We start from the raw sequence: 50195 nt of genomic DNA, 5'->3' as shown, positions 1-50195 counted from the left end.
GGTGACCGTCCGTCCTTCGACCGCGACCGCGGCGGCAACACCCGCCCGTTCGCCCGCCGTGACGACCACCGCTCCGGTGGCCGTCCGCAGGGCGGCTTCAACCGCGACGACCGCGGCGGCCGCTCCTTCGGCGACCGCGACTCGCGTGGCGGCAGCTACAACGGCGGTGACCGCAAGCCGCGTTGGAAGAACTGACGCACCGCGCTGAGCTCCGGCCGGGCCCGCTCCACTTCGGTGGGGCGGGCCCGGCCGCGTTGTGCCCGAAACCCCGTGGTGGCGCGGCGCCGGCTCAACTACGGTCGCCGACATGAGCAGTAGGTTGCACCAGATCGCGGTCGTGAACGAGGAGATAGCGGAGCGCGGCAGCTACCGGGCGGACGGCACCGGAGCAGTCGTGGAGATCGGCGGGCTGCTGGCCGCCGCCCGGGCCGGGACGGTCTCGTACGGGCCTGCGGAGGTGGTCGGGGGCATCGGCCGGGGTCCGTTCACCGGGGCGCCCGAGGTCACCGCCGAGGGGAGCGTGCAGGCGGCCCGGCGGCTGGTCGAGGAGGGCGGCGAGCACGTCGGCGTGCTCAACTTCGCCTCCGCGCGGAACCCGGGCGGCGGGTACCTGCGGGGCGCCCGCGCGCAGGAGGAGGACCTCTGCCGCAGTGCGCTGCTGTACCACTGCCTGCTCGCCGCCCCCGACTACTACGAGGCGCACCGGGCCTCGGCGGACCTCCGCTACAGCCACCGGGTGATCTTCTCCCCACGGGTGCCGGTGATCCGGCAGGGCAACGGCGCGCTGCTGGCGCGGCCCTACACGGTCTCCTTCCTCACCTCGCCGGCACCCAACGCCGGTCAGCTGGCCCTGCGCTCGGGCGGTGCTCCGGTGGATGTGCGGGGCGTGCTGGCCGAACGGGCCGAACGGGTGCTCGCGGTGGCGGCGCGGCACGGGGTGCGGGAGCTGGTGCTCGGCGCTTGGGGCTGCGGGGTCTTCCGCAATGACCCGGCGGAGGTCGCGGCGGCGTTCGAGCATGCGCTGGGGGCGTACGGCGCGGCGTTCACGCGGGTGGTGTTCGCGGTGTGGGACCGGGCCGCGGTGTCCGTGAACCGTACGGCCTTCGAGCGGCGCTTCGGCAGGTCGACCGGCTGAGCACCCCTGCCGGGGCGTTCAGCCGGTCCGACAGACCCCGGGCGGCGGGGCGCTCAGCGGCGGGTGGCGATCACCGAGGCGGCCGCGACGACGCCGGTGACCGCGAAGACGGAGGGCCAGGCGCCGATCTTCTTCGCGAGCGGGTGCGACCCGCCGAAGGCGGCGACGTAGAGGCCGGTCAGGGCGGCGGCCGTACCGGTGCCGGCCTGCCGCTGCCACTGGTACGCCGAGGCGGCTCCCGCCGCCGCCAGGACCACCCCGCCCAGCTCGCGGCGGCCGCTCCAGCGTGCGGCCCCGTACCCGCCGATGAGACCGGCCGCCGCCACCGCCGCTGTCGGGATCTTCACCATCGTCCAACTCCTCAGGTGCTCTGTTCCTCGGATCTCCGATGAACCCAACGCGCACCCGGCGTGGGGAGTGCCGCGGCTCAGCCGGTCAGGGCCGCTCACCCGGCCGGCGCCGCTCGGCCGGTCCTATCCGGTCAGGGCCGTGCGGAGGACGGTGAGCTCGCCGGTGGTCACACCGTGGGCGTGGAGGAAGGACTCCACGGAGCCGCGCAGTTCGTGCAGCCGGTGCAGGGCGTCGAGCAGACACTCGGCGGTGACGGGACGGGAGAGGCGTTCCGCGCCGGTCTCGTCGGTGTACGGGACGGGCCCGTCGAGCAGGCCCAGGCCCGCGTTGGAGCGGAGGAAGCCGGCGGTGATGTCGGCCTCGGCGGCGCCGAGCAGGCGCTGCAGGACGGCGATGGTGAGGCCGGTGCGGTCCTTGCCGACCGCGCAGTGGACCAGGGCCGGGAGCGCGCCCGGGGAGGCCAGGTGCCGGACGAGGGCGGCGATCGAGGGACCGGCGGTCTCGGCCATGTAGAGGTAGAGCGCGGCCTGGTCGTCCGGCCAGGGCCGCTCGTCGCCGCGGCGCTCCGGGAGGGTCGGCAGGTTGAGGGTGGTCAGGTCGAGGCCGTGGAGCTCGTCCGGCCAGTGCGCCAGCTCTACGGCGCCGCGGAGGTCCACGACGGATCGGATGCCCAGGGCCTTGAGGCGCTGTGCGCCCTCCGGGGTCAGCTGGTTGAGCGAGCCGGAACGGTAGAGCAGGCCCGGGCGGATCGGTCCGATGGCCGCGTCGCGGAGGTTTCGGACGCCGGGGATGTCGAGGAAGGGTGACGCTGCGTCGGAGTCGCACAGGCTCATGCCCGCCACGGTAGCCCGTCGGGGTGTCCGGCACGGGGCGTTCGGGATGAACGGTGGGCGTCGGTGCCGGCGGGGACCTCTGCCGGCAGTGTCCGCCGGTGCCGCCGCCCGGTGTTCAGCGCCCGCCGGAGAGGTCGAGGAAGGTGCCGGTGGCGTACGAGGCGGCGGGGGAGAGCAGCCAGAGGACGGCCTCGGCGACCTCCTCGGGCCGGCCGCCGCGGCCCATCGGCAGGCTGGGGGCGATCCGGTCCACCCGGCCCGCTTCGCCGCCGAGCGCATGGATGCCGGTGTGGATCAGGCCCGGCCGGACGCAGTTGACCCGGATGCCCTCGCGGGCGACCTCCAGGGCCAGTCCGCGGGTCATGGTGTCGATGGCGCCCTTGGAGGCGGCGTAGTCCACGTACTCGTTCGGCGCGCCGAGGCGGGCGGCGGCGGAGGAGACGTTGACGATCGCACCGCCGTTGCCGCCGTACCGGGTGGACATCCGGCGGACGGCCGCACCCGCGCACAGGAACGGCCCGGTGATGTTGGCCGACCAGGTCCTGGCCAGCCGCTCCTCGTCCAACTCGTCCAGGCGGCACTGCGTCTCCAGCGTGCCCGCGTTGTTGACCAGGCCGGTCAGCGGCCCGAGTTCGTCGTCCACGGTGCGGAACAGCCGCTCCACCTCGGCACTCCGGCTGACGTCGGCCCGGACGGCGAGCGCGGTACCGCCGGCCGCGCGGATCTCGGCCACCACGGCGGCCGCCGCGGCCTCGTCCGCACGGTAGTTGACGCACACGTGGTACCCGCGGGCGGCCGCGAGCCTGGAGGTGGCGGCGCCGATGCCGCGGCTGCCGCCGGTGACCAGTACGACCTCGGACATGCTGGAGCCTTTCGATACCGGCTGGGTGCACTGCTCGGGCCACCGTAGTCCACGTGGCGGAAGTCTCCGACCGGGGACGGGACTTGGGGCGATTGTGCCGCCATGAACGCCGAGCCCCGCACCGGATCGAGCGCCGAGCCCCGCCGTGGCCCGGCACCGGGAATTCGTTCGCACTTGGTGCGCCGAGCGGGGAGACTGCCGACACCCCGACAGCCGTCACCACGCCGAGGAGGCGATCCACTCGTGCACATACTGCTCTCCGGCATCGTCGGCTCCACCGCCTACGGCCTCGCGCACACCGGTTCGGACATCGACCGGCTCGGTCTTTTCGCCGCGCCCACCGAGCAGTTCCACGGTCTGCACCGCCCGACGGAGTCACAGGTCAGCACCGCCCCCGACCGCACCCTGCACGAGGCGGCGAAGTGGTGCCGGCTCGCCCTGAGCTGCAATCCGACCGCCGCCGAACTGGCCTGGCTGCCATCCGAGCTGTACGAGGTGCGGACGCCGCTCGGGGAGGAACTGATCGGGATCCGGCGCTCCTTCCTGAGCGAGCGCGCGGTACGTGACGCCTATCTCGGCTACGCCGGCCAGCAGTTCAGGAAACTGAGCAGCCGCGATCCCTCCGACGAGACGTCCCGACGACGGGCCGCCAAGCACGCCCGGCACCTGGTCCGGCTGGTCCGACAGGGACTGGCGCTGCACGAGACCGGCGAACTGCGGATCCGGCTCACCGACCCCGAGCGGGTCCGCGAACTCGGCGAACGCTACGCGGACCGCCCGGAGCAGGCCGCCGGCCTGCTCGCCGACGCGGAGTCCCGGTTCGCCCGCCCCGGTGTCCTTCCCGCCGCGCCCGACGAGGGACCCGCCGAATCCTGGCTCCGCAGCGTCCGCCTGGCCCACCTGCCCTCCCCCGCCTGACCGCCCCGAACTCCCCCACCCGGCAGGAAACCCGGGCCGGCCCGGGCAAACCACTGGCCAACCGCCGGTGATCTCCGGGTAGGATCACCCTGGCAGGTGCTCTACCACCGTGGTGGAGCGCGAGCTGGCGGGCCGCTAGCTCAATTGGCAGAGCTGCGGACTTTTAATCCGTAGGTTCAGGGTTCGAGCCCCTGGCGGCCCACCGTTTCGAGAGCCGGGTCGGAGCACGTTCGACCCGGCTTCTCCATTTCCCGGGCGGGCGATCGCCGCGAGGCTGCCGGAGTCTCCGCAGCCGGCGGTGCGGAGCGGACCCAGTGCCGCGGCACCGGAGTTGACGTGGCGACAGGCCGGCGGTGCCCGTCGGGTAGGTTGCCGGGATGTCGTCCGTTGCGTACCGGGGTGATCGCCGTGCCGAGATCGAGACGCTCCGGGAGTTCCTGTGGGCCTCATCCGAGCGGTGGGCGGAGTTGGCGCCGCAGCTGGTGGAGCAGGTGGGTGCCGATCGGCTTGAGCGGATCGTGGCGGCCACCCGGGAGCGGCTGGGCGGCTTCCGCGAGGTGTCCGACAGCCCGGAGGGACTGGTGGTCGCCGGGCCGGGCGGCCGGGTCCTCGCGTGGGTGCGCCTCGGCCGGGACGGTCTGATCACCGGTCTGCTGATCTCCCCGGTGCAGCAGCGGCGCAGGAGGCTTCCGCTGGCGGTGGGCCGCAGTGGCGGCCGGGTCGCCCGCTTCCTGCTGGCCGGCTTCCTGGTCCTCTGGTGCTGGACCGTGCCGGACGTCCTCGGCTGGATCGGCGCGGTGTTCGCGCTCGCCTGCGGGGGCGTCCTGATCGAGGGCTTCGGCAACGTGGCGATGGAGCCGTGGTGGATCCGCCGACCGGTCGAGGCCGGCGCCCTGGCGGCGCTGGGCTCGGCCTGCCGGCTGCCCGGACTGCCCAGGGGCGGCCACTGGCTGCAGCTCGCGTCCGCCGCGGTGCCGCTCGCGGTGAGCGTGGTCGCGCTGGTCAGGTCCCGCCGGCACAGCTGGGGGACGGGGCCGGCGGTGCCGCTGGCCCGGTTCCCGCTGCGCGGCAGCTGGTACGTCGGCCAGGGCGGGGGCCGGGGGCTGAACCACCACGTCGACGTGGACGAGCAGCGCGGCGCCGTCGACCTGGTCCGGCTGGGCCGAAGCGGCACCTACCGGGGCGACCCCCGGCTGCTCACCTCCTACCACGCCTACGGGGCAGAGGTGTTCTCCCCGTGTGACGGGCTGGTCGTCGCGGCGGTCGACGGGCTACCGGACCAGATCCCCGGAGTCATCCGGTACGGGCCGCTGTACGGCAACCACGTCTTCATCGACACCGGTACGGAGACCGTCAAGCTCGCCCATCTGCGTCCCGGCACCGTACGGGTGGCCGTCGGCGAGCAGGTCGGGGCGGGGCAGCCGCTCGGGCAGGTCGGGAACTCCGGCAACAGCAGTGAGCCCCATCTGCACCTCCATGCCGAGCGCCACGGGGAGGGCTTGGACCTCGTGTTCGCGGACGTCGGTTCGCGGCTCCACCGGGGACGTACGGTCCGTGCCTGACCCCTCGTCCGCCGCGTCGCCGCGCGGAAGCGCCCCTCCGGTGGCAGGATCGGGCGGCTGCGGTCAGGGTGGGCGACGGGGGTCACCACGAGGAGACGAGATGCCCGAAGTTACCGAGAAGTACGCGCCCGGTACCCCGTGTTGGGTGGACCTGATGGCGTCCGAGCAGCAGGCCGCGCTCGATCTGTACCGGGACCTGTTCGGCTGGCAGGGCGAGGCCGGCCCGGCGGAGTTCGGCGGCTACGCGATGTGCACGCTGAACGGGAAGCCGGTCTGCGGCATCGGCCCCGCGATGGCTCCCCCCGGGCAGCCGGCCCCGCCCACCGTCTGGACCACGTACCTCTCGACCGATGACGCGGACGCCACCCAGGCGGCCGTCACCGCCAACGGCGGCAGTGTGATGGTGCCGGTGATGGACGTCGGCACGGTCGGCCGGATGCTGATCGCGAGCGACCCGACCGGCGCGGTGTTCGGTGTCTGGCAGCCGGTGGACTTCTTCGGCGCGCACGTGGTCAACGAGCCCGGCGCGCTCACCTGGAACGAGCTGCACACCGGGGACCTGGCCAAGGTGAAGACCTTCTACCGGGCGGTCTTCGGTGCCGAGATCGAGCCGATGGGCATGCCGGAGGCGGGCGACTACCACGTGATCAAGGTGGGTGACCGTCCGGTCGGCGGCGTCGCCGACCTGGCCAACGACCCGCCCGGCACGCCCGCGCACTGGCTGACCTACTTCTCGGTGGACGACGTGGACAGCACGGTGGACGCGCTGGTGAAGCGCGGCGGCAATGTGCTGGCCCCGCCGTTCGACATGGGGGCCGGGCGGATGACGGTGGTCTCCGACCCGCAGGGCGCCATCTTCGCGATGATCAAGCCGAAGCCGATGCAGTAGGGCCGGTCGGTCCGGGGACCCCCGGTTGGGCCGCCGGAGCCGCCCGTTCGCGACGCGCAGAGACGGCGCAAATGGGCGGCTTCGCCCGCTGCTTGGCGCCACACTGGCAAGCATGTTGGGACTTCCGGACCACATCCGAGCATTCCTCTTCGACCTCGACGGAGTGCTGACACAGACCGCGAAGGTGCACGCGGCGGCCTGGAAGGACATGTTCGACTCCTTCCTGCGGGCCGAGGCCGAGCGCACCGGCGAGGAGTTCGTCCCGTTCGACCCGGTCGAGGACTACGACGCCTACGTCGACGGCCGGCCCAGGCTGGACGGCACCCGGGAATTCCTCGCCTCCCGGGGCATCCGGCTGCCCGAGGGCACCCCGGCCGACCTGCCGGGCACCCGTACCGTCCAGGGGCTGAGTGCCGCCAAGAACCTCACCGTGGTGCGCATGATCCAGGAACAGGGCGTGCAGCCGTACCCGGGCTCGGTGGACTACCTGCACCGGCTGCGGGTGCTCGGCCTGCCGCGCGCGGTGGTCTCCTCCAGCGCCAACTGCCGGGACGTCCTGCGGGCCGCGGGCATCGACGGGCTGTTCGACGTGGTGATCGACGGGGTGATCGCCAAGCGCGAGAACCTGCCGGGCAAGCCCGCGCCCGACACCTACCTGGCCGCCGCCCGGGCCCTGAGGGTCCCGCCCGAGCACGCCGCCGTCTTCGAGGACGCCCTCGCAGGGGTGGCCTCCGGGCGGGCCGGCGGCTTCGGCGCGGTGGTCGGCGTGGACCGGGTCGGACAGGCCGACGCACTGCGCGAACACGGTGCGACCATCGTGGTCAAGGACCTCGCCGAACTGATCGGGCCCGACACGGGAACGGACGAGGGGAGTTAGCCATGGCCGCGACCAACGTCTTCACCATCGATCCCTGGGGGGTGGCCGAACACGGCCTGGACATCCCGGGACTCGCCCGCGCCGAGTCGGTGTTCGCGCTCTCCAACGGCCACGTCGGCCTGCGCGCCAACCTGGACGAGGGCGAACCGCACGGCCTGCCCGGCACCTACCTCAACGGCGTGTACGAGCTGCGGCCGCTGCCGTACGCCGAGGGCGGCTACGGCTTCCCGGAGTCCGGGCAGAGCGTCATCAACGTCACCAACGGGAAGATCATCCGGCTGCTGGTCGACGACGAGCCCTTCGACCTTCGCTACGGCAAACTCCTGAGCCACCAGCGGAAGTTGGACTTCCGCGAGGGCGTCCTGCGGCGTGAGGCCGAATGGACCTCACCCGCCGGGCGGACGGTCAAGGTCACCTCCAGCCGGCTGGTCTCGCTGACCCAGCGGGCGATCGCCGCGATCGACTACCAGGTCACCGCGGTGGACGACCCGGTGCGGATCGTGCTCCAGTCCGAGCTGGTGGCCAACGAGCAGCTGCCGGAGAGCACGGGCGACCCCCGCGCCGCCGCCGCCCTGGAGGCGCCGCTGCTCAGCGAGGCCGCGCACGCCGACGGAACGAAGGCCGTCCTGGTGCACCGGACCCGCTTCAGCGGCCTGCGGGTGGCGGCCGGGATGGACCACCTGGTCGAGGGGCCCGAGCACTTCGACGCCACCGCCGAGTACACCGAGAACCAGGGCCGGTTCAGCGTCACCACCGTGCTCAAGGCGGGCGAGCGGCTGCGGCTGGTCAAGTTCATCGCGTACGGCTGGTCGGCGACCCGCTCGCTGCCCGCCGTCCGCGACCAGGTGGAGGCCGCGCTGACCGCCGCCCGGTTCACCGGCTGGGACGGGCTGTTCGCCGAACAGCAGCAGTTCCTCAAGAAGTTCTGGGACACCAGCGACATCCAGCTGGACGGCGATGTGGAGCTGCAGCAGGCCGTCCGCTTCGCGCTCTTCCACGTGCTGCAGGCGGGCGCGCGGAGCGAGGAACGGGCCATCCCCGCCAAGGGGCTGACCGGCCCGGGTTACGACGGGCACAGCTTCTGGGACACCGAGACCTTCGTGCTGCCGGTGCTCACCTACTCCATGCCCTCGGCGGTAAAACAGGTGCTCACCTGGCGGCACGGCACCCTGCCGCTGGCCCGCGAACGCGCCGCCCAACTCGGCCTGGCCGGCGCGCTGTTCCCCTGGCGGACGATCCACGGCGAGGAGTGCTCGGGCTACTGGCCGGCCGGCACCGCGGCCTTCCACATCGGTGCGGACATCGCCGTCGCCGTCGCCCGCTACTGCCGCGCCACCGGAGACACCGAGTTCGAGAAGACCCTGGGCCTCGAACTGCTGGTGGAGACCGCCCGGATGTGGCGCTCGCTCGGCCACCACGACTCCGAGGGCCGGTTCCGGATCGAGGGTGTCACCGGACCCGACGAGTACAGCGCGATCGCGGACAACAACGTCTTCACCAACCTGATGGCGCAGACCAACCTGCGGGTCGCCGCCGAGACCGCCACCCGCCACATGCACGAGGCGTCCGCCCTGGGCGTGGACACCGAGGAGGCCGCGACCTGGCGGGACGCCGCCGCGGCGATGTACATCCCGTACGACGAGAAGATCGGCATCCACCCGCAGGCCGACGGCTTCACCGACCACCAGTTCTGGGACTTCGAGAACACCCCGCCGGAGAAGTACCCGCTGCTGCTGCACTACCCGTACTTCGACCTGTACCGCAAGCAGGTGGTCAAGCAGGCCGACCTGGTGCTGGCCATGCAGGTGCGCGGCGATGCCTTCACCGAGGAGCAGAAGGCCCGCAACTTCGCCTACTACGAGCGGCTCACCGTCCGCGACTCCTCGCTCTCCGCCTGCACCCAGGCGGTCATCGCGGCCGAGGTCGGCCACCTGGACCTGGCGTACGACTACACCGCCGAGGCGGCCCTGATGGACCTGCACGACCTCGGCGGCAACACCAAGGACGGCCTGCACATGGCCTCGCTGGCCGGGGCGTGCATCGCCCTGGTGGCGGGGCTCGGCGGCCTGCGCGACCGCGACGAGGAACTCTCCTTCCGGCCCCGGCTGCCCGCCGGGCTGCGGCGGCTGGCCTTCGCCATGGTGGTCCGGGACCGGCTGCTGCACGTGGAGATCACCCACCAGCGCACCACCTACACACTGCGCCGGGGCGGGCCGATGACCCTGCTGCACGAGGGGAAGCAGTTGAAGCTCGAGCACGGCAGGCCGGTCAGCCGGCCGACCACCGTGCCGGTGACCCCGCAGGAGCTGTGCATCCAGCCGCCGGGGCGCGAGCCGGCCAGGCGGCAGGCGCAGGCGGGTCTGCCGATCGGCGTGGTGGAGCACCTGCCGGCCGAGTGACGCCCCGTCGCCGCCCGGAGCCCGCCGATCGGCGGGCTCCGGTGACGGCCGCCGCCGCGGCGGGGAAGCCGGCGCCCCTTCGGTGACCCGTCCGCCTCTCCCCGGGGTGGGCCGTTCTCCCGGGCGACCCGTTCGCCGTAGCCCCGGGTGCCCGGCGGACGCCCTGCCCGCAGGCTGGTGGCGTCCCGTGACCAGCCGGTGAGACGAGGTGGCCCGATGGGCAGCGTGGCCGAGCAGATGGTGGAGGTACTCCGGCAGGCCGGGGTGGAGCGGGTCTACGGTGTGGTCGGGGACAGCCTCAACCCCGTGGTGGACGCCATCCGCCGGGCTCCGGACGTGCACTGGGTGCATGTCCGCAACGAGGAGGCTGGGGCCTTCGCCGCCGCGGCCGAGGCGGAGCTGACCGGCCGCCTCGCGGTCTGCGCGGGCTCCTGCGGCCCCGGCAACACCCATCTGATCCAGGGCCTGTACGACGCCCAGCGCAGTGGCGTGCCCGTGCTGGCGCTGGCCTCGCACATCCCGTCCGGCCAGATCGGCACCGGGTTCTTCCAGGAGACCCACCCGGACCGGGTGTTCACCGACTGCAGCGGCTTCTGCGAGCTGGCCGGCACCCCCGCCCAGCTCCCGCGCCTGATGAGGATCGCCATCCAGCACGCGATCGGCGCCCGCGGGGTCTCGGTCCTGGCGTTCCCCGGCGACGTGGCCGCGCTGCCCGCCGCCGGGCCGACCGGGAGCAGCCACTTCCTCGACGAGCAGGCGGTGGCCGCCCCGCCGTGGTCGCAGGTGCAGGCGCTCGCCGCGGCGCTGAACTCGGCGGACCGGGTGACCCTGTTCTGCGGGGCCGGAGTCCGGGACGCCCACGACGGGGTGATGGAGCTCGCCGGGAAGCTCAACTCGCCGATCGGGCACTCGCTGCGCGGCAAGGAGTGGATCCAGTACGACAGCCCGTACGACGTCGGGATGAGCGGCCTGCTCGGCTACGGCGCCTGCCACGAGGCGTTGCACGAGGCGGACCTGGTCCTGCTCCTGGGCACCGACTTCCCGTACGACACCTTCCTGCCGCAGGGCCGCACCATCCAGGTCGACCACGACGCGACCCGGCTCGGTCGCCGCACCCCGCTCGAACTCGCCGTCCACGGCGATGTGTCGGCCACCCTGCGGGCCGTGATGCCGCTGCTGGAGCAGAAGCAGGACCGGCGCTTCCTCGACGGCCTGCTGGCCAAGCACTGCAAGGCACTTGAGGACGTGGTCGGCGCCTACACCAGGAGCATCGAGAAACAGGTGCCGATCCATCCCGAGTACGTGGCCGCCGTGCTGGACGAACTCGCCGCCGACGACGCGGTGTTCACGGTCGACACCGGGATGTGCAACGTCTGGGCGGCCCGCTATCTGACGCCCAACGGCCGCCGCCGGGTGATCGGTTCGTTCCTGCACGGCTCGATGGCCAATGCGCTGCCGCACGCGATCGGTGCCCAACTCGCCTTCCCGGGGCGGCAGGTGGTCTCGATGTCCGGTGACGGCGGGCTCGGCATGCTGCTCGGCGAACTCCTCACCGTCGCCAAGCACCGGCTGCCGGTCAAGATCGTGGTGTTCAACAACGGCGCGCTCGGCATGATCAAGCTGGAGATGCTGGTCTCCGGTTACCCCGAGTGGGAGATCGACAACGGCGACGTGGACTACGCGGCCATCGCCCGCGCGATCGGCATCCAGGCGAAGCGGGTGACGGAACCCGCCAGGGTGCGGGAGGTACTGGCCGAGGCGCTGGTCAGGCCCGGCCCGGTACTGGTGGACGTGGTCACCGACCCCAACGCGCTCTCCATCCCGCCGCGCATCACCGTCGCCCAGGCCAAGGGGTTCGCCCTGGCCGCGGGCCGGACCGTGCTGTCGGGCGGCGTCGGCAAGATGATCGACCTGGCCCGCAGCAACCTGCGCAACATTCCACGCCCCTGAGGCGCAGGGCTCTGGGATGCGGTGTCCTTGAGGCGCGCTGCCGTTGAGGTGCAGCGTCGTTGAGGCGCGCTGCCGTTGAGGTGCAGCGTCGTTGAGGCGCGCTGCCGTTGAGGTGCGATCGGGTGCCGTACCCGTCCCCGCACTCCCTGGACTCCCCTGCGGTCCAGGGAGTGCAGGCTCAGGTGCCGTCCCGTCGGATGCGTGGTCGGGGCGGGCCGCCGGCGGAGGTCACTCCCGCCCCCGGACCAAGATCCTGGCAACCGCGCCGCCTCGGTGCCATGGGACGAACTTCCTACTGCTGGCCCCGCGAGGCTGCTGTCCGCGGCCTCCGGTGCGTGCCGGCCGCCCTCAGCACACCAGGCCCATCCGGCGGGCGGCCAGCCCGGCGGAGACCTTGTTGTCGGTGCCGAGCTTGCGGTAGATCCGCTCCAGGTGGCGTTTGACCGTGTGCGGGGAGATGGCCAGGCGCCGGCCGATGGCCGTGCTGGTGAGACCTTCGGCGAGCAGGCTCAGTACGGTCAGTTCGCGCGGCGTCAGACCGTACTGAGCGGCCCGGCGGGTGACGTCGCCGGCCGCGGTGGCCGCGGCGGCCTCGCGGAGCCGGCGCAGCCGGCGCTGCTGGCGGTCCGCGCCGATCAGCAGCGGCTGGATCCGCTCGGCCATGGCGATCCGGTTCGCCCCGAAGTCGGGACCGCTGCGGCTGAGCACGACGGTCCGGAAGCCGTGCCGGGTCACGGCCAGCGGAAGGCCCAACTGCTGGGTGGTGCCGAACGCCTGGTAGGCCTGGTCGTAGCAGGCCGAGCCGCGCCACCCGGCGCAGATCCCGGCCACCGTCACCGGGCGCCTGCCGCCGGCGGTGAGGTAGCCGACCAGCGGATGCCGCTGTCGGACCTGCCGTTCGACGTGCTCGTTGATCGCCGCGCCGATCCGGGTCGGTGCCCAGCCCTCGGCCCGGGCCGTCCGGTCGCTCGGGCGCAGCTCCGAGACGCTCACGGTGTGGCTGCCGAAGGTGTCGAGCAGGTGCTCGGCGAGCTGGTTCCACAGCGTCTGCGGCTCGTCCGTCTCCAGAACCGCGACGGCCAGATCGAGTACGCGCCCGTACTCCAGGGTGTCCGACTTCGTCATAACCCTCAGCATCGCCCGTTGAACGGTCGGTCGTCGATGCCGCACCGGAGATGATTTTGCCTCCTTGGCAATTTTCTTGCCTGTGAGGCACGGCGGGTGTGGACTGGACGCATGAGTGCGGACCAGGAGGTCGAGGGCCTCGGCGCCAGACTTCGGGAGCACCGGCTGAGCAGCCGGCACACGCTCGAAGCGGCGGCGGCCCGGGTGGGCCTCTCCCCAGCGTATCTGTCGCGCCTGGAGACCGGGCGGCGGCAGCCCTCGCTGCCGGTACTGCTCGGGCTGGCCCGGGCGTACGGCACGACGGTGGCCGGGCTGCTCGGCGAACTGCCGGGCGAGCCGGACCCGGTGACCCGGGGCGGCGCGATCGAGCCCGGCCGGGCCGGCGGCTGGGGCTACCGGCGGGCCGGTGCCCCGGGGCGGGCGATGCAGGCGCTGCGGGTCCACGTGCCACCGGGGCTGCAGGACACGGTTGTCCGGGTGCACCCCGGCGAGGAGTGGCTGTACGTCCTGCAGGGGCGGCTGAGGCTGACCCTCGGCGAGCAGGTCCACCTGCTGGAGGTGGGCGACTCCGCGCACTTCGACTCGCTCACCCCGCACCGCATCGCGGCCGACTCCGCCGACGGCGTCGAGCTGCTCTTCATGCACACCCTGTTGCAGAGTCCGGGCGGCGAACTCTGCCTGGGCGGGGCCACTGAGGTCCCAGGATCCGGGTTTCACCCCAAGTAAGCCTCTGAAGGGAGGCCCACCATGGCCAAGCAACCGATCGATGCCCGTCGGCTCCCGAACCGCGGCGTCTGGGTACGCATGGTCCTCTACACCGCTGCGGGCCACGTGTTCGGCGCGTTCCTCTTCCTGCTCTTCGAACTCGGCAAGCGGTAGGCCGGAACCGGTCGGTCTCAGGTCGCGTCGACACGCGGCACGGACAGGCCGATAAGCGTGCACAGCGCGTCCAGTGCGGCGGAGAAGGCGTGCTCCGGCGGGGTGCCGTACCCGATCACCAGCGACGAGGGTGTGTCGGGTGCGGGCCCGGCGGCCGGGGTGCGGCACTCCGACATGGTCTGCAGCGCAAGGCCCAACCAGGCTGCCTGGTGCCGGAGTTCCTCCTCGCTGAGCGACCCCCGGGGCAGTCGCAGGACCGCGTGCAGTCCGGCCGCGATGCCGGTGACGCGGACGTCCGGGGCCCGTTCGGCGAGCGTGCTCACCATCTGGTCGCGGCGGCGCCGGTAGCGCAGCCGGCAGCGGCGGATGTGCCGGTCGAAGCCGCCCGAGGTGATCAGCTCGGCGAGGGTCAGCTGCTCCAGGGCACCGGACTGGCCGTCGGCCAACTCCTTCTGCCTGACCACCGGTTCGACCAGTTCCCCGGGCAGCGCGAGCCAGCCGAGCCGCAGTCCGGGGGCGAGGCTCTTGCTGGCGGTGCCCGCGTACACCACCCGTTCCGGGTCCAGCGCCTGCATCGCGCTGACCGGCTGCCGGTCGTAGCGGAACTCGCCGTCGTAGTCGTCCTCGATGATGATCCCGCCGGTCTCCCGGGCCCAGGCGAGGGCGGCGGCCCGGCGCGCGGCCCTCAGTGGTACGCCGGTCGGGAACTGGTGCGCCGAGGTGAGCACCACCGCGCCGGCGCCCGAGCCGCCCAGCAGGTCGGTGCGCGCGCCGCCCTCGTCCAGCGGCAGTGCCACGGTGCGGAGACCGGAAGCCGTGATCACCTGCAGCTGCGGCGGCAGCCCGTACTCCTCCACCGCGACCGCCCGGACACCGCGCTCGCGCAGCGCGCCGCACAGCAGACCGAGGCCCTGGGTGTAGCCGGCGCAGATCAGGATCCGCTCGGGGTCGGTACGCACCCCGCGGACCCGGGCCAGGTACTCGGCGAGGGCGCGGCGCAGCTCGATCCGCCCGCGCGGGTCGGAGTAGCCGAACACCTCGTTGGGTGCGGCGGTCAGCGCCCGCCGGGAGGCCGCCAGCCACGCCGAGCGGGGGAACAGCGAGACGTCGGGGCGCCCCGCGAGCAGGTCGTAGCGGACCACGGCGCGGCGCGGCCGTACGGTCGGCACGTCGGCCTCGGACGGTGTGCCGCGCTCGGCCACCACGGTGCCCGAGCCCTGCCGGGAGGCCAGCCAGCCCTCGGCTGCGAGCTGGGAGTACGCCTCGGCGACGGTGTTCCTGGCGATCCCGAGGTCGGCGGCCAGAGCCCTGGAGGACGGCAGCCGGGTGCCGGGGTGCAGGCGGCCGTCGCGGACCGCGGCGCGCAGCGCGTCCTCCAGGGCCGCGCGCAGGCCGAGTCCGCGCGCCCGCCCGGAGGTCAGGTCGATGAGCAGGTCGCCGCCGAAAGTGGCCCAGGATTCCATGCGCTAAATGAACCACATGGGCGGGCCACCCGGCATCTACGGTTGTCCACGTGACGACGAACCAGAGCGCTTACGTGCCCGCCCCCCTCCAGCGCATGTCGCTCCCGGAGCAGGCCCCCGAGTTCTACCGGGCCATGATCGACCTTGACCGGGCCGCCTCCGCCGGGCTGGATCCGATCATTGCCGAGCTGGTCAAGACCTATGCCTCGATGATCAACGGCTGCGCCTTCTGCCTCGACATGCACACCACCGACGCCCGCAAGATCGGCGAGCAGGCCCACCGGCTGTTCAGCCTCCCGGCCTGGCGCGAGACCCCGTGGTTCACCGCCCGCGAGCGCGCCGCCCTGGCCCTGACCGAGGCGGTCACCAAGGTCACCGAGGGGCACGTGCCGGACGCGGTCTTCGAGGAGGCCGCCAAGGTCTTCGACGAGAAGGAACTGGCCCAGCTTCTCGCGATGATCATCACCATCAACTCCTGGAACCGCATCGCCATCTCCACCCGGCTCAGCCCGGCACCCAAGGAGGCGTGAACAGGGCCCTCCGGGGCCGATCGGTGGGCCCCGGAGGGCTCACCCCGCCCCGTGAGGGTTCGGCTGTCCAGGTCCGATCTCCGCCAGTACACCGTCGCGTCTCACTGACAGGCTGACACCATGACCACTCAGCACGACAAGGCCAAGCTCTTCACCGAACTGCACCGCCCCGGCGACCCGCTGGTGCTGGCCAACGTCTGGGACGCCGCGAGCGCCCGACTGGTCGCCGCCGCCGGCGCGCGGGCGATCGCCACCGCCAGCGCCAGCGTGTGCTGGACGCTCGGCGCGAAGGACGGCGGCGGTCTCGACCGGGCCCGGGCGCTGGCCCAGACCGCACTGATCACCGGTGCGGTGGACCTGCCCGTCACCGCCGACCTGGAGGACGGCTTCGCCGAGACCGCCGCCGGGGTGGGTGAGACCATTACCGCCCTGCTCGCGACCGGCGCGGTCGGCGTCAACCTGGAGGACGGCCCCGCCGGCGGGGCGCGCGAGCTGCGCCCGGTCGCCGAGCAGGCCGAGCGGATCGCCGCCGCCCGCGCTGCGGCCGACGCGGCCGGCGTGCCGCTGTTCATCAACGCCAGGACGGACGTCTTCCTGCGTGGCATCGGCGAGCCCGAGAGCCGTCCGGACGCGGCCCTCGCCCGCGGACTGGCCTATGTCGACGCGGGCGCGAGCGGCGTGTTCGTCCCCGGCACGGCCGACCCGGCGGTCATCGCGGCGCTGGCCGAGGCCCTGCCGGTCCCGCTCAACGTGTCCGGCCACGCCGCCGCGCCGGGTGTCGCCGAGCTCGCCGCCCTGGGCGTGGGCCGGATCAGCCTCGGACCGGGCCTCGCCGAGGTCGCGTACGCGGCGGTGCGGCGCGCTGCCCGCGAGGTCTACGCCGACGGCACCTTCGGCGCTCTCGCGGACGGGCTGAGCTATCCGGAACTCAACGGTCTGTTCCAGGACTGACCGGGAATCAGTAGGTCGTCCTCCGGCTGTGGCTACCGGCGTCACGGGGCGCCGGTCCCCGCAGCCGGAGGTTCGGGCGGAGCGGCGGGCGCGGCGCTTCGGGCCGAACAGCGCCGAGGCTCCGCCAGGGTGATCAGGGCGATCAGGGCGAGCCCACCGGTGACCACGGTGGTGGTGCGCGCCTGCCGTCACCGAATCTTCACAAGCTCGGCCGGTCATGGCTGGAGGCCGTCGGTTCCCGCACCTCGACGGCCTCCAGCCGTCTCCTCAGCCGTTCAGCCGCACCCGCAGCTCGCGGACGCTGTTGCTGACGAAGGACGCGATCGGCTCCGGCTCGGGCCCCTCCGCGAGCGAAAGGCCGGGGAAGCGCTCGAACAGGCCACGCAGTGCGGTCTCCGCCTCCAGCCGGGCCAGGCCCGAGCCGAGGCAGAAGTGCGGGCCGTGGCCGAGCGACAGGTGCCGGAGGGGCTGCTGCCGGGAGAGGTCGAAGCGGTCGGCGTCGGGGTAGTGGGTCCCGTCCCGTCCGACGGCACCGTACGAGGCGAGCACCGCCTCCCCGCGCCGGATCACCACGCTGCCGGGCTCGCCGCCGCCCACCTCGACGTCCTCGATCGCGTACCGCAGCGGGAACTGCCCCACCGGCGAGTCGTAGCGCAGCGTCTCCTCGACCACCGTCGACCAGGAGTACGTGCCGTCCAGCACCTGCCGCAGCTGTTCGGGGTGGGCGAGCAGCGCGCGCACCGCGTTGGTGATCAGGTTGAGCGTGGTCTCGTGCCCGGCGATCAGCATCAGCAGCAGCGTGCCGACCAGCTCCTGCTCGCTGAGCCGGTCCTCGTCCTCGCGGGCGGCGATCAGGTCGGTGGTCAGGTCGTCACCCGGCTCGGCCCGCTTGGCCTCGACCAGCGACGCCAGCAGCGCGAACAGCGAGGCCTGCGCGGCGACGGCCTCCTCGGGCGTGGCGGAGCTGCTCACCAGGGTGTCGGACAGCTCGTGCAGTTCGTCCTGCTGCTTGGGCGGGAGTCCGAGCAGTTCGCCGATCACCTGCATCGGCAGCGGGTAGGCGAAGTGCTTCCGAAGGTCGAACCCGCCCTCCAACTGCGCGATTCCGTCCAGCAGCCGGGCGGTGAGCCGCTCGATCCCGGGCTGCAGCGCGCTGACCCGGCGCGGGGTGAAGGCCTGGCTGACCAGGCCGCGCAGCCGCCGGTGGTCCTCGCCGTCGGCAGTGGTCATCCCGGGCACGGTGACGAAGTTGAGCAGCGGCCAGCCCTTGGGCAGGCGGCCCTCCCTGAAGGTGTCCCAGAGCTGCGGGTTCTTCCCGACCCGGGGGTCGGCGAGCAGCTGCTGGAGGGTGTCGTGGCGGGTTATCGCCCAGACCACCACCCCGCCAGGGAGTTCCACCATGACCGCGGGCCCTGCCGCCCGGAGCCTTGCGTTCTCGGCGTGCTGGTCGCGTCCGAAGGGGTCGAGCCGGACGGGTGCGGTACGGGGGTCGGAGGTGTCCATACGGGCCTTTCGGGTGCGGGGATGCGCGGTGGGGTGAAGGCGCTGTAGAGCACCGGCAGGGACACCAGCGCTCGCGACCACGGTGACGGCCGCCAGGCCAGCTCATGGGCGGGTACCGCGAGTTGGAGGTCCGGCAGCCGGTGCAGCAGGGTCTCCACCGCGGTCTCCACGATCAGCCGGGCCGGGTGCTGGGCCGGGCAGACGTGCTGGCCGGCGCCCCAGGCCAGGTGGGCGCGGTTGCCGCCGATGCCGTCGGGGCTCTGCACGGCCGGGTCGGCGTTGGCACCGGCGATGCCGAGCACCAGCATGTCGCCCGCGCTGATGTACTGGCCGCCGAGGACGGTGTCGCCGGTGGCCCAGCGGCCGGGGAAGTTCTGGGTGGGCGGGTCGCGCCAGAGCACCTCGTCCAGGGCGTCCGAGACGGTCAGCCGGCCGCCCGCGAGGGTCGCTCTGAAGCGGCGGTCGGTGAGCAGCAGGCGCAGGGTGTTGCCGATCCAGTTGATGGCGGTCTCGTTGCCCGCGACCAGGATCACCACCAGGTGGTGGAGCGCCTCCTCGTCGCTCAGCCCGGCCTCGTGCGCCAGCAGCCAGGAGGTCAGGTCGGCTCCTGGCGTGGCCCGGCAGCGGCGGACCAGGTCGACCAGGATGGCCTGGAACTCGGCGTTCGCCCGGACCGATTCCTCGCTGCTGTCCACGAAGTGGCTGATCAGATCGATCAGGTGCGGTCCGGCCTCGGCAGGCAGACCGAGCAGCTGGGTGAAGACCAGCAGCGGCAGGCGGCGCGCGTACTGGGCGATCAGGTCGGCGGTGCCGTCCGGACCCAGGCCGTCGATCAGGGAGTTGGCGGCGTTCTCGGTCAGCTGCCGCAGTTGCCGGTGGTCGATCCGGGCCAGGGTGTCGGCGACCGCGCCCCGCAGCCGCTGGTGGTCGGCACCGTCCAGGGTGAGCAGGGTGGGCCGCCAGGAGGTCATCGGCAGCAGCGGCGAGTCGGGCTTGAGCCTGCCCTCCCGGGGTACCCGCCAGCGGCGTGAGTCCTTGGAGAACAGCTGCTCGTTGCGGGTGAGTTCGAGCAGTTCGGCGTAGCCGAGCACCAGCCACGCCTCGACTCCGGGCTCCAGCTCGATCGGGGCGACCGCGCCGTGTTCCGCCCGCATCCTGGCGTAGAGGCCGTGCGGGTCGTCGGAGACCGAGGCGCCGTACAGCGGTGCGCTACCGAGCTTGTCGTGCATCGGGCAGCCGGGCGGCGGGACCCGGGCGCCGGACGGTCTGCCCGCCCCGGGGTGTTCCGGTCCGCCCGGGGCGCCCGCGGGGTGGCCCGGCACATCCGCCGAGGGCGGCGCGCCGGTCGGCTCCGACGGCTGGACCAGGCTGTCCTGCTGGGGAGTCGTCATGGCTGCAGCTCCAGGGCCGTGGTGGAGTGCAGGTGGTCGACGAAGTCGATCAGGACGTCGTAGGCGGCCCGGCGGTCCCGGGCGTCACACCTGAGGATCGGCACCTCGGGCAGCAGGTCGAGCGAGGCGCGCAGCTCCTCCTCGGGGTAGGCGGGCGTGTCGGGGAAGGCGTTGACGGCGACGGCGAACGGGATCCGCCGCTCCTCCAGTTGCCCGAGCACGTCGAAGCTCTCCTCGATCCGCCGGGCGTCGACCAGCGCGATCGCGCCGAGCGCGCCGCGCGAGAGGTCATCCCAGAGCGGCCAGAACCGCTGCTGCCCGGGGGTGCCGAAGAGGTAGAGGGCGAGCCTGGGGTTGAGCGTGATCCGACCGAAGTCCAGCGCGACCGTGGTGGTGGTCTTCTCGGGGCGGCCGGTGAGGTCGTCCACGTCCACGCCGGCGGCGGTCATGGTCTCCTCGGTGCGCAGCGGTGTGATCTCGCTCAGCGAGCCGACCAGGGTGGTCTTGCCCACCCCGAACGGACCGGTGATCAGGATCTTCACCGCGCCCTGCACGGTGGACGGCAGGTAGACCGGCTCAGCGGAGTTGGCGGAGGCCAACGAGCACCTCTTCCAGGAGGGTTGCGGGCAGGCGCTTGGCCTGCGGTACGGGTGGGACTGCGGGGGGCAGGACCTGGACGGCGCCGAGGTCCCGGAGGTCGCCGACCAGCACCTTGACCACGGCCAGCGGCAGGCCGAGGTGGGCAGCGACCTCGGCGATCGAGAGCAACTCCCGGCAGAGCAGCAGGATGCGCCGGTGCTCGCGGTTCAACCCGGGCTGCCGATGCAGGAGTTCGTCGATCAGGATGGCCGGGTCCACGCTGATCAGGCTCTCCAGCGCCAGCTCCTGGTCGGGTCCGTTGGGCCGGCTCCGGCCGCCCGTGATCACATACGGCCGGACCGGGCCGCTCAACGCGCCTCCCCCAAGGCCGCCTCCACCCGCGGCGGGCTGGTCAGATGGGTGCCGATCCGCTCCACCAGCATCTGCATCTGGTACGCCACCAGGCCGGCGTCCACGGCCTCGCTGGTCACCACGGCCAGGTGGGCGCCGGCTCCGGCGGCCACGATGAACAGGTAGCCGCCGCCGTACTCGATGATGATCTGGCGGGTGGTGCTCTGCCGGCCGCCGAAGCCCTGTGCCACTCCGCGAGCCAGCGACTGCAGGCCGGAGCAGGCGGCGGCCAGCCGCTCGGCGTCGTCGCGGGCGATCCGCTCGCTGCGGCCGATCTCCAGGCCGTCACTGGACACCACGACGGCGTGCTGCACCTCGGGAACGCTGATGATGTCGGCCAGCAGCCAGCCGAGGTCAGGAGTGGTGGTCATGGAACTCTCCGGAGTGCTGGGGGGATTGGGGGGAAGGGGAAGCGGGGGGAGAAGCGGGGAGGCCGTCGGGCCGGGTCTGCTCGCGGGCCGCCGAGCGGCCGTCGGCGGTACCGGCCTGGAAGAGGGACATGAAGGTCTGCGCGTCGCGTGCGGAACGCGGTGGCACGGGCAGTTCGAGGGTCGTCTCGTCCGGGCCGTCGGCGGGCGCGGGGGCGGCGTGCCGCCGGTTGGCCCGGCGCGGCAGGCCGCCGGGGGTGGACGGGGGCGCGGGTACCTGCTCCTGCGGGGCGAGCCGCTGCTGCCGGGGGATCCGGTCCACCGGTGGCTCCTGGCGGCCGGTCCCCGCTCCCGCCGGGCGCTCGAAGGCATCCGTGCTCCGTCCGGTGGCGGGCCCGGGCAGCGGGTCGGTGAGCAGCGGGGTCGGCAGCAGCACCACCACCCGCACCCCGCCGTAGGGCGAGGGGGCGGAGCTGAGGGTGACCCGGAAGCCGTACTGCTCGGCGAGCCGGCCGACCGCCGCCAGCCCCAACTGCGGTACCTCGCCGAGTCGGGAGACCTCCATGGCGCCGCCGCCCGCGAGTGCGGCGGCGGCCTTCTCGACGGCCTGCTCGGACATGCCGACCCCGGCGTCGTCGATCTCGATCACCGCGCCGTTGTGCACCGGCATCAGGGTGACGTGGACCTGGGTGCTGGGCGGCGAGTACCGGGTAGCGTTGTCGAGGAGTTCGGCGATGGCGTGGATCAGCGCCTCGGCGGCGGCGCCGACCACGGCGGTCTCGATCCGGCTGCGGATCACCACCCGCTGGAACGGCAGGATCCGGGACTGGGCGCCGCGCACCACGTCCTCCAGCGCGACCGGTTCGGGCCAGTGCCGTCCGGCCCGGGCGCCGCAGAGCACGGCCAGGGTCTGTGCCAGGCGGGCCTGTTGGGCGGCCGCGTGGTCGGCCTTGAGCAGCCCCTCCAGTAGGGCCGGGTCGTCGTGCCGGCGCTCCATCTCGTCCAGGCCGGCCTGCTGGTCGTGGGCCATCACCAGGATGCGCCGGGCGACGCTGAGGAAGGCCCGGCGGGTGGAGGCGTTGAGCTCCTGCTCGCGCTCGATGGCGGCGTGCTCGCTGCTGCGCAGTTCGGTCTCGTTCTGCAACTGTGCGCGCAGGGCGGCGAACTCCTGCTCCTGGGTGTGGAGTCGGGCCCTCAGGGTACGACTGACCGCGCGGTACCGTGCGGCGGCCAGGAGGGAGAGGGCGGCGAGCACGCCGGCAGCCGGACCGCACCACTGAGTCATCGTCACGCCGGGGATTCTAGGGGGATGATCCTACGTATGTGTGAACGTATCTGACGTTCAGTGACCCGATCGCGACATTTCTGCTGCTGGACAGCTCAACTAGGACCAAAGTTGGCCTGATCGGGCTACAGTTCACCCCCGCGACAGCTCAAATCCGGTTACCTGTCGGTAGTTTCGCTCGATCCGGTGATCCGGTGATCCGGTGATCCGGTGCCGGGCCGGCGGACGGGGGACCACCCGGATCGCGGCACCGCCCGGCCGCCTCCGGCCGGTTCAGCTGCCCGCGCCCAGCCGGCGCACGATCACCACCGTCCGGTCGTCGGCGACGTTGCGGGCGACCGTCTGCAGCAGCTCCGCCGCCGGATCGGCCGGACCGCCGTACCGGAGCAGCGGTGCGGCCGCCTCCAGCAGTCGCCCGATGCCCTCGTCGATGTCCTCGCCGGGCACCTCGACCAGGCCGTCGCTGTAGAGCAGCAGCGAGTCCCCGTACGCGAGCCGCCCGGCGTTCGGGGGGTAGCGCGTCCCTGCGAAGATCCCCAGCGCGGGTCCGCTCTCGCCGCGCAGCTCCCAGCGGCCGCCGTTCGCGCGGTGGTAGTGCGCGGCGGGCGGGTGCCCGGCGTTGAACAGCCGGTAGCGCCCGGTCGATGGGCTGAGCGCGAGGTGGACGGCGGTGGCGAACTCGTCCTCCCAGTCGCCGGCGGCCAGGTAGTCGTTGGCTCGGGGCAGGAAGGCCTCGGGCGGCACCGAGCCGAGCAGCATCGCGAACGCCCCGGACAGGTGCATCGACCGCGCGGCGGCCCGGCTGCCCTTGCCCGAGACGTCGACCAGGACCACCTCCAGCAGGTCCCGGTCGGGCCGCTGCGAGGTGAGCAGGAAGTCACCGGCGAAGAACGCGCCGCTGACCGGGGAGACGGCCCGGTGGAAGCGCCAGTCCAGCAGGCGGTCGGGGAGGCGGCCGAGGTCCCGGGTGCGCTCGGCGAGTTCCAGCAGCATGGTGTCGCCCCGGGTGCCGCGCAGTCCGAGCCGGCTGCGGTGGCGGGACATCAGCAGCCCGATCACCGCGGCGAGCGCCACCATCAGCGCCGAGCCGAGGCGCACTCCGAGGGGCACGCGCAGCAACCACTGGGCGAGCAGCCCGAGCCCGACCGGGACCAGCAGCATGGCCTGCAGGCGGATGTGCAGGAGGAAGCCGCCGACCAGCAGCGGCAGCGCCAGCGCCGACGGCGGGCAGTCGTTCGGCGCGGCGATGGCGAGCAGGGTCAGCAGCGCACTGCTGATGGTGAGGAGACCGAGGGCGAGCCACTCGGCCTGCGGGTCGCCGTCCAGCAGCCGGCTCAGCCAGCGTCCGTAGGCGCCGCGCCGCAGCGCCCCGGCGAGCTGTCGTGCCACCGTGGTGACTGCGGGCACGAGGACCTCCGCCGAGACTCGGGCCAGGCCGCTGATCATCCGCCTGCTCAGGTCAATCTAGCGTCGCAGGTCCGGATCCCGGTGAATGTCGCGTCGGCACGAGGGGTGTCCCTTCGGCCGGGGCCGCGGCTACTGGCCGTCGCTCTCCCCGTACGGCTCCTGGGCCCGGGCGGGGACCGGCCGCAGTGAGCGCAGGCCGCGGGCGATCGCGAAGGCGCGCCGCGCGGTGTCGGCCAGCCCGCTGCCGAGGGGCGGCCGTACGGCCGCGGCCGGGCGGAGCTGCTCCGGGATGGGACCGGTACCGGGACGGGTGGTCCGCGTGGTCTGCGTCATGCCGCCCTCCTCCTCGTGATCGTGCCTCGGGGCCGCCTGCTCCGCGGCCCACGCCCCCGGCGGCGCGATGCGGGCCGCCCGGACGGTACCTACCCAGGCACACCGCCGGTGCGACCGGCGGTGTGCGACAGTTCGGTCTCGAATCCCCGGGTCCGCACCGATGCGTGCGCGGCGTCCGTCCGGATCGGCCCTGCCACGGTACGCGACCCGCTGCGGGCTCCTTCCGGCAGGCCCCCGCCGGTGAACCGCCGCACGGCTCCGCCCCGTTGGGCCACCCTGTGCCCCGGGCCCGGTCGGCGTCAAGCCGCCGCCCTCCCTGAAGCCGCATTCAGGCGGGCCAGGCCCGCAGCCCCTCGGTCAGCACCCGGATCAGCCGCTCCCGGGTCACCGCCAGGTCCTCGGTCAACTGGAAGGCCCCGCCGGCGCAGAGCGAGGCGAAGCCGTGGGCCATCGAGCGCACGGTACGCGCCGCGTGGATCGCCTCCGGGCCCTCCAGGCCGTATCCGCGCAGCACCGCCAGGATCACCCCGACCAGCCGGCCGGCCGCGTACTGCAGGTCCTCGTCCTCCTGGGGCGCTTGCGGCAGCGCGGCGTACCGGCGCGGGTGGCGGCCCGCGTAGTCCAGGTAGGCCGCCAGCAGGGCCTCGACCGCCTCGTCCCGACTGCGCCCCAGCACCGCCGCAGCCAGCTGCTCGGCCAGTTCCTCGGTGACCCGGACGGCGATCAGCCGGCGCAGTTCGGCCAGGCCGCCGCTGACGTGTTTGTACAGGGACGGGGTGGCGACGCCCGCGCGGGCGGCCACGGCGGCCAGGGTGAGGGCCTCGGGGCCCTCCTCGTCGATCAGTTCGAGGGCGTGGCCCACGACGGCGGCGGGGGTGAGTCCGACCCGGGGCATCAGGCGACCTCGTGCAGGAAGGGGAGCAGGGCGTCGGCGGTGGCCTCGGGGAACTCCGCCATCGGGTAGTGCCCGGCACCGTCGATCATCACCTTACGGCCACTCAGTGCGGCGGCCTGCCGGTCGGCGAGCGCGGCCGGGTCGGGGAAGTCGACGTCCTTACTGCCCATGATCACCAGGGCCGGGCAGCGTACCGCCGCCGCCGACCCGGCGGCGATGGAGTCGCCTTCCAGCTGGCCCCGGGTGGCGGCCTTCCGGCCGGGGGTGCGCAGCGCCGCCACCAGGTGGGCCCGGTGGCTCTCGAAGTCGACGGGCCTGCGCGAGGGGTAGTAGTACCGCTGGGCGGAGCCCCATATGCCGGGGAAGGCCAGCACCAGCGGGGCCAGTGCCTTCATCAGTGCCCGCTGGAAGGCGTTCGGCGAGTGTTCCAAGAAGGCGTCGATCACCGCGATCCCGGCGACCCGCTCGGGAGCGGCCCCGGCCGCCTTGGCCACGGTGGCGCAGGTGTACGAGTGGCCGACCAGGACGGCCCGTGCGACGCCCAGGTGGTCCAGCAGGGCGAGCACGTCGTGCGCGACCGCACCGGGGGAGTAGTCGTCCCAGGCGATCGAGGACTCGCCGAAGCCGCGCGGGTCCATGGTGATCACCCGGTGGCCAGCCGCGGTGAGCAGCGGCCGCAGGAGCCGGTACAGGGCACGGGATTCGAGCATCCCGGGCAGCAGCACCACGGGGGCGCCGCCGGCGGTGGTGCCGCTGTCGTCGAACGCGATCCTGCCGCCGGGGACGTCGAGGAACCGGGTGTCGGGGTGCTGGGTGCCGGGCATGGTGAGCCTCCGCAGTGGTGTCGCTGCTTTCTGTAGCCAAAAAGCTATGGCTAATAGCTTTAGCCGTCAAGGGGCTGCGGTGACTGCGGTGACTGCACTCGCGGACTCCGGCGGGGTGCTCGCCGTCCGGGGCCTTCCGGGCATTGGCGCTCCGGGGTCGTGCGATACGGTGCGGCTGACCGCCGAACCCGAACCTGAGGGGCCGTCATGCCGTTCATCAACGTCAAGCAGCTGGCCGGCCGCACCGAGGAGCAGAAGGCCGAGATCGCCCGCGAGCTCACCGAGGCGTACGCCCGGGCGACCGGCGTGCAGCCGGAGAGCATCTGGGTGGCGATCGAGGAGGTGCCGCGCGAGAACTGGGCGATCGCCGGTACGACCTTCGCCGAGCGGGACCGCCGGGCCCAGGGCTGATTCCCCTGGTGGATAACGGGCTGTCATGGGGCGATCTGGTCAATAGTCACAAATCGCCCATTGCGCCTCAGGAGCCAAGGACTTCACCAGGCGTGCAGCTTGGAATCATGGCCTTCTCGGATTAACGTTTGATAACGCAGCGCGGTCGGCAACGCCGTACCCGAACGGCACCGTGCGCCGTCGCCCAATCCCCAAGATCCGCCCCGTGGGTGGGTCCGGGAGCCGGGGAACCACGTTCCTGGGGTGAATCGGGTGGGCCCGCCCACTCGTAGGAGACCTTCCTGCTCCGAACCCGTCAGCTAACCCGGTCGGCGCGAAGGAAGGAAAGGAGCGCGCCCGGTGGCGTCCTTGTCGCACAGCCCTGCCAACCTCGGGGTCGGCAGCGTCGGGGTCGGCACCCAGCTGCTCGACCTTCCGCCGGAACCGGCCGCCGACGCCGACGGTGCGGCCCGGCACCGGATGCCCCGCCAGTCGCGCAGCGGCTCGCTGCTCGGCGTGACCGCGATGGCCGCCGGACTCGGCGCCACCGGCTTCGCCACCGCAGGACCGGCCGCCGCGGCCACCGCCACCCAGCCGCCCGCCCCCGCGCCGGCCTTCTCCGTCCCCGACACGGCCTCGGACCACGTCCTGGCCGCCGACCCCGGACTCACCCTCACCGCCCGAATCCAGCAGCAGGCCGACGGAGAGCGCACCAGCGCGGAGGAGGCCGCCCGGCTGGCCGCCGCCCAGGAGGCCGAGGCCAAGCGGGCCGTCCAGCAGGCCGAGGCCCAGGCCGTCGAGGAGCGCGCCCGGCTCGGCACCCTCCGGCCGCCGGTCGACGGCCACACGCTCGCGGCGCGGTTCGACCAGGCCGGTTCGCACTGGTCCCAGCCGCACACCGGCCTGGACTTCGCCGCCCGCACCGGCACCCCGGTCACCGCCGTCGGTGCGGGCACCGTCACCGCGGCCGGCTGGTCCGGCGCGTACGGCTACCGGGTGATCCAGACCCTGCCCGACGGCACCGAGATCTGGTACTGCCACCTCTCCGCCATCTCCGCCGTGTCCGGACGGGTCACCGCGGGCACCCAGCTCGGCCGGGTCGGCGCCACCGGGCACTCCCGCGGCCTGCCGTCGGGCGTGCCCCTCGGCCCCCACGTCCACCTGGAGGTCCGCCCCGCCGGGGGCGCCCCGGTCGACCCGCTGGCCTGGTTCCACTCCCACGGCCTCCAGCCGTAACGGCCCCAGGCCGCCGGGCGTGCCCCGGCCCCCCGGCCGGGCCCGGTGCACCCTGGTGCCGGGGCACGGTGCGGCGGGTCGCCGGGCGTACGGCGGCCGGCCGGTCAGGCGTCCGTGCCCGCCACGTACTCCTCGATCTCCGCCGTCTCCGGCTCCGGCGCCAGGTCCGCGAACTCCGTCACCAGCAGCTCGGGCAGCCCCGGTACCGTCCACTCCCCGCACAGCCGCAGCGCCTCCGCCGCCACCGCCGCCTCGAAGCTCTCGAAGTCACCGGCGAGTTCGTCGGGCATCGGCAGGCCCAGCGCGTTCCGCCCGGCCAGGTTGCGGTAGCTGCGCTGCATCAGCCGGTTCTCCAGCAGCAGTCGTGCCCCGTCGGTGGCCATCCCCACCGAGAGCACCCGCGCCCGGTTCCAGCCCTCGTCCCCCCGCACCGGCTCCATCGGCCCCAGCTCCTCCAGCCAGGCGAAGCGCGCGATCCGCTGGTCCTCCGTCAGCGCGCGGAACTCCTCCAGCCAGACCCGTACGGCCGCCGCGTCGCCGACGTCCACACCGTCCGCGCGCAGCAGCAGCGTGTACAGCCGGGGCCAGGTCAGCAGGTGCGGCCGGCGCAGCAGGTCGCAGAGCAGCTCGCCCTGCCACTCGGCCTCCGCGTGCAGCCTGGCGTGCCGCTTGGCGTTCAGTCGCCGGGCCGCCCGCTGATGATCGATCAGCAGTCGCACGGCCCGCCCGTACGCCTCCGGCTCGGCCGCGGGCTGTACGTACAGGTAGAGCTGCTCGTACAGCAGCTGCTCCAGCAGCGGCGAACTCAGCTCGGGGAAGCCCTCGTGCATCGGTGCGTCGCCGAGCTCCAGCAGGGTGAGCACCGTCCGCAGCGCCTCTTCGGGCACCGGCTCGTACCCGTGCTCGGCCGCCCAGGCGAGCAGATCGGTGGTGCGGGTACCCGGGGTGAGCTGCAGATCGTGGTTCACGCTACGTACCGTAGCCGGTGCCCGGGGGTACGGCCTCCGTGCGGGCGCCGCACCCGTGGCCGGGGCCCGCTGTAGGGTCGGACGGCATGGAGCCAGAACCGGGACCGGCCGGGCCGGGACGGGCCGTGCTGCTGGCCGGCCCGCGCCTCGCCCTCCGCGAGTTCCACCACACGCCCCGCGACGTGGACGCCCTGCACGCCGTCTTCGGCGACCCGGAGGCCGCCAGGTACCTACCCTTCGAACCGCGCGACCGTGAGACGTGCGCCGACCAGATCGAGCTCTACGTCGAACAGGCCGAGGCCGAGCCGCGCACCGTCTACCGGCTCGCCGTCACCGTGCTCGCCGACGACGAACCCGAGTGCGCCACGCCGATCGGCACCGCCGTCCTCGACCTCGGCGACCACCGCTCCGCCGCCCTCGGCTACGCGCTGCGCCCGGACACCTGGGGCCGCGGGTACGCGAGTGAAATCACCGCGCTGCTATGCGAGTTCGGCTTCCGGACCCTCGGACTGCACCGCCTCGCCGCCCGGGTCGACCCGGAGAACACCGCCTCCGTCCGCGTGCTCACCAAGGCCGGCTTCCAGCCGGAGGGCCGGATCCGGCACGACCTGTGGCTGCGCGGCACCTGGCACGACTCGCTGCTGTTCTCGCTGCTGGACGACGAGTGGGTGTCGCCCGCTCCAGGACGGGGGTAGGGACAACCCCACCCCCGATCCGGCAGTGGGCTGCATTACGGCGGCGGCCCGGAACTGACACCGTTGAGGTGTGAGCACGGACGACACCAGGGGGACCGCGATGAGCAGCACCGCCACCGACAGCATCCACGGCACCGCCGGCCGCCCCTCGTGGGACGGCGCCGGGCCGCGGGGGTCCTTCTGGCTGGCCCCGGTCACCGCCGCCACCTGGCGGCAGGTCGGCTTCGCGTTGACCTCGCTGCCCCTCGCCGCGGTGGGCTTCAGCTTCGTCACCGCCTTCTTCAGCGCCGGTGTCGGTCTGGTGGTCACCGCACTGGGCCTGCCGGTGCTCGCGCTGCTGCTCGCCGGCGCCCGCGGGCTCGGGGCCCTGGAGCGTCACCGGGCCCGTACGCTGCTCGGCGCCGAGATAGCGGGGCCGGCCCCGGTCCGGCCCGGCCGCCCCGGCTTCTGGGGCCGGATCACCGCTCGGCTGGCCGACCCGGCGGGCTGGAAGGCGGCGCTGTACCAGGTGGTGATGTTCCCCTGGAGCATCCTGAGCTTCGTGGTCTCGACGGTCTTCCTCGCGGTCGGCTGGTCGCTCGCGCTCTACCCCGCCTACCACTGGGTGTTCCGCAAGTACCTGGGCTGGCCGGGCATGCGGCTGGTCGACTTCACCACCGAGAGCGGCCACTACGAGTACTACATAACCTCGGCCTGGCAGATCGCGGGCGTCTCGCTCCTCGGCATCGCGTTCCTCTACCTCGCCGCGGGCCTGGTCCGCGCGCTCAACGGCGTCAGCCGGGCGGCCATCCGGGGCCTGCTCTCCGACCGCTGAGCGCGGGCCGGCCGGTCACGGCCGCCGGGCCGGTCGGGCAGGCTAAGCCTGTGCCGCCTGTGCCCCGGCCGCGGTCCCGTCCGTGCCCGTGCCCGTTCCGGTTCCGGTCGCAGGTGTCGGCACGGTGGGGGTGCCCGTTCCGGCGGTTCCGGTCCCGGTCGCGGGTGTGGCCAGCAGTCGCAGGATCTCCTCGCCGACCACGCGCCGCCGCGAGTACGGCGGCACCGCCCGCACGTTGCGCAGCTTGTAGTCGACCGCCTCCCGCAGCATCGCCCGCTGCTCGTCCGTCAACGTCCCGCCGGTGGCGATCTCCCGGGCGGCGAGCAGCGCCTGCAGCAGCTCGAACGGCGAGAGGTTGCGGTCGACCGCCCGGATGATCAGATCGAGGTTGGCCGGGTCGGGCTTGCCCTGGAGCAGGGCGAGGGCCTGTACACGCAGACCCTCCACCCCGGTGTCGAACATCTTCCGGACCTCGGTCGAGGTGTAGTCGAGGTTGCTCGCCGAGTTGGAGGTCTGGGCCACCGAGTCCGCCAGGGTCTGCCGGTCGGCGGTGGAGAGCGCACGGGCCAGCAGCAGCCGGGTGAGCAGCCACCCGGACAGGAACCCGAGCACGCCGAAGTAGACCACCACCACGTCCACGAACACGGACGCGCCGTTCCCGCCCCCGACCAGCGGCGCCAGGGCGTCGCCCAACTGCCGCAGCCGGTGCGGCACCGCGCCGAGCTGGGTCAGCCCGGCACCCAGCAGGATCTTGGTCAAGTTCCAGGTTGGTGTTCGGCGCATAGCTCGCGGTGGAGGTGGCGCTCAGATCGCCGGGGTGCGCGGCCGCGCCGCTGCTGAGCAGGCGCGGGATACCGAACAGGAAGCCCAGCCCGCCGCCGACGGCCGTGGACATCGCGGCCACCAGCAGGCCCCCGCCGAGCATCCCCATCCAGTGCCCGCTCGCCGCCGAGCAGAGCGCCAGCCCGGCCAGGCCGGCGGCGACCACGCCGCCCAGGCCGTACCGCACCTGAGGGGCGAGTCCGTGCTCGTAACCTCCGTACCCGCGGCCGACCGCCCTGCGGCGCGCACCGGCCTTCGGCCTGGGCATCGCACCTGACACCGACCCGGACTCCGAACCGATCACCGACGGCCTCCCCCGATTCACCCGTGAGTCGCAGTGACTGTAGCGGTCATCGACGGAGCCGGACAGGGAGTGTGGCGGGGTTCAGGAGGCGGTCTAACGCTTGCCGGGCCGGGAGTACGGCCGGTCCCTGAAGCGTCGGCGGACCTCCCGGGCCGAGGCCCGCAGCTGGGTGAGCAGCAGTAGGAGCAGCCACGGGCCCGTGATCAGCAGGGTGTTCCTGGCCCAGCTCTGGTGCGCGATCCGGACGGACGCCCAGGAGAGCACCACCGCCAGGGCGAGACCGGCGACCAGAAGCACTCGGCGGAGGTGTCTGGTCATCTGGGGGCTCCCGGGCAGTGGCGCATGGTGGATCACAGTGCCGACCAGTCTTCCCGGCTCGCCTTCGGGTGATCCTAACGTTCCACAGATTGGGATCACCGGATCGAATCCAACTCAGGCCGGAAATGCCGAACCCCCGGGGCCTCGCTCTGAGGGTCTCCCGGGGGAACGACAACATCTGCGCGGTAACGCGTCCGCGGGGGCCGAACCTAGTAGGCGGCCGCCACGGAGGCGCGCCAGAGCGAGTCAGACGCGCCTACGTGCGCAGTAGCGTGTGTACTCAACTCAGGATCACCTCCTTCCGTGTTCTGAGCCCAACGATAGGCAGGCCGAAGATCAGAGGCAACGGATTATCCGCGCAGGAGTGCGGAGCGGGGCGCGGCGAGAAGCGGAGCGGGGAACGCAGAAGGCCCGGCAGACGAATCTGCCGGGCCTTCTGGCTACTGAGTAGCGGGGACAGGATTTGAACCTGCGACCTCTGGGTTATGAGCCCAGCGAGCTACCGAGCTGCTCCACCCCGCGTCGGTGAACACAACAGTACGGGAGAGCCGCCGATAAGGGAAATCGGTTCTGTCACGGTCCCGGCCGCGGGTGGCTCATGCGGCCCTCCCCCGTCTGGCCGAGCGCCCGGCAGCCGGATCGCCGGCCGGGTGGTCCGGGTGCCGGCCGATCCGCAGGCTCCGGGCCCGGGCCCAGACCGCGAAGCAGACCAGGGCGACGAAAGCGGGCACCATCACCGCCCCGTACACCAGCAGGAAGCCGTGGGTGCCGAGCCCGGCGGCGGCGTTCCAGACGCCGTGCAGGGCCATCGCCAGCAACAATCCGACCGGTGCGGCCAGCCGGGCCGCCCAGCGGCGGCCGGTGGTCAGGCCGATCGCGATGCCGAGCCCGGTGAGGGCGCTGAACAGCGGGTGGGCGAACGGGGAGAGCAGCCCGCGCAGGACGAAGGTGTGCACGGTGGTGTCGAAGTCCCGCAGGCTGGGCGGCTCGCCGAGGCCGATGCCGTCCAGCCTGGTCTGCTGGTCGTCGGTGAAGGCCCGCCCCAGGTAGAGGGCGTTCTCGGTGAACCCGAAGCCGCAGGCGGTGGCCCCGCCGAGGACCACCCCTGCGGCCAGGGTGCGCGGACTGGAGCGGGCCCGCCGCCGCCCGTCGCGCGGGTGCGGGCCGTGGTAGGTGACCGGACGGAAGTACGGCAGCGGACGCAGGTACCGGCGCAGCCGGGGTGCGTTGCGCAGGCGGCGCACCGAGCGGCGCAGCGGCGCCGGGGACCGCCGGGCCAGAACGGCACAGGTGCGCTCGGCTCGGCAGCGCAGCCGCCGGTGCAGCGGGAGCAGCAGCATGACCAGGGCGGCGCCCTTGGCGCTCTCCTCGATCAGCGGGGTGGCGAACTCGGCGCCGATCGTCTCGCCGCGCGCGCTGCCCTGGTGGGCGATCAGGAAGTCGCTGGCCCAGCCGTTCGCCATGATCGCCACGGTGGTCGCCGCGAAGGCGCCCCAGGCGAGGCAGAACAGGGTGTGCCGCAACGGCACCCGGGCGGTCTGGTTGAGCCAGGCGAGCGCGCCCAGCACGAAGGGCAGTGGCAGCAGCGCCAGCCCGAGGCCGACCAGCAGTCCGGTGGTGCCGGTCTGCCGGTGCACCAGCTCCAGGATGAGCACGCCGCAGGCGGCGAGCGCGACGGCGGCCAGCGCGGACGAGAGCGCGGGGTAGCGCAGCTCGGCGGCCCGCCGGAGCAGGTTCTCCAGCCGGACGTACGGGGGCCAGGCCAGCAGTCGGTCGGCCCGTCGCACCCGGGGCCCCGGGATCGGTCGGGTGCCGGCGGAGTGCGCGGACGCGCTGGCGGCGGACCCGGGTGGTTCGGCGGCGTCCGGCGCAGCGGCCAGGGTGGGGGAGGCGGCTGCGGCGGGGGGCGCTGCGTCGGGGGATGGGCCGTCGCTGGACGGACTGCTCACCCGGAAAGGGTAGGGGAACGGCGCGGTTCCGGGGAGCCTCCCGGCACGATCGGTGTCGGGAGGGTCACCACGGGTGACGGGGCTTCGGGTTGCTCGGGGTGCCGACGCCGTGATCGCGGCGTCGCCGTCCGGGAGTTCGGCGTGGCCGGAGCCTGTCGCCGGGGCCTGCCGTCAGGTGTCGCCGTCGGGCCCGCGGTCGGGACCTGCTGCCGGCCCCCTCGTCGGGACCTGCCGGAACCTCTAGATCGGTACCAGCTGTCGGTATCCGCTGCTGGTACCCGCCGTCGGGTACTGGTCGTCGGGTCCCGGTTGTCGGGCCGGTCTCAGCGGCGCCGGAACAGCAGGTCGTGCACGACGTGGCCCTTGGCCATCCCGGCGCGCTCGAACTTGGTGACCGGACGCCACTCGGGCCTCGGCGCGTAACCCGGCACGCTCCCCGCGGGATGGTCGGCGGGCTCCAGCCAGCCGGTGCCGTCGCCCTCGGGGTGCAGGTTCTCCAGCTCCGGCGAGGCGGAGAGCACGGCGAGCATCTGCTCGGCGTACGGCTCCCAGTCGGTGGCGCAGTGCACCAGCGCGCCGGGCGCCAGGCGGGGGAGCACCAGGTCGAGGAAGTGCGGCTGGACCAGGCGGCGCTTGTGGTGCTTGGGCTTGGGCCACGGGTCCGCGAAGTAGACCCGCAGGCCGGCCAGCGAGGCGTCCGGCAGCATGTCGCGCAGCAGGATCACCGCGTCGCCGGCGGCAAGGCGGACGTTCTCCGAGCCGTTGCGCTCCAGCATCTGCAGCAGGTTGCCGTGGCCGGGGGTGTGCACGTCGGCGGCCAGGATGCCCGTCGCCGGATCGGCGGCGGCCATCGTGGCGGTGGTCTCGCCCATGCCGAAGCCGATCTCCAGGGTGACCGGCAGGTCGCCGAACAGGCTGCTGAGGTCGAGCGGGCTGCCGTCGATCGCCAGGCCGTACCGTTCCCAGCCCCGGTCCAGCGCACTGGCCTGAGCGCTGGTCATCCGGCCCCGGCGGGGCTGGAAGCTGCGGATCCGGCGCTCGCTGTGCTGGGCCTCGGTGGCCTTGTGCGGGTACATCGGCGCGGGGTACGCGGCCGGAGCGGCGGAGAGCCGGGCGGACGGGGAGGGCTGGGTACTGGAGGCGGTGGCAGTCACAATCGCCCCATTCTACGGGGGTGCGCCCGGGAACCCCAGGGGCGAGCGAAGTGCCCCGGTCCCGTCCCCGCCCCTGTTCCTGTCCCGGTCCTGTCCCTGTCCCGGTCCTGTCCCTGTCCCGGCCCGGTCCTGCCCCCGTCCCGTCGTTGGGAACTCAGTCCTCCCGCTCCAGGGCGGCGAGCGCCCGGCGGGCGACCTCGCGGCCGATCGGCAGCGAGGCGGTGGCGGCCGGCGAGGGCGCGTTGAGCACATGGACGGTGCGCCGGGGCGAGGACGGGTCGTCCGGGTCGAAGCCGGCGAAGGCGAAGTCGTCCAGCAGTGAGCCGTCCCCGGCCACCGCCTGCGCCCGCACCCCGGCCGTGGTCGGCACCAGGTCGGACGCCGTGACCGCCGGAAGCAGCCGCTGCACGGCGGCCGTGAACGCCCGCTTGGAGAGCGAGCGGTGCAGTTCACCGAGCTCGTACCGCCAGTGCCGGCGCGCGATCTGCCAGGTGCCGGGGAAGCGGACCGTCTCGGCGAGGTCGCGCGGCCGGACCGTCCGCCAGTCGTAACCCTCGCGGGCCAGCGCGGGGACGGCGTTGGGGCCGACGTGGACGTCGCCGTGCACACCCCTGGTGAGGTGCACGCCGAGGAAGGGGAACGCCGGATCGGGCACCGGGTACACCAGTCCCCGGACCAACTCCCGCCGCTCCTTGGTGAGTTCGTAGTACTCGCCGCGGAACGGGATGATCCGCGCCCCGGGGTCGTCCCCGGCCATCCGCGCGATCCGGTCGCTGTGCAGCCCGGCGCAGTTGACCAGCACCGCGGTGCGCAGTTCCGCACCGCCTTCGATCTGTACGGCGATCCCGTCCGTGCGCCGCTCGACCCCCTCCAGCCCGCAGCCGGTGCGCAGCACCGCGCCCGCCTCCTCGGCGAGCGCCGCGTACCGCCGGGCGACCGCCGGGAAGTCGCAGATGCCGGTGGTGCCGATCCGCAGCGCCGCGATGCCGGTCACCTCGGGCTCGTACGCGGTGATCCCGGCGGCGTCCAGTTCGGTGACCGGGATGCCGTTCTCCCGGCCGCGCCGCGCCAGGGCGTGCAGCCGGGGCAGCTCCTCGCGTCCGGTGGCCACGATCAGCTTGCCGGTGACCTCGTAGGGGAGGCCCTGCGCACGGCAGAACTCCACCATCTCCGCGGCGCCCAGGGTGGCGTACCTGGCCTTCAGCGAGCCGGGCCGGTAGTACACGCCGCTGTGGATGACCCCGCTGTTGCGACCGGTCTGGTGGGCGGCGAAGCCGGGTTCCTTCTCCAGCAGCAGTACCCGCAGATCCGGCCGTTGCCGGGTGAGCGCGTACACGGTGGACAGTCCGACGATCCCGCCGCCCACCACCGTCACATCGAAGTCGTACGCCACAGCAGCACCTTCTTCCTCCCCCGGCACCCGCCGCCCAGGTGCCCGTGGCAGCGATGTTCCCAGGGGCGGCGGGCGATCACCAGGGGGGCGGGAGCCGTGCGGCTCCCGGCCCCGCTGCCCTCGGGGAGCGTCCGGGTGTGCCTCGGAGGGTGTCCCGATGTGCCTAGGCCTGGAGCCACGGCCAGTCGGCGTCGCGGCCGGCCTGGAGTAGCGGGATCAGCCGGAACGCCGCGTCGCTGAGCCCGCCGAAGGTGCGCCGGTTGCCCGTCCCGGACGGGCCGTGGCCGGTGGCGTAACCGGCGAGGTTCCAGGTGTAGAGCGGGACCTCGTCGGGCACGGGAGCCAGCGGGTCGCCGCCCCAACTGCCGTACGCCTGCTCGTCGGTGATCACCACCACCCGGTCGTGGCCCGCGTAGTGCTCGGCGACGGCTTCGGCGGTGTTGGTGCCGCCGAGGCTGTGGAACCGCTCCAGCACCCGGACGTCCGGCTCGCCGCGCCGCACCTCGACCGGTCGGCTGGTGCTGCCGAACTCCACCAGGTCGGCCCGCTCGGCCCGGATCTTGAACGCGGTGCCGAAGATCGCCGCCGAGTCGGCCCGGTTGAGCTGGGTCTGGGCGCTCGGCCGGTCGAACATCGAACCCGAGCGGTCGACCAGAGTCTGATAAGCAAGCCGAGTTGTTCCCGTAAACACGACACTACGCCGGCGCCACCAGCACCAGTCGCGCCCGCTCGGCCAACTCCCGCACCCTGCGCTCGTCCTGGAACGGTTCGAGGTGGCGCAGCAGCTCCGCCACGTAGTCGCGGCTGCGCTGCGAGGAGATCCGGCCGGCCACCTCGACCGCGCGTTCGCCGGCGGCGACGGCGGCGTCCAGGTCGCCCGCCTCGGCCTCGGCCATCGCCGAGACCACCAGCCGCAGGCCATGGGAGCGGACGAAGCCCTCGGTCGGACGGGCCAGCGCCTCGCGGGTGAACTGCCGGACCTTGGAAGGGACTCCGAGATCGCGGAAGCACTCGGCGGCGTCGGCGGCCAGCCGGTCGTAGGCGTAGAAGTCGATCCACGCCGGATCGGGATCACCGGAGCGCGAGCGTTCGAGTGCGCCCTCCGCCGCTGCGAGCGCGGTCGCACACGCCTGCGCGTTGCGGCTCTTCGCCTGGGCCCGTGCCTCCACCAGATGGAAGAAGCTCATGGTGCGGGCGGTCGCCAGCCCCCGGTTCCGCTCCAACGCGGCCTGGGCCAGGTCCACCGCCTCCTCGGCGAAGCCCCGGTAGCTGGCCTGCAGGCTCATCGAGGCCAGCACGTAGCCGCCGAGCGGGACGTCGGCCGCCGCGCGGGCGAGCCGCAGCGCCTGGATGTAGTACCGCTGGGCGGCCTCGTGCTGGCCGGTGTCGAAGGCCATCCACCCGGCCAGCCGGGTGAGTTCGGCCGTCGCGCCGAACAGCGCCCGCCCGACCGCGTCGCTGTACGAGGCCAGCAGCAGCGGCGCCGCCTCCACCCGCAGGCACTCCGGCACCATCGAGGAACGCCAGTCGCCGCCGCCGTACTTGGAGTCCCAGCGACGGGCCTCCTGGGCCGCCTCGCGCAGTTTGGCGGCGTCCGAGTGGCCCACCCGGTAGCCGGTCAGGTCCGGGGTCCGCGCCTCGCGGGCCACCGAGCCGTCGGCCGGGGTGATCAGCCAGCGCGAGACCGGGGTGGCGTACGCGGCGACCGAGAAGGTTCCGGCCAGGCTGTCGCTCCACCGGCCGCCGCCGGGGCCGCGACGCAGGTCCAGGTCGACCCGCCACAGGTCCGTGGCGGAGCGCACCGCCTCCGGCACCTCGCGCGGGAAAGCGAGGCCGAGTTCGGGGGTCGGGTCGGTGTCGCCCAGGCCGATCTCGTCGAGCGGGACGGGGCGGCCGAGCTTGCTGCCGATCGCGGAGGCGATCAGATGCGGTACCGGGCCCTGCGGGATCATGCCCTTGCCGACCCAGCGGGCGACCGAGGTCTTGTCGTAGCGAAGCGTCAGTCCGCGTTGCGCGCCGAGGTCGTTGACCCGGCGCGCGAGGCCGGCGTTGCTGATCTGGGCGAGGGTGAGGAGCGCGCCGAGCCGTTCGTTCGGCCCTCGTGAGCTGATGGTCATGGTGGCGGCGGCACCCCCTGGCGGCGTCGTGCGGCGGCTGGGCTTCGGTGGTTTTTCGCGGTGTGCTTCGGTGGTACTTCAGTAGTGCCCGGTGCTCCCCGCCGGTCAACCGGCGCCGTGCGGGCGGTACTCGGGCGGCTCCTCGATGGTGCTCCCGGCGGTGCGGTTGCCGCGGTGCCGGGGTGGCTCGGGGGCGACTTCCGTCGGCCGCGGCGGTGGGTGGGGCCGACGCGGCGTGGTGAAGTCCGCTCGGGGTGCGGAAAAGCGGTGCACTGAGCCTGGACGGTGCTTGCACCTAGAGTAGTCGTCCGGGTTCCGAGGGTTAAGAGCCTGCATTCCGGATGGCGGGATCACGCACTGTCGGCGGCGGTTCCGGGGCGGCCCGCCGCAGGCCCGGCACCGGGGGCCGCACGCCGCGGATCGCCGTGCTCCGGTCCTGTGCAGACGTGCGCCCGGCTGTGCCCCTTGGCCGGAGCGGCAGGTGGGCGATTCGCTGGTGTCCGTGGGTCGGCCCGTCGTCGAGGACCCGGCGGGCCGGGGGACGCCGCCGCCTCCATCCCCGCGGGCGGTGGTGGGTCCGGGAGGGCATGCGGATGCCCTCCCGGGCAGTGCGACGCCTTTCGGCCATCCGTCGATGTCCATGCCAGAAGGCCGCGCGAGGGCGGTTCCGGGCCACGGAGGGGGAGGCCCGGCCCGCTCCCCGTCCCTTTCGGACAGGCCCCACGTCCCGCTCCAGGGTGTTCTGCGGGCGACGGCGGCCAACCCGGATGGATCCGGTGGCACCATGTTCTCCAGACGGTGCGTCGACGTCTGGCGGTGGAACGGCGTACCTGGTTCCTCGTCAGGCGGAGGCGTGATGCGGTGGCTCACGGGCTGGAGCGGGAGCGCGTCCACGGTGAGCGCTGCCGCGGTACGTGGCGTGCGCCAGGCACCCGGTAGCGGAACGCAGGCGCGTTCCACGGCACGCACGTCCGTTGGCGCATCAGGAACGGGCATACCCTCAACTCCCGTTCTCCCGCCTGCCGCCACGGCACACACCGCGGCCTCCGCGCCCCCGAGTGTCGTCCGTCCGCTGGCTGCCACCACCCTCTGGTCCGGGCCCAACCCGCTCTGGGCGGTTGGCGACTGGCGTCCCGAGGAGATCCGCCTGGTCACCCTCAGGCCCGGCGCGCCGGTCGTGGTCACCAGTGCTCCGAGCGCACCCGAGGCCACCGAGGAGGACACCCCGGCCACCACCCGTCTCGCGGTCGTCGGCCACTGCGCCGCCTCCGACGCCGAACTCGCCGCCGGCCTGGCCGCCGCCCGCGGCGGCGCGGTCCGCCACCTCACCAGCTGGCCCGGCAGCTACACCGTGGTGCTGCGCACCGGCACCCGCAGCACCCTGGTGCTCACCGACCTCGCCGGCGCACTCCCGGTGTTCCACGCGCCCTGGTACGGCGGGACGGCGTACGCCACCGCCGCTCTCCCCCTCGCCGACCTGATCGGCGCTCCGATCGACACCGGCCACCTCGCCGCCCGGTTGGCCTGCCCGGAATCGCCCGAGGCGCTCGGTACGAGCACCCCCTACCTGGGCGTGCAACGCGTCCCGCCCGGCCACGTGCTGGGCATCCGCGGCGGGCGGCCCCACACCGCCCCGTACGAGCCGGAACCCGCCCCCGGACGGCGCGAGGAGGCACCGGCAGTGCGCGAACTCACCCGCGCGCTGCTGGAGTCCGTCCGCTGCCGGGTACGCACCTCGACACCTCCCGGCGACCGCCCCCGGCTCGGCGTGGACCTCTCGTACGGCACCGCCTCCGCGACCGTCGCACTGCTCGCCGCCGCCGTACCGATCGGGCCCTCCGCGGCCCCCGCCGGACCTGGGCCCTCCCGCCCGGCTGCCGCCGCGCGGAGCGGCGCGGTCAAGGGCTCCTGGGCCCGCCCGGCGGCCGCGGTGAGCCGCCGGCAGGCCGGGGAGCAGCCCGGTGGCGAACCGCTCACCGCCGTCACGGTCGCCGAGGACGGCCTCGACGGGGCCGATGGGGCCGACGGCACGAGCGCGGGCGCAGGCACCGGCGTGGGCGACCACAAGGTGGCGCTCGCGGTGGAGGCCCCGCGCCTGCGCCATGTCGTGCTGCCCCCGGTGCTCCCGTACGCCGGACTCACCGGACCCACGGCAGGCTGCGCCGAGCCGACGGGCTCCACCGCACCGCCCGGTCCCGGCGACCCGCCGCCGGGACCGCTCACCGACGAACCCGGGCCCGCCCTGATCGCCACCGCCCGCCTCGACGGCCGGTTCAGCCTCGGCGGCGCAGACCACCTCACCGGCTACGGCGCCCGGCACGTCCTCGACGGCCACCCGGCCCGGCTCGCCGACCTGGTCAGGGACGGTCGCTCCCGCGAACTGCTCTCCCCGGTGGCCGCACTGGCCGGGACCGACCTCGCCACCGCGGGCGCCTTCGACGGCGCCGTCCGCACACCCGTCGGCGTGCTGCGCGCCGCGCACCGGCTGGCCAGGGCCCAGTACGCCGAGGCCCTCGACGACATCGCGGTCCGGCTGGTCGCCCGCCGCCCCGCCCGGCGGGGCCGGACGGCAGGCGAGAGCTCGGCCGCCGACCTCGCCTGGTGCGTCCCTGGTCCGGCCGCACGCTTCCTCTCCGACGACGCCCTCTCCGCCGTCGCGCAGCGCCTGCGGCTCGCCGCCCGGGGCCCGGTGCCCACCGAACAGCCCGGCGCCCGCCGTGCCAGGCTCGCCCTGCACCGGCACGCCGCCGGGTACCGCACCCTGCTGCAGGCCGCCGAACAGCACGGGCAGCGGCTGCACGCGCCCTTCCTGGACAACCAGGTCGTGCGGGCCGCCCGGCTGCTGCCCGACCGGATACGGCTGCAGCCCGGCGCACGGCACGCCCTGCTGCGATCCGTCCTGGCCGGCGCGGGCCGCACCGACCTGCCGGCCGACTGGGGCCGGGGACCGCGCCCGGACCGAACCGGCGCGGCCCGCACCGGCCTGCGCCAGGCCGCCGACGGGATCAGCGAACTCTTCCAGAGCCCGCTGCTCGCCGAGGCCGGCCTGATCGACCTGCCCGCCGTCCGGGCCGCGCTCGCCCGCGCCGCCGACCCGTCGGCCGACCTCCCGCCCGGCACCCTGGCCGGCCTCGCCGAGCTGGTGGCCACCGAACTCTGGTTGCGCCGCGTCCACGCCCGCCGCCACGGCTCCAGCTGGACCGGCCTCCCCCAGCCCGACCGGCCCGCCCTGCCGCGCCCGGCCTGACCGGACCTGACCGACCGGCACGGCACACCCCGCAGGCGGGGGCCGTCGGGAGCGTGGCACCGGTCCCCCGGCTCGACGGCATACCCCTTCTAGTCCCCGGTGGGTGCTTCCGTCCGGCTTCGCGGCGGTCGAGCATGATGGAGGAACCCGTCAGAGGAGGCCCGCGTGCCCGAACCCCTCCCGGTGCTCGGTGCGCCCCCCACCGCCGATCCGCCCGGTGTGCTGGCCGCCTGCGACGGCTCGGACGGCTCGCTCTGGGCGCTGGACCGCGCGATGACGGAGGCGCAGTTGTTCGGCCTGCCGCTGTACGTCCTGGCGGTGGCCGACCCGTCCCCGGGCGGCTACCCGCCGGGCATGGCCGACCTGGTGCGGGAGAGCGTCACGCGGCTGACCGCCAGCACGGCCGACGGGCTGCGCAGGTCCGTCGCCACCGTCCAGGCGGCCCGTACCCGGCCCTACACGGGGGCGCTCTCGCTGCACGTGGTGCTCGGCAGCGTGATCGAGGTACTGCTGTCCTGCACCCCGGGCCAGCACACCCTGGTGGTCGGCGCCCGGGGGAACGGCGCTTTCCCCCGGCTGCTGCTCGGATCGGTGAGTACGGCGGCCGTCCACCACGCGGCCTGCCCGGTCCTGGTGGTCCCGGCGCCGCCGGCGCGCTGACGCCCGTGCCCCGCTGGTTCCCGGACACTCCCGGAGTGGGCGGGAATTCCCGCAGGTCACGGATGGTTCACCCGTTTCGGTCAAGCCCCGCCCCGCGACAGGAGCCGTACGTCATGAAGGTCGAGATCTACTCGGACATCGCCTGCCCCTGGTGTTTCATCGGCAAGCGCCGTTTCGAGCAGGCCCTCGACCGCTTCCCGGGCGGGGACGAGGTCGAGGTGGTCTTCCGCCCGTACCAGCTGGTTCCGGACGCTCCCGAGCAGGCGACCGGGCACCGCGCCTGGCTGGCCGAGCGCTACGGCCCGCAGTCGGTCGCGATGGACGCGCGGGTCACCGAGCTCGGCAAGGCGGACGGCATCGACTACGACTTCGATGCCGCGCTGCACGTCAACACCTTCCTCGCCCACCGGCTGCTGCACCTGGCCGAGACCGAGTACGGCGCCCGCAAGCAGGCCGAGCTCAAGGAGAGCCTGCTGAAGGCGCACTTCAGCGACGGCGTGGACGTCGGTGACCGGGAGCGGCTCACCGAGATCGCCGTCGCAACCGGCCTGGACGGTGCCCGGGTGTCCGCCTACCTGGCGGGGGACGAGGGCGCCGCCGAGGTCCGCGCCCAGCTCGCCGAGGCCCGTGCACTCGGTATCACCGCCGTGCCCACCTTCGTCTTCGAGGGCAGGTGGGCCGTCCAGGGCGGCCAGGAGGCGTCCACCTTCCTCCGGGTCCTGGAGCAGGTCACGGAGCAGATGGCCGGGCAGGCTGCCGAGCAGGCCGTCGCCGAGGCCGTGCAGCCCCGGTCGGATGCCGCCGGGACTGCCGACTGCGCGGACGGCACCTGCGCGATCTGACGGCCGACCGGGTGCTCAGCCGCAGCTGAACCGCGCGTCGGCCCAGTCCGCCAGGGTGAGCAGCCCCCAGCCGTCGTGCACCGGGGTGACCACCAGCCGGATCGTCCGCCGGCCGTCCAGCGGGACCCGTACCGGGACGGGGTCGTCGCCCTGCGCGAACTCGGCCGAGCGCCACAGCGTCGTACCGTCCGGGTCCTGGACGCTGAAGACGACCTTCCCGAACCGCGCGGTGAGGTCGTCCAGACCGGCGACGGCCCGGAAGGACGAGCAGCCGCGGTTGAGGTCCACGGTCACCGTCGAGAACGGGTGCATGCTCAGCCCGTGCCGGTAGCGCTGACCGCTGATCCAGACCTGGTCGCGCTGCCAGACCCAGTCGGTCGCGCCGTCCCGGATGCTCGGCTCGGCCGACGGCCGGCGGTCCGAACCCTGGCTGAACGGGAGGTCGTTCACCCAGAAGTCGGTCGACGGCGGCGGTGACGGCTCGACGGTCGGAGCCGGAGTCGGAGTCGGAGTCGGAGTCGGTTCCGGTGCCTCCGGGGGCGTGGTCGGTCGGACGGACGGTGCCGGGGTGGGCGACGCCGGCCGCTGCGGGCTCGGCGACCGCTCCACGCTCGGTCCGGGAGCCGGCGTCGCGACGGCGGCCCGGCTCGGCCGGGGCGTGGGTTCCGCCGCCTTCCGGCTGGGGACGGGGGCGGGCGTGGACTCCGGCGCCGGCGGGGCCGAGGGAGTGCCGGACGGCGTCGGGCTCGGCTTGGGTGCCGCAGGCGGACGCGCGGGCGAGGAGACCGCCGGCGCGGCCTTGGGCTCCTTCGGCGTGGGCGAGTCGGTCAGCGCGTAGGCGGCCACCGCGGCCGCGGCCACCGCGACCCCGGCGGCGATGCCCGCCTTGGCGACCACCCCGAGGCCCTCACCGGCGGCAGCCCCGCCGCCTCCGCCGCCTCCTGACGTCCCGCCGGCCCCGGCGGTGCCCGCGGCACCACCGGCTCCGGCTGCGCCCGAGGTACCCGCCGCCCCCGTGCCGGCCCCACCACCGGCCGCAGCGCCGCCGGCCACCGTCGCCGCACCGGCGGCGCCCAGGCCGACCGCGGCCGCGGCCGCCGTGAAGTACCCGGCCCCGACCCAGACCAGTACGCCGCCGGGCAGGATCGCCCGCAGCCCGGTGTTGATCTCGGTCAGTTCGAGGTAGGCGGCCGTGCAGCGGTCGCACTCCCGGACGTGCCTGCCCACCTCCGCCGCGCCCCGCTTGCGCAGCGATCCGCGGGCGTACGCGCCGAGCCGGCTGGCGTACGTCTCGCAGTCCCGGGTCTGGCTGCCCGACACATGCGCCTGCAGGAAGGCGGCGGCCAGCCGGTCGCGGGCCCGGTGTGCCTGGACCGCCGTGGCGTTGGCGGTCTTGCCGAGCATCACCGCGACGGTCTTCGGGGACTCGCGCTCGACCTCGGTGTGCCAGAGCACCACCCGGTCGTCCTCGGGGAGTCCGACGAAGGCCTGCATGACCATCCGCTGGTCGGCCATCGCCATCGCCCAGGCGTCCGCGCCGGGGTCGGCCAGGTCGAGGTCCACGGTGGCGGGGGAGGTCTGTGCGAACGCGCCGAAGTCGTCGACGAGTTGCTCGCGCCGCTCGCTGCGCGCCCAGGCGGTGGCGACGTTCCGGACCGCCGTCAGGAGGTAGGCGCGGACCGCGAAGTCCGGGCCCTTGCCCGAGCGCAGGGCCTGCAGGGTGCGGGCGAAGGCCTCTCCCGCCAGGTCCTCGGCGGTGAAGTTGTCGCGGCAGCAGGTCCGGGCGTAGCGGCGCACCGCGTCGGCGTGCCGCCGGTAGATCTCCTGGTACGCGCCGTCGTCGCCGGCCCGTACCAGGGTGGTCAATTCGGCGTCAGAGGGCGGCCGTTCACCGTCCACCGGGTCGGCGGGGGCCGGTACCACGGCGCGGGTGACACCGTCCGCGGGCGTGCGCCGGTCCCGGCCGCCGGCGACGAAGGCCTCCGGGGTGACGCCGCCCTGCCCGGCCGGTGCCTGTCCGGGCACTCGCCCGGAGAGCGACTCCCGGATCGGCGCACCGGCCTGGTCCGGGACCTCGCCGACCCCATGGCCGGGTACCCGGCCAGTCTGTTGATGCGGCGTCTGCTCCGGTGCCGGCTTCGGCACCTGGGGCGGCTGGGACGACTGGGGCGGGGTCTGCTGCGACGGCTGCCCCGGCAGGTCGAGGCCGTAGCCGTGGTCGTTCTGCTCCTCGGCGCTCAACGCGGCCTCCAGCGCTCGGCACGGCCCAGGGCGCGGACGCCGCCATCGCTCGGCGAGCCGCCGTTCGGTGAGCCGTGCCCCCCGGCGCGACCGCAGGGAACGGTGCGCTGATCCGAGGGCGCATCCTGGTCACCCACAGTCGGGCGAACTGTACGCAACGGGACAATGGCTCCAACCACGGCCAAAGAATGGCATAGTGCGGCGGCCACCGGTAGCCGACCGTCCGCGCCCCACCGTTCCGGGCCGCCTTCGGTGGGTGTGTTCGGGTAGGAACTGTGGCGTGTCAGCGGGCCCGTAGACCGTTCAACAGGATTTGCAGCAGCCGGTCACCTGGGGAATCCTCCGTCAACTCCCCGGCCGCCCGGCCGTCCGGCTCGCGCGCGCCGGTGCCGCGCTCACCTGCGGACCCGAGACCGCCGGAGCCGAGACCGCCGGAGCCGAGACCGCCGGAGCCGAGACCGCCGGAGAGGGCCGCCGCGCCCGGGGCCGGATGGCCCTGGCTCACATGCACCGGTACGGCTGCGGTCAGCACCAGCACCACGTCCGACACCGTGACTCCGGGCCGCAGTTCACCCGCCGCACCGGCCCGTGCGACCAGCGCCGCCAGCAGGTGCAACAGCAGCCTGGGGTCGGCGTCGTGGGCCGGGTGGGCATCGGCCTCCGCCGCGCGCTGCTCGGGCACCCACGGCTCCGTGAACCCGAACTCCCCGACGCGGCGCTCGCCGCCGCCCTGAGCACCGAAGCCCGGCCGGACCGGGCTCTGCGTTCCGAAGCCCTTCGTCCCGAACCCGTCCGGTCCCGGGTGCGCTGCCTCGATGCCCTGCGGGGGCGGGAAGCCCGGGGTGCCGAGCCGCTGTTCGGCGAAGTACTGCTCCGGCGCGGTGTGCTCGGGCAGCCGCTGCTCGGACGCGTGCGGTGCGGGTGACTTGCCGAGCTCCTCCGCGTAGCGGAACGCCGAGGGCGGCAGCAGCCGGCCGGCGCCCGAACCGACCGCTCGCGCCAGGTAGCCGGCCAGTGCCTCCCACGGCCCGGCGCTCCCGTACAGCGACTCGCGCGCCTGCTCGGTCAGCCACGTGACCTCCTCGGCCGCGATCCGCTGGACCAGCACCTCCTTGCTCGGGAACCGCCGGTACACCGTGCCGACCCCGACCCCCGCCCGCCGGGCGACCTCCTCCATCGGTGCGTCATAGCCGAGTTCGCCGAAGACCTGGCGGGCCGCGCGCAGCACGCTCTCCAGGTTCCGGCGGGCGTCCACCCGTAGCCGGGAGGGGGCGCCGGCGCGCGGTGAGTCCTCGGATGCGCCGTAACCGCCGTGTACGCCCGGGGCGCTTGTGGTGTCATTTGCGCCGTACGCGCCCTGCGTACCGTATGCGCCCTGTACGCCGTGCGCGGCGGAGCCGCACAACTCGCGTGCGCCGGGCCCGCGCTGCTCGGGCACGACACCGCTGGCCGTGCCGAGCCCTCCGGGGCCGTCCGGTGCACCGCTACCGCCAGGGTCCTGCCCGGCGCTGTGCAGGCCGGCCCAGCCCGAAGAGATTCCGCCGAGACCACCGGTGCCGTCGAGACCGCCGCTGCCGTCCCCGGTTCCCGGCGCCACCTGGTGGCCGAGCACTCGTTCCTGATCCGTCATCCCAAAACCTCCCCCCGCAGGCGCCCGGCATCGGGCGTCGCTGCCTGGCCAGTTCGCACCCCCCGGTGCGCGCAGTTCCGCCGCCCGGGACAGGGCGGCCTTCCTGGATCACCCTTCCCCGGTTGGCCCTGACGCAGTCGGCCATCACGGTGGTTGGCGTCGGCCGATTCCGGGCTGGCGCACAATCCGACCATAGTTCAAGGAAGTTCGGGGGAGAAGTGGCCCTAAAACCGGATGCCAGGACAGATCTCGCCCATCCGTAACGGAGCATTCCGTACCACTTCCGGCACGGCCTGTGGACAAAACCCTCCCCACAGGGCGTCATGGATCGGGGAATCAGGTCACATCGGCAGCCAATCGGCAGGAGGTGTCCTCATCAGGATCCTGATCGTCGGCGGCGGTTGCGCCGGAACGTCCGCCGCACTCCGTCTCCAGCAGCTGCTCAGGCCCCAACTCAACGACCGCCGGGCAGAGATCACCGTGGTCGAGCCGGAACCCTATCTGACCTACCATCCGCTGCTGGCGGAGGTCGCGGCCGGCTCCATCGACCCGAGGCACGTGGTCGTACCGCTCCGTCGGCTGCTGCCGCACTGCCGGGTCCTCACCGCCCGGGTCACCCGGATCGAACACGCCGCGCGCCGGGCCTGGATCGACACCGCCGCACGCGGCGAGCACGGCGCTCCCGCCGAACTCGCCTACGACCTGCTGGTGGTGGCGCCCGGTGCGGTCTCCCGCACCGCGCCCGTCCCGGGCCTCGCCGAGCACGGCCTCGGCTTCGCCACCGTCGGAGAGGCCGTCAGCCTGCGCAACCACGTGCTGGAACAGCTCGACCTCGCCTCCTCCACCCGGGACCCGGCCCTCCGCCAGGCGGCGCTCACCTTCGTCTTCGTCGGCGCGGGGTACGCGGGCGTCGGCGCGATCGCCGAGCTGGAGGACATGGCCCGCTACGCCGTCAAGGCCTACCACAACCTGGCCGTCGAGGACCTGCGTTGGGTGCTGGTCGAGGCGACCGACCGGATCCTCCCCGAGGAGTCCCCGGAACTGGCCGCCCACACCCTCGCCGAACTGCGCGACCGGAGCGTCGACGTACACCTGGGCACCACCCTCGACTCCGCCGCGGACCGGGTGATGACCCTCTCCGACGGCAGCCGCTTCGCCGCCCGCACCCTGGTCTGGACGGCTGGCGTCCGGCCGGCGCCGTTCCTCCGCGAGACCGACCTCCCGCTGGACGCCGTGGGACGGGTCCGCTGCCTGCCCACGCTCCAGATCACCGGCTCCGACGGCACCCCGCTCCCGGACGCCTGGGCCGCGGGCGACTGCGCGGCCGTGCCGGCTTCCGCCGTCGGCGCCCCCGCCGACCGCACCGTCGACCTTGCGGTCGGGGAACCCTGCGCCCCCAACGCCCAGCACGCGATGGCGCAGGCCGAGCTGCTGGCTGCGAACCTCGCCGCCGCGCTCGCCGGCCGTCCGCAGCAGCCCTACCGGCCAGCCCGCCAGGACTGCTCGACCTCTCTCGGCCTGCGCCGGGGCGTCGCGCGCACCAAACGCGGCCACCTCACCGGCCGTCGGGCCTGGTGGCTGCACCGGGCCCGCCATCTCCAGCGGCTGCCCAGCCTGGACCGGCGCGTGCGGGTGCTGACCGACTGGCTGCTCGGTGGCCTGTTCAACCGGGAAGTGGTCTCGCTCGGTTCGATCGAGCACCCGCGCGCGGAGTTCGAGGCGGGCTTCCGGGAGCACTGAGACCGGTCGGACCGCTCCGCCGCACCCGGTCCCGGCCGGGCGAGTCGATCGGCGTGCCCCGGGCCGTAGATCCGTTGGACCGGTCCGTCGTTCACATTTCCGGCCGCGCTGTCGGCGGAGCCGGCGATCGACCGGCGGCGGAACCGGTCTGCTGATCTGCGCCACCCTTCTCGTGTGGCGGCCCCGTGGCGGGCCGTACGCGCCGCAATGGTCATACGACTTCCGAAACCGGGTCCCGGCCTGACAGGATCTGCCCAACCGCGTCATCACGACGCGTGTCGATGTACGCACGAAGTGTGATTGTCCGTCTGGAAACTGACCGAGGAAGCGGCCGAGTTGAACCTCATGCGCTGGAGCGCCCGGCTCACCGGAGCCCCGTGGCGTGCCGCTCCCACCACCCCGCCCGGCGATCCGATCACCGTCCCGGCACCCCGCGACCCCAGTGCGACACCCGGCCTGCTGGATCCGCGCGACATCCAGGACCTGTACGACCTCCGGGACGTACTCGCCCGGCTCCCCGCGCCGGTCGCCGTCACCTACGGTCCGCAGCACCAGCTCGGCTACGCCAACCGCGCCTACCGTGAGCTCTTCGGGGAGCGCGCCAACGGACTCCCGGCCTGCGAAGCCCTTCCCGAGCTCACCGCGCTCGGGGTGCTCCCACTTCTGGACCAGGTCATCCGCAGCCGTCGGCCGCGCAGCGTCAAGGCCCGCTGCATCCTCGGCCTCAGCGGCAACCGCTACTACAACATCTCCTGCGTACCGTTGGGCGGCGGAGAGGAGAAGGCGTCCCCGGCGAGGACATCCCAGTCGAAGGCATCTCCGGAAGGGCGGCCGGCCCCGGTCGGCGTCCTGGTCTTCGCCGCTGAAGTCACCGACCAGGTCCAGGCCGCCAGCCGCGTCCGCGAGGCCGAGCGCCGTCAGCGGGAGGCCGCGGTCACCCTGCAGCGCAGCCTGCTCCCGCAGAAACTCGAACAGCCCGCCGACCTCCGGGTCGCCGCCACCTACCAGCCCGGCGGAGCCGACGCCGCGGTCGGCGGCGACTGGTACGACGTCATCGGCCTCGGACGTGGTCGGACCGCACTCGTCATCGGTGACGTCATGGGCCGGGGCCTACGCGCCGCCGCGGTCATGGGCCAGCTGCGTACGGCGGTCCGTGCCTACGCCCGGCTCGACCTGCCGCCGCACGAAGTCATGACCCTGCTCGACGGCCTCGCCATGGAGATCGACGCCAACCAGATCGCCACCTGCACCTACGCCGTCTGGGACCCGGCCCCCGGCACCCTCCTCTACGCCTCCGCCGGCCACCTCCCCCTACTGCTGCGCTGCCCCGACGGCACCGTCCTGCGCGGCGAGGAGCAGAACGGCCCACCACTGGGCACCGGCGGTGGTAGCCACCACTCCCACACCCTCCGCCTCCTCCCCGGCACGACCGGTGTCCTCTATACGGATGGCCTGGTCGAACGCCGCGACGAGGACATTGACCAGGGCCTCGACCTGCTGGCCCGCACTCTCGGCGGCGCCATCGGCGACCCGGAGATCGTGTGCGCCCGCCTGCTCCGAGCCATGGGTGTCACCTCTGAGCACGACGACGACGTCGCGGTCCTCGCCTTCCACGTCCCGCCGGCCGTGAGCCCCGAGCCGCTCCTTGACTCGACCGAAGCAGAGGTCTAAAGTTCTTCGAGCTGCCTGGCAGGGAGCACCGGACACGCATCGGCGCGGACGGTCCCGAGGTGGCCAATCCTCTGAAACACCACTTCTTCTGTTCGGGCTGGGTCGCGCCTTGTCGCGGCTCGGTGCGAATTGTTGTGTGTTTTTCTGGATAGCGGCCGGGATTCGCTTTGTGGAGCGGGGATCGGCTAAGGTTTGAAACGTCGGACGGGCCGTCAGGTCGGGTCCGGTGAAAAGCCTCCTGAAAGCCGGGAAGCGCGAAAGACGGGTCAGAGGGATCTGATAGA

General features: G+C 73.6%; 46 protein-coding genes, 2 tRNA genes, 1 pseudogene and 1 riboswitch. Of the genes and pseudogenes, 23 read left to right on the top strand and 26 right to left on the bottom strand.

Features of this window, described 5'->3' with window-relative positions; genetic code table 11:
- Together ACZ5ON_RS09580 and ACZ5ON_RS09575 are read left to right on the top strand one after the other, a co-directional pair.
- Nucleotides 1-195: hypothetical protein (locus tag ACZ5ON_RS09580; protein WP_465588105.1), on the top strand; the 195-nt coding region annotated here is incomplete at its 5' end.
- A gap of 112 nt (nucleotides 196-307) precedes the next feature.
- Nucleotides 308-1135: a TIGR02452 family protein gene (locus ACZ5ON_RS09575; RefSeq protein WP_465588102.1), complete on the top strand. Its 828-nt coding sequence runs from the start codon at nucleotides 308-310 to the stop codon at nucleotides 1133-1135.
- A 53-nt stretch (nucleotides 1136-1188) separates the two neighbouring features.
- Here ACZ5ON_RS09575 and ACZ5ON_RS09570 read toward each other — a convergent pair whose 3' ends face one another.
- The 3 genes from ACZ5ON_RS09570 to ACZ5ON_RS09560 form a co-directional block, all read right to left on the bottom strand.
- Nucleotides 1189-1485 carry a hypothetical protein gene (locus ACZ5ON_RS09570; RefSeq protein WP_465588099.1) on the bottom strand — a complete coding sequence of 99 codons (297 nt, stop codon included), beginning with the start codon at nucleotides 1483-1485 and terminating at the stop codon, nucleotides 1189-1191.
- A gap of 123 nt (nucleotides 1486-1608) precedes the next feature.
- A complete protein-coding gene (locus ACZ5ON_RS09565; protein ID WP_465588097.1) occupies nucleotides 1609-2319 on the bottom strand; it encodes a tyrosine-protein phosphatase in 711 nt (236 codons plus the stop codon).
- A 115-nt stretch (nucleotides 2320-2434) separates the two neighbouring features.
- Nucleotides 2435-3181, bottom strand: a complete 747-nt coding sequence (locus ACZ5ON_RS09560) for an SDR family oxidoreductase (RefSeq protein ID WP_465588095.1) — start codon at nucleotides 3179-3181, stop codon at nucleotides 2435-2437.
- Between the two features lie 243 nt (nucleotides 3182-3424).
- Here ACZ5ON_RS09560 and ACZ5ON_RS09555 point away from each other — a divergent pair, with 243 nt between their 5' ends.
- The 7 genes from ACZ5ON_RS09555 (at nucleotide 3425) to ACZ5ON_RS09525 (ending at nucleotide 11776) form a co-directional block, all read left to right on the top strand.
- Entirely contained in the window at nucleotides 3425-4099 is a 675-nt protein-coding gene (locus ACZ5ON_RS09555; protein ID WP_465588092.1) for a nucleotidyltransferase domain-containing protein, read from the top strand.
- Between the two features lie 129 nt (nucleotides 4100-4228).
- Nucleotides 4229-4301: transfer RNA gene (locus tag ACZ5ON_RS09550), tRNA-Lys, on the top strand.
- Nucleotides 4302-4476: 175 nt separating this feature from the next.
- The gene (locus tag ACZ5ON_RS09545; RefSeq protein WP_465588087.1) at nucleotides 4477-5661 is read left to right on the top strand and encodes a M23 family metallopeptidase; all 1185 of its coding nucleotides are present in this window, start codon (nucleotides 4477-4479) and stop codon (nucleotides 5659-5661) included.
- A 100-nt stretch (nucleotides 5662-5761) separates the two neighbouring features.
- Nucleotides 5762-6550, top strand: a complete 789-nt coding sequence (locus ACZ5ON_RS09540; RefSeq protein WP_465588084.1) for a VOC family protein — start codon at nucleotides 5762-5764, stop codon at nucleotides 6548-6550.
- Between the two features lie 112 nt (nucleotides 6551-6662).
- Complete coding sequence (locus tag ACZ5ON_RS09535) at nucleotides 6663-7427, top strand: HAD family hydrolase (protein ID WP_465588081.1); 765 nt, start codon at nucleotides 6663-6665, stop codon at nucleotides 7425-7427.
- Between the two features lie 2 nt (nucleotides 7428-7429).
- A complete protein-coding gene (locus ACZ5ON_RS09530) occupies nucleotides 7430-9826 on the top strand; it encodes a glycoside hydrolase family 65 protein (protein WP_465588079.1) in 2397 nt (798 codons plus the stop codon).
- Nucleotides 9827-10042: 216 nt separating this feature from the next.
- Entirely contained in the window at nucleotides 10043-11776 is a 1734-nt protein-coding gene (locus ACZ5ON_RS09525; RefSeq protein ID WP_465588076.1) for a pyruvate dehydrogenase, read from the top strand.
- A 348-nt stretch (nucleotides 11777-12124) separates the two neighbouring features.
- On the opposite strand, the gene ACZ5ON_RS09520 is transcribed toward ACZ5ON_RS09525, so the two are convergent.
- On the bottom strand, nucleotides 12125-12901 hold the full coding sequence (locus tag ACZ5ON_RS09520; RefSeq protein ID WP_465588073.1) for a helix-turn-helix transcriptional regulator: 777 nt from the start codon (nucleotides 12899-12901) through the stop codon (nucleotides 12125-12127).
- A 111-nt stretch (nucleotides 12902-13012) separates the two neighbouring features.
- Between ACZ5ON_RS09520 and ACZ5ON_RS09515 the strand changes: the two genes are divergently transcribed.
- Both ACZ5ON_RS09515 and ACZ5ON_RS09510 read left to right on the top strand, forming a co-directional pair.
- Nucleotides 13013-13627 (top strand): helix-turn-helix domain-containing protein, encoded by a 615-nt coding sequence (locus ACZ5ON_RS09515; RefSeq protein WP_465588070.1) that lies wholly within the window; start codon nucleotides 13013-13015, stop codon nucleotides 13625-13627.
- Nucleotides 13628-13648: 21 nt separating this feature from the next.
- The gene (locus ACZ5ON_RS09510) at nucleotides 13649-13780 is read left to right on the top strand and encodes a DUF6126 family protein (protein WP_465588067.1); all 132 of its coding nucleotides are present in this window, start codon (nucleotides 13649-13651) and stop codon (nucleotides 13778-13780) included.
- 17 nt (nucleotides 13781-13797) lie between these two features.
- On the opposite strand, the gene pdxR is transcribed toward ACZ5ON_RS09510, so the two are convergent.
- A complete protein-coding gene (gene pdxR / locus ACZ5ON_RS09505) occupies nucleotides 13798-15243 on the bottom strand; it encodes a MocR-like pyridoxine biosynthesis transcription factor PdxR (protein ID WP_465588063.1) in 1446 nt (481 codons plus the stop codon).
- Nucleotides 15244-15293: 50 nt separating this feature from the next.
- Between pdxR and ACZ5ON_RS09500 the strand changes: the two genes are divergently transcribed.
- The gene (locus ACZ5ON_RS09500; RefSeq protein WP_465588060.1) at nucleotides 15294-15773 is read left to right on the top strand and encodes a carboxymuconolactone decarboxylase family protein; all 480 of its coding nucleotides are present in this window, start codon (nucleotides 15294-15296) and stop codon (nucleotides 15771-15773) included.
- Nucleotides 15774-15893: 120 nt separating this feature from the next.
- On the top strand, nucleotides 15894-16724 hold the full coding sequence (locus tag ACZ5ON_RS09495) for an isocitrate lyase/PEP mutase family protein (RefSeq protein WP_465588057.1): 831 nt from the start codon (nucleotides 15894-15896) through the stop codon (nucleotides 16722-16724).
- A gap of 267 nt (nucleotides 16725-16991) precedes the next feature.
- On the opposite strand, the gene ACZ5ON_RS09490 is transcribed toward ACZ5ON_RS09495, so the two are convergent.
- The 10 genes from ACZ5ON_RS09490 to ACZ5ON_RS09445 all read right to left on the bottom strand — a co-directional run bounded on the left by ACZ5ON_RS09490 (nucleotide 16992) and on the right by ACZ5ON_RS09445 (nucleotide 25720).
- Entirely contained in the window at nucleotides 16992-18125 is a 1134-nt protein-coding gene (locus tag ACZ5ON_RS09490; protein ID WP_465588053.1) for a cytochrome P450 family protein, read from the bottom strand.
- Nucleotides 18086-19618, bottom strand: coding sequence for a cytochrome P450 (locus tag ACZ5ON_RS09485; RefSeq protein ID WP_465588050.1), 1533 nt, complete (start codon nucleotides 19616-19618; stop codon nucleotides 18086-18088). Before ACZ5ON_RS09485 ends, ACZ5ON_RS09490 begins: the two co-directional genes overlap by 40 nt.
- Nucleotides 19615-20217, bottom strand: coding sequence for a GTP-binding protein (locus ACZ5ON_RS09480; protein ID WP_465588047.1), 603 nt, complete (start codon nucleotides 20215-20217; stop codon nucleotides 19615-19617). Before ACZ5ON_RS09480 ends, ACZ5ON_RS09485 begins: the two co-directional genes overlap by 4 nt.
- Nucleotides 20195-20569, bottom strand: a complete 375-nt coding sequence (locus ACZ5ON_RS09475) for a DUF742 domain-containing protein (protein WP_465588044.1) — start codon at nucleotides 20567-20569, stop codon at nucleotides 20195-20197. Before ACZ5ON_RS09475 ends, ACZ5ON_RS09480 begins: the two co-directional genes overlap by 23 nt.
- A complete protein-coding gene (locus tag ACZ5ON_RS09470) occupies nucleotides 20566-20979 on the bottom strand; it encodes a roadblock/LC7 domain-containing protein (protein ID WP_465588040.1) in 414 nt (137 codons plus the stop codon). Before ACZ5ON_RS09470 ends, ACZ5ON_RS09475 begins: the two co-directional genes overlap by 4 nt.
- On the bottom strand, nucleotides 20963-22261 hold the full coding sequence (locus ACZ5ON_RS09465) for a sensor histidine kinase (protein ID WP_465588679.1): 1299 nt from the start codon (nucleotides 22259-22261) through the stop codon (nucleotides 20963-20965). The genes ACZ5ON_RS09470 and ACZ5ON_RS09465 overlap by 17 nt, the downstream gene beginning before the upstream one ends.
- A 273-nt stretch (nucleotides 22262-22534) precedes the next feature.
- Nucleotides 22535-23668, bottom strand: a complete 1134-nt coding sequence (locus ACZ5ON_RS09460; protein ID WP_465588037.1) for a PP2C family protein-serine/threonine phosphatase — start codon at nucleotides 23666-23668, stop codon at nucleotides 22535-22537.
- 129 nt (nucleotides 23669-23797) lie between these two features.
- The gene (locus ACZ5ON_RS09455; protein WP_465588034.1) at nucleotides 23798-24001 is read right to left on the bottom strand and encodes a hypothetical protein; all 204 of its coding nucleotides are present in this window, start codon (nucleotides 23999-24001) and stop codon (nucleotides 23798-23800) included.
- Nucleotides 24002-24329: 328 nt separating this feature from the next.
- Nucleotides 24330-24896: a TetR/AcrR family transcriptional regulator gene (locus tag ACZ5ON_RS09450; RefSeq protein WP_465588031.1), complete on the bottom strand. Its 567-nt coding sequence runs from the start codon at nucleotides 24894-24896 to the stop codon at nucleotides 24330-24332.
- Nucleotides 24896-25720 carry an alpha/beta fold hydrolase gene (locus ACZ5ON_RS09445; protein ID WP_465588028.1) on the bottom strand — a complete coding sequence of 275 codons (825 nt, stop codon included), beginning with the start codon at nucleotides 25718-25720 and terminating at the stop codon, nucleotides 24896-24898. Before ACZ5ON_RS09445 ends, ACZ5ON_RS09450 begins: the two co-directional genes overlap by 1 nt.
- A 207-nt stretch (nucleotides 25721-25927) precedes the next feature.
- On the opposite strand from ACZ5ON_RS09445, the gene ACZ5ON_RS09440 reads away from it, so the two are divergent.
- Both ACZ5ON_RS09440 and ACZ5ON_RS09435 read left to right on the top strand, forming a co-directional pair.
- Entirely contained in the window at nucleotides 25928-26131 is a 204-nt protein-coding gene (locus tag ACZ5ON_RS09440; RefSeq protein ID WP_465588026.1) for a tautomerase family protein, read from the top strand.
- 171 nt (nucleotides 26132-26302) lie between these two features.
- Nucleotides 26303-26459, top strand: a riboswitch (cyclic di-AMP (ydaO/yuaA leader).
- An 11-nt stretch (nucleotides 26460-26470) separates the two neighbouring features.
- Complete coding sequence (locus ACZ5ON_RS09435) at nucleotides 26471-27346, top strand: M23 family metallopeptidase (RefSeq protein ID WP_465588023.1); 876 nt, start codon at nucleotides 26471-26473, stop codon at nucleotides 27344-27346.
- Between the two features lie 104 nt (nucleotides 27347-27450).
- On the opposite strand, the gene ACZ5ON_RS09430 is transcribed toward ACZ5ON_RS09435, so the two are convergent.
- Nucleotides 27451-28314 carry a hypothetical protein gene (locus ACZ5ON_RS09430; RefSeq protein WP_465588019.1) on the bottom strand — a complete coding sequence of 288 codons (864 nt, stop codon included), beginning with the start codon at nucleotides 28312-28314 and terminating at the stop codon, nucleotides 27451-27453.
- 86 nt (nucleotides 28315-28400) lie between these two features.
- Here ACZ5ON_RS09430 and ACZ5ON_RS09425 point away from each other — a divergent pair, with 86 nt between their 5' ends.
- The gene (locus ACZ5ON_RS09425; protein WP_465588016.1) at nucleotides 28401-29009 is read left to right on the top strand and encodes a GNAT family N-acetyltransferase; all 609 of its coding nucleotides are present in this window, start codon (nucleotides 28401-28403) and stop codon (nucleotides 29007-29009) included.
- Between the two features lie 70 nt (nucleotides 29010-29079).
- On the top strand, nucleotides 29080-29823 hold the full coding sequence (locus ACZ5ON_RS09420; protein WP_465588012.1) for a sensor domain-containing protein: 744 nt from the start codon (nucleotides 29080-29082) through the stop codon (nucleotides 29821-29823).
- Between the two features lie 42 nt (nucleotides 29824-29865).
- Here the strand turns inward: ACZ5ON_RS09420 and ACZ5ON_RS09415 are convergent, their stop codons facing one another.
- Nucleotides 29866-30582, bottom strand: coding sequence for a hypothetical protein (locus ACZ5ON_RS09415; protein ID WP_465588009.1), 717 nt, complete (start codon nucleotides 30580-30582; stop codon nucleotides 29866-29868).
- 38 nt (nucleotides 30583-30620) lie between these two features.
- On the opposite strand from ACZ5ON_RS09415, the gene ACZ5ON_RS09410 reads away from it, so the two are divergent.
- Nucleotides 30621-30836 carry a hypothetical protein gene (locus tag ACZ5ON_RS09410; RefSeq protein WP_465588006.1) on the top strand — a complete coding sequence of 72 codons (216 nt, stop codon included), beginning with the start codon at nucleotides 30621-30623 and terminating at the stop codon, nucleotides 30834-30836.
- A gap of 206 nt (nucleotides 30837-31042) precedes the next feature.
- Here the strand turns inward: ACZ5ON_RS09410 and ACZ5ON_RS09405 are convergent, their stop codons facing one another.
- The 7 genes from ACZ5ON_RS09405 to ACZ5ON_RS09375 form a co-directional block, all read right to left on the bottom strand.
- Nucleotides 31043-31267 carry a hypothetical protein gene (locus ACZ5ON_RS09405; RefSeq protein WP_465588003.1) on the bottom strand — a complete coding sequence of 75 codons (225 nt, stop codon included), beginning with the start codon at nucleotides 31265-31267 and terminating at the stop codon, nucleotides 31043-31045.
- Between the two features lie 448 nt (nucleotides 31268-31715).
- Nucleotides 31716-31789: transfer RNA gene (locus tag ACZ5ON_RS09400), tRNA-Met, on the bottom strand.
- 74 nt (nucleotides 31790-31863) lie between these two features.
- Nucleotides 31864-33216: a PrsW family intramembrane metalloprotease gene (locus ACZ5ON_RS09395; protein ID WP_465588000.1), complete on the bottom strand. Its 1353-nt coding sequence runs from the start codon at nucleotides 33214-33216 to the stop codon at nucleotides 31864-31866.
- Nucleotides 33217-33539: 323 nt separating this feature from the next.
- Entirely contained in the window at nucleotides 33540-34370 is an 831-nt protein-coding gene (gene trmB, locus ACZ5ON_RS09390; RefSeq protein ID WP_465587997.1) for a tRNA (guanosine(46)-N7)-methyltransferase TrmB, read from the bottom strand.
- Nucleotides 34371-34524: 154 nt separating this feature from the next.
- A complete protein-coding gene (gene lhgO / locus ACZ5ON_RS09385; RefSeq protein ID WP_465587994.1) occupies nucleotides 34525-35763 on the bottom strand; it encodes an L-2-hydroxyglutarate oxidase in 1239 nt (412 codons plus the stop codon).
- Between the two features lie 163 nt (nucleotides 35764-35926).
- Nucleotides 35927-36397 (bottom strand): hypothetical protein, encoded by a 471-nt coding sequence (locus ACZ5ON_RS09380; protein WP_465587992.1) that lies wholly within the window; start codon nucleotides 36395-36397, stop codon nucleotides 35927-35929.
- A 61-nt stretch (nucleotides 36398-36458) separates the two neighbouring features.
- Nucleotides 36459-37880: an MFS transporter gene (locus tag ACZ5ON_RS09375; protein ID WP_465587989.1), complete on the bottom strand. Its 1422-nt coding sequence runs from the start codon at nucleotides 37878-37880 to the stop codon at nucleotides 36459-36461.
- A gap of 1177 nt (nucleotides 37881-39057) precedes the next feature.
- Here ACZ5ON_RS09375 and ACZ5ON_RS09370 point away from each other — a divergent pair.
- From ACZ5ON_RS09370 to ACZ5ON_RS09360, 3 genes are all read left to right on the top strand, one after another.
- The gene (locus ACZ5ON_RS09370) at nucleotides 39058-41127 is read left to right on the top strand and encodes an asparagine synthase-related protein (RefSeq protein ID WP_465587986.1); all 2070 of its coding nucleotides are present in this window, start codon (nucleotides 39058-39060) and stop codon (nucleotides 41125-41127) included.
- A gap of 165 nt (nucleotides 41128-41292) precedes the next feature.
- Nucleotides 41293-41787, top strand: coding sequence for a universal stress protein (locus tag ACZ5ON_RS09365; RefSeq protein WP_465587983.1), 495 nt, complete (start codon nucleotides 41293-41295; stop codon nucleotides 41785-41787).
- 113 nt (nucleotides 41788-41900) lie between these two features.
- A complete protein-coding gene (locus ACZ5ON_RS09360) occupies nucleotides 41901-42629 on the top strand; it encodes a DsbA family oxidoreductase (protein ID WP_465587980.1) in 729 nt (242 codons plus the stop codon).
- Between the two features lie 15 nt (nucleotides 42630-42644).
- Here the strand turns inward: ACZ5ON_RS09360 and ACZ5ON_RS09355 are convergent, their stop codons facing one another.
- Both ACZ5ON_RS09355 and ACZ5ON_RS09350 read right to left on the bottom strand, forming a co-directional pair.
- A complete protein-coding gene (locus tag ACZ5ON_RS09355) occupies nucleotides 42645-44870 on the bottom strand; it encodes a sigma-70 family RNA polymerase sigma factor (RefSeq protein ID WP_465587977.1) in 2226 nt (741 codons plus the stop codon).
- 283 nt (nucleotides 44871-45153) lie between these two features.
- A complete protein-coding gene (locus ACZ5ON_RS09350; protein WP_465587974.1) occupies nucleotides 45154-46500 on the bottom strand; it encodes a TetR/AcrR family transcriptional regulator in 1347 nt (448 codons plus the stop codon).
- A 381-nt stretch (nucleotides 46501-46881) separates the two neighbouring features.
- Between ACZ5ON_RS09350 and ACZ5ON_RS09345 the strand changes: the two genes are divergently transcribed.
- Together ACZ5ON_RS09345 and ACZ5ON_RS09340 are read left to right on the top strand one after the other, a co-directional pair.
- Nucleotides 46882-48240, top strand: coding sequence for an NAD(P)/FAD-dependent oxidoreductase (locus tag ACZ5ON_RS09345; protein WP_465588674.1), 1359 nt, complete (start codon nucleotides 46882-46884; stop codon nucleotides 48238-48240).
- A 336-nt stretch (nucleotides 48241-48576) separates the two neighbouring features.
- Nucleotides 48577-49860 (top strand): annotated as a pseudogene (locus ACZ5ON_RS09340) (PP2C family protein-serine/threonine phosphatase); the annotation flags it as partial.
- Between the last annotated feature and the right edge of the window lie 335 nt (nucleotides 49861-50195).

Source organism: Kitasatospora sp. NPDC032150, assembly GCF_055579945.1.
The sequence above is the reverse complement of the archived record's forward strand: the minus strand, read 5'-3'. Positions and strand labels throughout refer to the sequence as shown.

What these genes read in the sequence shown, in the direction of transcription:
- ACZ5ON_RS09575 (WP_465588102.1), top strand. Translation starts at nt 308, where the DNA reads ATGAGCAGTAGGTTGCACCAGATCGCGGTCGTGAACGAGGAGATAGCG.
- ACZ5ON_RS09570 (WP_465588099.1), bottom strand. Translation starts at nt 1,485, where the DNA reads ATGGTGAAGATCCCGACAGCGGCGGTGGCGGCGGCCGGTCTCATCGGC.
- ACZ5ON_RS09565 (WP_465588097.1), bottom strand. Translation starts at nt 2,319, where the DNA reads ATGAGCCTGTGCGACTCCGACGCAGCGTCACCCTTCCTCGACATCCCC.
- ACZ5ON_RS09560 (WP_465588095.1), bottom strand. Translation starts at nt 3,181, where the DNA reads ATGTCCGAGGTCGTACTGGTCACCGGCGGCAGCCGCGGCATCGGCGCC.
- ACZ5ON_RS09545 (WP_465588087.1), top strand. Translation starts at nt 4,477, where the DNA reads ATGTCGTCCGTTGCGTACCGGGGTGATCGCCGTGCCGAGATCGAGACG.
- ACZ5ON_RS09540 (WP_465588084.1), top strand. Translation starts at nt 5,762, where the DNA reads ATGCCCGAAGTTACCGAGAAGTACGCGCCCGGTACCCCGTGTTGGGTG.
- ACZ5ON_RS09535 (WP_465588081.1), top strand. Translation starts at nt 6,663, where the DNA reads ATGTTGGGACTTCCGGACCACATCCGAGCATTCCTCTTCGACCTCGAC.
- ACZ5ON_RS09530 (WP_465588079.1), top strand. Translation starts at nt 7,430, where the DNA reads ATGGCCGCGACCAACGTCTTCACCATCGATCCCTGGGGGGTGGCCGAA.
- ACZ5ON_RS09525 (WP_465588076.1), top strand. Translation starts at nt 10,043, where the DNA reads ATGGGCAGCGTGGCCGAGCAGATGGTGGAGGTACTCCGGCAGGCCGGG.
- ACZ5ON_RS09520 (WP_465588073.1), bottom strand. Translation starts at nt 12,901, where the DNA reads ATGACGAAGTCGGACACCCTGGAGTACGGGCGCGTACTCGATCTGGCC.
- ACZ5ON_RS09515 (WP_465588070.1), top strand. Translation starts at nt 13,013, where the DNA reads ATGAGTGCGGACCAGGAGGTCGAGGGCCTCGGCGCCAGACTTCGGGAG.
- ACZ5ON_RS09510 (WP_465588067.1), top strand. Translation starts at nt 13,649, where the DNA reads ATGGCCAAGCAACCGATCGATGCCCGTCGGCTCCCGAACCGCGGCGTC.
- pdxR (WP_465588063.1), bottom strand. Translation starts at nt 15,243, where the DNA reads ATGGAATCCTGGGCCACTTTCGGCGGCGACCTGCTCATCGACCTGACC.
- ACZ5ON_RS09495 (WP_465588057.1), top strand. Translation starts at nt 15,894, where the DNA reads ATGACCACTCAGCACGACAAGGCCAAGCTCTTCACCGAACTGCACCGC.
- ACZ5ON_RS09490 (WP_465588053.1), bottom strand. Translation starts at nt 18,125, where the DNA reads ATGGTGGAACTCCCTGGCGGGGTGGTGGTCTGGGCGATAACCCGCCAC.
- ACZ5ON_RS09485 (WP_465588050.1), bottom strand. Translation starts at nt 19,618, where the DNA reads ATGACGACTCCCCAGCAGGACAGCCTGGTCCAGCCGTCGGAGCCGACC.
- ACZ5ON_RS09470 (WP_465588040.1), bottom strand. Translation starts at nt 20,979, where the DNA reads ATGACCACCACTCCTGACCTCGGCTGGCTGCTGGCCGACATCATCAGC.
- ACZ5ON_RS09465 (WP_465588679.1), bottom strand. Translation starts at nt 22,261, where the DNA reads ATGACTCAGTGGTGCGGTCCGGCTGCCGGCGTGCTCGCCGCCCTCTCC.
- ACZ5ON_RS09455 (WP_465588034.1), bottom strand. Translation starts at nt 24,001, where the DNA reads ATGACGCAGACCACGCGGACCACCCGTCCCGGTACCGGTCCCATCCCG.
- ACZ5ON_RS09450 (WP_465588031.1), bottom strand. Translation starts at nt 24,896, where the DNA reads ATGCCCCGGGTCGGACTCACCCCCGCCGCCGTCGTGGGCCACGCCCTC.
- ACZ5ON_RS09445 (WP_465588028.1), bottom strand. Translation starts at nt 25,720, where the DNA reads ATGCCCGGCACCCAGCACCCCGACACCCGGTTCCTCGACGTCCCCGGC.
- ACZ5ON_RS09440 (WP_465588026.1), top strand. Translation starts at nt 25,928, where the DNA reads ATGCCGTTCATCAACGTCAAGCAGCTGGCCGGCCGCACCGAGGAGCAG.
- ACZ5ON_RS09425 (WP_465588016.1), top strand. Translation starts at nt 28,401, where the DNA reads ATGGAGCCAGAACCGGGACCGGCCGGGCCGGGACGGGCCGTGCTGCTG.
- ACZ5ON_RS09405 (WP_465588003.1), bottom strand. Translation starts at nt 31,267, where the DNA reads ATGACCAGACACCTCCGCCGAGTGCTTCTGGTCGCCGGTCTCGCCCTG.
- ACZ5ON_RS09380 (WP_465587992.1), bottom strand. Translation starts at nt 36,397, where the DNA reads ATGTTCGACCGGCCGAGCGCCCAGACCCAGCTCAACCGGGCCGACTCG.
- ACZ5ON_RS09375 (WP_465587989.1), bottom strand. Translation starts at nt 37,880, where the DNA reads ATGACCATCAGCTCACGAGGGCCGAACGAACGGCTCGGCGCGCTCCTC.
- ACZ5ON_RS09360 (WP_465587980.1), top strand. Translation starts at nt 41,901, where the DNA reads ATGAAGGTCGAGATCTACTCGGACATCGCCTGCCCCTGGTGTTTCATC.
- ACZ5ON_RS09350 (WP_465587974.1), bottom strand. Translation starts at nt 46,500, where the DNA reads ATGACGGATCAGGAACGAGTGCTCGGCCACCAGGTGGCGCCGGGAACC.